56 protein-coding genes and 2 pseudogenes (2 of these 58 cut by a window edge) are annotated in these 55,801 nt (G+C 68.2%); 25 read left to right on the forward strand and 33 right to left on the reverse strand.

What is annotated here, in order from left to right:
* From ACPCUW_RS00565 to ACPCUW_RS00575, 3 genes are all read right to left on the reverse strand, one after another.
* A protein-coding gene (locus tag ACPCUW_RS00565; protein ID WP_423423362.1) for an SDR family NAD(P)-dependent oxidoreductase crosses the window boundary here: on the reverse strand, positions 1 to 214 show its 5' end (the start). 638 nt of this gene lie to the left of the window's left edge; the window shows 214 of its 852 coding nt (coding positions 1-214); the start codon lies at positions 212 to 214; its stop codon lies beyond the left edge, outside the window.
* On the reverse strand, positions 211 to 1,158 hold the full coding sequence (locus tag ACPCUW_RS00570; RefSeq protein ID WP_423423363.1) for a patatin-like phospholipase family protein: 948 nt from the start codon (positions 1,156 to 1,158) through the stop codon (positions 211 to 213). The genes ACPCUW_RS00565 and ACPCUW_RS00570 overlap by 4 nt, the downstream gene beginning before the upstream one ends.
* A gap of 81 nt (positions 1,159 to 1,239) precedes the next feature.
* Positions 1,240 to 1,611 carry a VOC family protein gene (locus ACPCUW_RS00575; RefSeq protein ID WP_063015969.1) on the reverse strand — a complete coding sequence of 124 codons (372 nt, stop codon included), beginning with the start codon at positions 1,609 to 1,611 and terminating at the stop codon, positions 1,240 to 1,242.
* Between the two features lie 269 nt (positions 1,612 to 1,880).
* Here ACPCUW_RS00575 and ACPCUW_RS00580 point away from each other — a divergent pair.
* The 4 genes and pseudogenes from ACPCUW_RS00580 to ACPCUW_RS00595 form a co-directional block, all read left to right on the forward strand.
* Positions 1,881 to 2,426 (forward strand): annotated as a pseudogene (locus ACPCUW_RS00580) (DEAD/DEAH box helicase); the annotation flags it as partial.
* A gap of 399 nt (positions 2,427 to 2,825) precedes the next feature.
* A pseudogene (locus ACPCUW_RS00585) lies at positions 2,826 to 6,818 on the forward strand (Lhr family ATP-dependent helicase); the annotation flags it as partial.
* Positions 6,819 to 6,859: 41 nt separating this feature from the next.
* Positions 6,860 to 7,666, forward strand: a complete 807-nt coding sequence (locus ACPCUW_RS00590) for a DNA-formamidopyrimidine glycosylase family protein (RefSeq protein ID WP_063015932.1) — start codon at positions 6,860 to 6,862, stop codon at positions 7,664 to 7,666.
* Between the two features lie 119 nt (positions 7,667 to 7,785).
* Complete coding sequence (locus ACPCUW_RS00595) at positions 7,786 to 7,959, forward strand: hypothetical protein (protein ID WP_423423364.1); 174 nt, start codon at positions 7,786 to 7,788, stop codon at positions 7,957 to 7,959.
* Between the two features lie 3 nt (positions 7,960 to 7,962).
* Here the strand turns inward: ACPCUW_RS00595 and ACPCUW_RS00600 are convergent, their stop codons facing one another.
* The gene (locus tag ACPCUW_RS00600; protein ID WP_030513597.1) at positions 7,963 to 9,711 is read right to left on the reverse strand and encodes a glycerol-3-phosphate dehydrogenase/oxidase; all 1,749 of its coding nucleotides are present in this window, start codon (positions 9,709 to 9,711) and stop codon (positions 7,963 to 7,965) included.
* 132 nt (positions 9,712 to 9,843) lie between these two features.
* On the opposite strand from ACPCUW_RS00600, the gene glpK reads away from it, so the two are divergent.
* Positions 9,844 to 11,343, forward strand: coding sequence for a glycerol kinase GlpK (gene glpK / locus ACPCUW_RS00605; RefSeq protein WP_423423365.1), 1,500 nt, complete (start codon positions 9,844 to 9,846; stop codon positions 11,341 to 11,343).
* A gap of 10 nt (positions 11,344 to 11,353) precedes the next feature.
* Here glpK and ACPCUW_RS00610 read toward each other — a convergent pair whose 3' ends face one another.
* The 4 genes from ACPCUW_RS00610 to ACPCUW_RS00625 form a co-directional block, all read right to left on the reverse strand.
* Positions 11,354 to 12,538, reverse strand: coding sequence for a PLP-dependent aminotransferase family protein (locus tag ACPCUW_RS00610; RefSeq protein ID WP_423423366.1), 1,185 nt, complete (start codon positions 12,536 to 12,538; stop codon positions 11,354 to 11,356).
* Positions 12,539 to 12,648: 110 nt separating this feature from the next.
* Entirely contained in the window at positions 12,649 to 13,749 is a 1,101-nt protein-coding gene (locus tag ACPCUW_RS00615; RefSeq protein WP_423423367.1) for a hypothetical protein, read from the reverse strand.
* Positions 13,750 to 13,833: 84 nt separating this feature from the next.
* Positions 13,834 to 14,976 carry a hypothetical protein gene (locus ACPCUW_RS00620; RefSeq protein ID WP_423423368.1) on the reverse strand — a complete coding sequence of 381 codons (1,143 nt, stop codon included), beginning with the start codon at positions 14,974 to 14,976 and terminating at the stop codon, positions 13,834 to 13,836.
* Positions 14,977 to 15,331: 355 nt separating this feature from the next.
* Positions 15,332 to 16,750, reverse strand: a complete 1,419-nt coding sequence (locus ACPCUW_RS00625) for an NAD(P)H-quinone dehydrogenase (RefSeq protein WP_423423536.1) — start codon at positions 16,748 to 16,750, stop codon at positions 15,332 to 15,334.
* Between the two features lie 201 nt (positions 16,751 to 16,951).
* Between ACPCUW_RS00625 and ACPCUW_RS00630 the strand changes: the two genes are divergently transcribed.
* Complete coding sequence (locus ACPCUW_RS00630; protein ID WP_063015633.1) at positions 16,952 to 17,434, forward strand: gamma-glutamylcyclotransferase; 483 nt, start codon at positions 16,952 to 16,954, stop codon at positions 17,432 to 17,434.
* Between the two features lie 62 nt (positions 17,435 to 17,496).
* Here ACPCUW_RS00630 and ACPCUW_RS00635 read toward each other — a convergent pair whose 3' ends face one another.
* The 4 genes from ACPCUW_RS00635 to ACPCUW_RS00650 all read right to left on the reverse strand — a co-directional run bounded on the left by ACPCUW_RS00635 (position 17,497) and on the right by ACPCUW_RS00650 (position 21,981).
* Complete coding sequence (locus ACPCUW_RS00635) at positions 17,497 to 18,660, reverse strand: M20 family metallopeptidase (protein ID WP_063015646.1); 1,164 nt, start codon at positions 18,658 to 18,660, stop codon at positions 17,497 to 17,499.
* 248 nt (positions 18,661 to 18,908) lie between these two features.
* Positions 18,909 to 20,237, reverse strand: a complete 1,329-nt coding sequence (locus ACPCUW_RS00640) for a M20 family metallopeptidase (RefSeq protein ID WP_423423369.1) — start codon at positions 20,235 to 20,237, stop codon at positions 18,909 to 18,911.
* Positions 20,238 to 20,282: 45 nt separating this feature from the next.
* The gene (locus ACPCUW_RS00645; RefSeq protein ID WP_030513588.1) at positions 20,283 to 20,984 is read right to left on the reverse strand and encodes an enoyl-CoA hydratase-related protein; all 702 of its coding nucleotides are present in this window, start codon (positions 20,982 to 20,984) and stop codon (positions 20,283 to 20,285) included.
* A gap of 88 nt (positions 20,985 to 21,072) precedes the next feature.
* Positions 21,073 to 21,981 (reverse strand): ribonuclease Z, encoded by a 909-nt coding sequence (locus ACPCUW_RS00650; protein ID WP_423423370.1) that lies wholly within the window; start codon positions 21,979 to 21,981, stop codon positions 21,073 to 21,075.
* Positions 21,982 to 22,082: 101 nt separating this feature from the next.
* Between ACPCUW_RS00650 and ACPCUW_RS00655 the strand changes: the two genes are divergently transcribed.
* Both ACPCUW_RS00655 and ACPCUW_RS00660 read left to right on the forward strand, forming a co-directional pair.
* Positions 22,083 to 22,862, forward strand: a complete 780-nt coding sequence (locus ACPCUW_RS00655) for a purine-nucleoside phosphorylase (protein ID WP_423423371.1) — start codon at positions 22,083 to 22,085, stop codon at positions 22,860 to 22,862.
* Between the two features lie 9 nt (positions 22,863 to 22,871).
* Positions 22,872 to 24,500 (forward strand): phospho-sugar mutase, encoded by a 1,629-nt coding sequence (locus tag ACPCUW_RS00660; RefSeq protein WP_423423372.1) that lies wholly within the window; start codon positions 22,872 to 22,874, stop codon positions 24,498 to 24,500.
* A gap of 71 nt (positions 24,501 to 24,571) precedes the next feature.
* Here ACPCUW_RS00660 and upp read toward each other — a convergent pair whose 3' ends face one another.
* A complete protein-coding gene (upp, locus tag ACPCUW_RS00665; protein WP_423423373.1) occupies positions 24,572 to 25,201 on the reverse strand; it encodes a uracil phosphoribosyltransferase in 630 nt (209 codons plus the stop codon).
* Between the two features lie 146 nt (positions 25,202 to 25,347).
* Between upp and ACPCUW_RS00670 the strand changes: the two genes are divergently transcribed.
* The 5 genes from ACPCUW_RS00670 to ACPCUW_RS00690 all read left to right on the forward strand — a co-directional run bounded on the left by ACPCUW_RS00670 (position 25,348) and on the right by ACPCUW_RS00690 (position 28,877).
* Positions 25,348 to 25,668, forward strand: a complete 321-nt coding sequence (locus ACPCUW_RS00670; protein WP_063026495.1) for a type VII secretion target — start codon at positions 25,348 to 25,350, stop codon at positions 25,666 to 25,668.
* A complete protein-coding gene (locus ACPCUW_RS00675; protein WP_423423374.1) occupies positions 25,665 to 26,807 on the forward strand; it encodes an NlpC/P60 family protein in 1,143 nt (380 codons plus the stop codon). Before ACPCUW_RS00670 ends, ACPCUW_RS00675 begins: the two co-directional genes overlap by 4 nt.
* The gene (locus ACPCUW_RS00680; protein ID WP_030513581.1) at positions 26,804 to 27,154 is read left to right on the forward strand and encodes a hypothetical protein; all 351 of its coding nucleotides are present in this window, start codon (positions 26,804 to 26,806) and stop codon (positions 27,152 to 27,154) included. The genes ACPCUW_RS00675 and ACPCUW_RS00680 overlap by 4 nt, the downstream gene beginning before the upstream one ends.
* 106 nt (positions 27,155 to 27,260) lie before the next feature.
* The gene (locus ACPCUW_RS00685) at positions 27,261 to 27,593 is read left to right on the forward strand and encodes a YbaB/EbfC family nucleoid-associated protein (protein ID WP_030513580.1); all 333 of its coding nucleotides are present in this window, start codon (positions 27,261 to 27,263) and stop codon (positions 27,591 to 27,593) included.
* A gap of 33 nt (positions 27,594 to 27,626) precedes the next feature.
* Entirely contained in the window at positions 27,627 to 28,877 is a 1,251-nt protein-coding gene (locus ACPCUW_RS00690) for a primosomal protein (protein WP_423423375.1), read from the forward strand.
* A 41-nt stretch (positions 28,878 to 28,918) separates the two neighbouring features.
* On the opposite strand, the gene ACPCUW_RS00695 is transcribed toward ACPCUW_RS00690, so the two are convergent.
* From ACPCUW_RS00695 to ACPCUW_RS00715, 5 genes are all read right to left on the reverse strand, one after another.
* A complete protein-coding gene (locus ACPCUW_RS00695) occupies positions 28,919 to 30,013 on the reverse strand; it encodes an adenosine deaminase (protein WP_063015627.1) in 1,095 nt (364 codons plus the stop codon).
* A gap of 109 nt (positions 30,014 to 30,122) precedes the next feature.
* Positions 30,123 to 30,626 (reverse strand): DMT family transporter, encoded by a 504-nt coding sequence (locus ACPCUW_RS00700; protein WP_063015626.1) that lies wholly within the window; start codon positions 30,624 to 30,626, stop codon positions 30,123 to 30,125.
* Complete coding sequence (locus tag ACPCUW_RS00705) at positions 30,623 to 31,147, reverse strand: DMT family transporter (protein WP_423423376.1); 525 nt, start codon at positions 31,145 to 31,147, stop codon at positions 30,623 to 30,625. Before ACPCUW_RS00705 ends, ACPCUW_RS00700 begins: the two co-directional genes overlap by 4 nt.
* A gap of 147 nt (positions 31,148 to 31,294) precedes the next feature.
* A complete protein-coding gene (locus ACPCUW_RS00710; protein WP_423423377.1) occupies positions 31,295 to 32,581 on the reverse strand; it encodes a thymidine phosphorylase in 1,287 nt (428 codons plus the stop codon).
* A 44-nt stretch (positions 32,582 to 32,625) separates the two neighbouring features.
* A complete protein-coding gene (locus ACPCUW_RS00715; RefSeq protein WP_030513574.1) occupies positions 32,626 to 33,027 on the reverse strand; it encodes a cytidine deaminase in 402 nt (133 codons plus the stop codon).
* A gap of 329 nt (positions 33,028 to 33,356) precedes the next feature.
* Here ACPCUW_RS00715 and sdhC point away from each other — a divergent pair, with 329 nt between their 5' ends.
* The 7 genes from sdhC (at position 33,357) to ACPCUW_RS00750 (ending at position 38,881) form a co-directional block, all read left to right on the forward strand.
* Positions 33,357 to 33,758: a succinate dehydrogenase, cytochrome b556 subunit gene (sdhC, locus tag ACPCUW_RS00720; protein ID WP_051024341.1), complete on the forward strand. Its 402-nt coding sequence runs from the start codon at positions 33,357 to 33,359 to the stop codon at positions 33,756 to 33,758.
* Between the two features lies 1 nt (position 33,759).
* The gene (locus ACPCUW_RS00725) at positions 33,760 to 34,191 is read left to right on the forward strand and encodes a succinate dehydrogenase hydrophobic membrane anchor subunit (RefSeq protein WP_030513572.1); all 432 of its coding nucleotides are present in this window, start codon (positions 33,760 to 33,762) and stop codon (positions 34,189 to 34,191) included.
* Positions 34,192 to 34,204: 13 nt separating this feature from the next.
* Positions 34,205 to 35,989 (forward strand): succinate dehydrogenase flavoprotein subunit, encoded by a 1,785-nt coding sequence (gene sdhA / locus ACPCUW_RS00730; protein ID WP_423423378.1) that lies wholly within the window; start codon positions 34,205 to 34,207, stop codon positions 35,987 to 35,989.
* On the forward strand, positions 35,989 to 36,765 hold the full coding sequence (locus ACPCUW_RS00735) for a succinate dehydrogenase iron-sulfur subunit (RefSeq protein WP_036498394.1): 777 nt from the start codon (positions 35,989 to 35,991) through the stop codon (positions 36,763 to 36,765). The genes sdhA and ACPCUW_RS00735 overlap by 1 nt, the downstream gene beginning before the upstream one ends.
* A 171-nt stretch (positions 36,766 to 36,936) precedes the next feature.
* The gene (locus ACPCUW_RS00740; RefSeq protein ID WP_039776673.1) at positions 36,937 to 37,146 is read left to right on the forward strand and encodes a type II toxin-antitoxin system VapB family antitoxin; all 210 of its coding nucleotides are present in this window, start codon (positions 36,937 to 36,939) and stop codon (positions 37,144 to 37,146) included.
* Positions 37,143 to 37,577: a PIN domain nuclease gene (locus tag ACPCUW_RS00745; RefSeq protein ID WP_094025322.1), complete on the forward strand. Its 435-nt coding sequence runs from the start codon at positions 37,143 to 37,145 to the stop codon at positions 37,575 to 37,577. Before ACPCUW_RS00740 ends, ACPCUW_RS00745 begins: the two co-directional genes overlap by 4 nt.
* Positions 37,578 to 37,996: 419 nt before the next feature.
* A complete protein-coding gene (locus ACPCUW_RS00750; RefSeq protein ID WP_423423379.1) occupies positions 37,997 to 38,881 on the forward strand; it encodes a phenylalanine 4-monooxygenase in 885 nt (294 codons plus the stop codon).
* 13 nt (positions 38,882 to 38,894) lie between these two features.
* Here the strand turns inward: ACPCUW_RS00750 and ACPCUW_RS00755 are convergent, their stop codons facing one another.
* The gene (locus tag ACPCUW_RS00755) at positions 38,895 to 39,548 is read right to left on the reverse strand and encodes a TetR family transcriptional regulator (RefSeq protein WP_245007156.1); all 654 of its coding nucleotides are present in this window, start codon (positions 39,546 to 39,548) and stop codon (positions 38,895 to 38,897) included.
* On the reverse strand, positions 39,538 to 40,998 hold the full coding sequence (locus ACPCUW_RS00760; RefSeq protein ID WP_423423537.1) for an MFS transporter: 1,461 nt from the start codon (positions 40,996 to 40,998) through the stop codon (positions 39,538 to 39,540). The genes ACPCUW_RS00755 and ACPCUW_RS00760 overlap by 11 nt, the downstream gene beginning before the upstream one ends.
* Positions 40,999 to 41,334: 336 nt before the next feature.
* Between ACPCUW_RS00760 and ACPCUW_RS00765 the strand changes: the two genes are divergently transcribed.
* Both ACPCUW_RS00765 and ACPCUW_RS00770 read left to right on the forward strand, forming a co-directional pair.
* The gene (locus ACPCUW_RS00765; RefSeq protein WP_423423380.1) at positions 41,335 to 42,648 is read left to right on the forward strand and encodes a serine hydrolase; all 1,314 of its coding nucleotides are present in this window, start codon (positions 41,335 to 41,337) and stop codon (positions 42,646 to 42,648) included.
* Between the two features lie 35 nt (positions 42,649 to 42,683).
* The gene (locus ACPCUW_RS00770; protein WP_423423381.1) at positions 42,684 to 43,859 is read left to right on the forward strand and encodes an NAD(P)-dependent oxidoreductase; all 1,176 of its coding nucleotides are present in this window, start codon (positions 42,684 to 42,686) and stop codon (positions 43,857 to 43,859) included.
* On the opposite strand, the gene ACPCUW_RS00775 is transcribed toward ACPCUW_RS00770, so the two are convergent.
* Positions 43,822 to 44,022 (reverse strand): DUF397 domain-containing protein, encoded by a 201-nt coding sequence (locus ACPCUW_RS00775; protein WP_423423538.1) that lies wholly within the window; start codon positions 44,020 to 44,022, stop codon positions 43,822 to 43,824. The two genes, ACPCUW_RS00770 and ACPCUW_RS00775, sit on opposite strands and share 38 nt — an antisense overlap.
* Positions 44,022 to 44,900 (reverse strand): helix-turn-helix domain-containing protein, encoded by an 879-nt coding sequence (locus ACPCUW_RS00780; RefSeq protein ID WP_063015621.1) that lies wholly within the window; start codon positions 44,898 to 44,900, stop codon positions 44,022 to 44,024. Before ACPCUW_RS00780 ends, ACPCUW_RS00775 begins: the two co-directional genes overlap by 1 nt.
* 250 nt (positions 44,901 to 45,150) lie before the next feature.
* Here ACPCUW_RS00780 and ACPCUW_RS00785 point away from each other — a divergent pair, with 250 nt between their 5' ends.
* Complete coding sequence (locus tag ACPCUW_RS00785) at positions 45,151 to 46,527, forward strand: serine/threonine-protein kinase (RefSeq protein WP_423423382.1); 1,377 nt, start codon at positions 45,151 to 45,153, stop codon at positions 46,525 to 46,527.
* 24 nt (positions 46,528 to 46,551) lie between these two features.
* Here the strand turns inward: ACPCUW_RS00785 and ACPCUW_RS00790 are convergent, their stop codons facing one another.
* From ACPCUW_RS00790 to ACPCUW_RS00805, 4 genes are all read right to left on the reverse strand, one after another.
* The gene (locus tag ACPCUW_RS00790) at positions 46,552 to 47,175 is read right to left on the reverse strand and encodes an antibiotic biosynthesis monooxygenase (protein WP_063015619.1); all 624 of its coding nucleotides are present in this window, start codon (positions 47,173 to 47,175) and stop codon (positions 46,552 to 46,554) included.
* A gap of 97 nt (positions 47,176 to 47,272) precedes the next feature.
* A complete protein-coding gene (locus tag ACPCUW_RS00795) occupies positions 47,273 to 48,379 on the reverse strand; it encodes a hypothetical protein (protein WP_423423383.1) in 1,107 nt (368 codons plus the stop codon).
* Positions 48,380 to 48,493: 114 nt separating this feature from the next.
* Positions 48,494 to 48,853, reverse strand: coding sequence for a WXG100 family type VII secretion target (locus tag ACPCUW_RS00800; RefSeq protein WP_423423384.1), 360 nt, complete (start codon positions 48,851 to 48,853; stop codon positions 48,494 to 48,496).
* Between the two features lie 7 nt (positions 48,854 to 48,860).
* Complete coding sequence (locus ACPCUW_RS00805) at positions 48,861 to 49,370, reverse strand: YbaB/EbfC family nucleoid-associated protein (RefSeq protein WP_423423385.1); 510 nt, start codon at positions 49,368 to 49,370, stop codon at positions 48,861 to 48,863.
* Positions 49,371 to 49,473: 103 nt separating this feature from the next.
* Between ACPCUW_RS00805 and ACPCUW_RS00810 the strand changes: the two genes are divergently transcribed.
* On the forward strand, positions 49,474 to 49,884 hold the full coding sequence (locus tag ACPCUW_RS00810; protein ID WP_051755335.1) for a YbaB/EbfC family nucleoid-associated protein: 411 nt from the start codon (positions 49,474 to 49,476) through the stop codon (positions 49,882 to 49,884).
* Between the two features lie 40 nt (positions 49,885 to 49,924).
* Here the strand turns inward: ACPCUW_RS00810 and yhjD are convergent, their stop codons facing one another.
* From yhjD to ACPCUW_RS00825, 3 genes are all read right to left on the reverse strand, one after another.
* Positions 49,925 to 50,938, reverse strand: a complete 1,014-nt coding sequence (gene yhjD, locus ACPCUW_RS00815) for an inner membrane protein YhjD (protein ID WP_423423386.1) — start codon at positions 50,936 to 50,938, stop codon at positions 49,925 to 49,927.
* A gap of 49 nt (positions 50,939 to 50,987) precedes the next feature.
* Positions 50,988 to 52,010 (reverse strand): tryptophan--tRNA ligase, encoded by a 1,023-nt coding sequence (gene trpS, locus ACPCUW_RS00820; protein ID WP_030513557.1) that lies wholly within the window; start codon positions 52,008 to 52,010, stop codon positions 50,988 to 50,990.
* Between the two features lie 104 nt (positions 52,011 to 52,114).
* Entirely contained in the window at positions 52,115 to 53,047 is a 933-nt protein-coding gene (locus ACPCUW_RS00825) for an oxygenase MpaB family protein (protein ID WP_423423387.1), read from the reverse strand.
* Between the two features lie 98 nt (positions 53,048 to 53,145).
* Between ACPCUW_RS00825 and ACPCUW_RS00830 the strand changes: the two genes are divergently transcribed.
* A complete protein-coding gene (locus ACPCUW_RS00830; protein WP_423423388.1) occupies positions 53,146 to 53,835 on the forward strand; it encodes a TetR/AcrR family transcriptional regulator in 690 nt (229 codons plus the stop codon).
* Between the two features lie 9 nt (positions 53,836 to 53,844).
* On the opposite strand, the gene ACPCUW_RS00835 is transcribed toward ACPCUW_RS00830, so the two are convergent.
* The 4 genes from ACPCUW_RS00835 to ACPCUW_RS00850 form a co-directional block, all read right to left on the reverse strand.
* On the reverse strand, positions 53,845 to 54,369 hold the full coding sequence (locus tag ACPCUW_RS00835) for a barstar family protein (protein ID WP_423423389.1): 525 nt from the start codon (positions 54,367 to 54,369) through the stop codon (positions 53,845 to 53,847).
* On the reverse strand, positions 54,369 to 54,875 hold the full coding sequence (locus ACPCUW_RS00840; protein ID WP_423423390.1) for a ribonuclease domain-containing protein: 507 nt from the start codon (positions 54,873 to 54,875) through the stop codon (positions 54,369 to 54,371). Before ACPCUW_RS00840 ends, ACPCUW_RS00835 begins: the two co-directional genes overlap by 1 nt.
* Positions 54,876 to 55,050: 175 nt before the next feature.
* Positions 55,051 to 55,503 (reverse strand): hypothetical protein, encoded by a 453-nt coding sequence (locus ACPCUW_RS00845; protein ID WP_423423391.1) that lies wholly within the window; start codon positions 55,501 to 55,503, stop codon positions 55,051 to 55,053.
* Positions 55,500 to 55,801, reverse strand: the 3' portion of a protein-coding gene (locus tag ACPCUW_RS00850; RefSeq protein WP_423423392.1) for a hypothetical protein. 118 nt of this gene lie beyond the right edge of the window; 302 of the gene's 420 nt are visible here — the last part of the coding sequence; its start codon lies off the right edge, out of view; the stop codon is at positions 55,500 to 55,502. Before ACPCUW_RS00850 ends, ACPCUW_RS00845 begins: the two co-directional genes overlap by 4 nt.

Raw genomic sequence — 55,801 nt, forward strand, 5'->3', positions numbered from 1 at the left:
CCCGGTCGCGCACGTCGAGTTCGACCGCGCGGGCGCCGAGATCGGCCGCCGCGGCGGTTGCGGCCGCGGCGTCCACATCGGCGAGGACCACGTCGGATCCCTTGTGCGCGAACAACTCCGCGGTGGCCCGGCCGATGCCGCGACCGGCGCCGGTGACGAGAACGCGGGCCGCGGCCAGGTCGATCGGCGGATAGCCGGTACCGAACAGGTTCATGCGAATTCACTCCGTTCCATGGCGCGGCGGGTGCTGCGCAGACTGTGCTCGAAGGTCTCGCCGCGCCGGCGGCCGTCCATGAAGTTCGGGCCCATGACCGCCAGGTCGGCCGCGGTCACCGCCAGCCGCAACACACGGGTTCCGGCCGCGCGCACGGCGGCGATCTCCGATTCCAGTTGCGCGCTCATCGGCCCGCGGAGCTGACGCTCCAGCCAGTGTCCCGGTCCGCCGGCGGGCACCGACCGGGCCGAAGCCATCGGTGTCAGCACCACCAGTTCGTCCAGGCCCAGCGGCAGCAGCAGATCCACCGAGGCGGTGGAGGCGGCGCCGCCGTCGACGAACCGCCGACCGGCGATCGGCACCGGCGGGAACCAGCCCGGAACCGCCCACGACGCCCGCAGCGCCTGGCCGATCGTCGCGGCCGGCGCCTCCGGTGCGCCGAAGGCGACCCGCTCGCCGGAGTCGTAGTCCATCGCGACCAGCCACGCGGCCGGATGGGCGAACCAGTCCCGGCCGCGGTTCAGATCGGTGGCCAGGCGCTGCAGCCAGCTCGCATCGCCGCCGCCGAGCGGCAGCAGCCGGCTGCCCGCGGTCAGCAGGGCTTGCCGGGAACGATTGCCGTGCAAGGCCATTCGCGGGGCGCCGAGGCGGGGACGAGGCAGCGGCGGGAAGCGGCCCGGTTCGTCGGCCATATGCCGGGCCAGGATCGGATCGGCGACGGTGCCGCGCTGCATTGCCACCAGATCGTCGACGGAGACTCCCGAGGCCAGCATCGTCACCATTTCCGCGCCGGCGGACGTGCCGATCAGCGCATCGGCCTCGCGCGGATCCCACTGCAGGACATCTCGCACCGCCGCGAGCGCCGCCACGATCCAGGCCGCGCCGACCGTGCCGCCGCATCCGATCGCCAGGCCACGCCGCTGTAACCCGTTACTGTTACGCATAGTCTCAAACACTAGTGGGCGAGGGCCACGATGCGCGGCCCGGTCGGCCGATCGCAACCGTTCGGCAATGAACGGCCCCGGCTACCGCCAGGGCATGTACTGCAGACTCCAGGTATTGCCGTCGGGGTCGGCGAAATGGGCGTACAGCACACCACCACCGACATCGGCGATCGCGCCCACCGCGACGCCCCGCGCGACGAGTTCCGCGCGCGCTGCCTCGATATCGGCCACGACAAGATGCAATCCGCGCAGGGAGCCGACCGCGCCGTCCGCGGTGGGGACGCCTTCGGACAGCAGGATCGAACAGGCGGAACCGGGTGGAGTCAGCTGCGCGATCCGCACGCCCGGTGCCGGAGCCACGTCCACATCGAGATGGAAGCCGAGCCGATCGCGATAGAACTCGATTCCCCGGTCGATATCGCGCACCGGGACCGGCACCAATTCGAGCAGCATCGTGCCGGGCGGGACCGGCGGGTTGGCGGGGTCGTTCGTCACCTGTGCGGGGTCGGCCGGAATCTGGGTCACAGTGTCGGGGCGCTCGCTCATGTCGGTCCCATCGTCGGTAGCCACCGCGGTCGCGGCCAGCCTATCGGGACGAGCCGTGGACCGGCGCCGATCCGTCCGCGTCGACGACCCCGTCCGGCGAGCTCGAGACCGGGAAATGCGCCCGAGGGACTTCGCCGCCGGGTCTCGATGTCGGTGCCCGGGTGCACACTGAACCCATGCAGCAGTTCTCCCGGCCGACCCAGGAGTGGTTCGACGGTGCGTTCCCCGCGCCCACGACCGCCCAGCTGGGAGCCTGGGAGGCGATCTCCGCGGGAGAACACACCCTGGTGATCGCGCCGACCGGGTCCGGTAAGACTCTGTCGGCCTTCCTGTGGGCGATTGACCGGCTCGCCACCCGCGAACCCACGGACGGCCCGCAGCGCACCGCCGTGCTCTATATCTCCCCGCTCAAGGCCCTCGCGGTCGACGTCGAGCGCAATCTGCGCGCACCCCTGGTGGGCATCACCCGCACGGCCGCGCGGCTCGGTATGCCCGCCCCCGAGATCAGCGTCGGCGTGCGGTCGGGCGATACCACCCCGGCCGACCGGCGGACCCTGCAGCGCAAGCCGCCCGACATCCTGATCACCACCCCGGAATCGCTGTACCTGATGCTCACCTCGGCGGCCCGCGAGACGTTGTCGCAGGTCGGCACCGTGATCGTGGACGAGGTCCACGCGATCGCCGGTTCCAAGCGCGGGGCGCATCTGGCCCTGTCGCTGGCCCGGCTCGACCAGCTCACCGAGCGGCCCGCCCAGCGCATCGGGTTGTCGGCGACCGTTCGTCCGCCGGATGAGGTGGGGCGCTTTCTGGTCGGCTCGGCGCCGATCACGATCGTGTCGCCGCCGGCGCCGAAGACGTTCGACCTGTCGGTGCGGGTGCCGGTGGCGGATATGACCGAGCCGGACGAATCCGATCAGCCGGGCTCGATCTGGCCGCATGTGGATGCCGCGATCGTGGATCTGGTGCTGGCGCACCGCTCGTCGATCGTGTTCGCGAATTCGCGGCGGCTGGCCGAACGCCTGACGGCGCGGCTGAACGAGGAATACGCCGAGCGGATCGCCGAACCCGACGAGGCGGAGGAGGTCGCGGGACGCCGCGAGCACGCGCCGCCCGCCCAGCTCGGGTCGCCGACCGAGGTCAATCACGGGGCGGCGCCGCTGCTGGCCCGGGCCCATCACGGCTCGGTGAGCAAGGAACAGCGCGCCATCATCGAAGACGATCTCAAGAGCGGCCGGTTGCGGTGTGTGGTGGCGACCAGCAGCCTCGAGCTCGGTATCGATATGGGTGCGGTGGATCTGGTGGTGCAGGTCGAGGCTCCGCCGTCGGTCGCGGGCGGGCTGCAGCGGGTCGGACGCGCCGGACATCAGGTGGGTGAGATCTCGCGCGGGGTGATCTTCCCCAAACACCGCACCGATGTGATCCACTGCGCCGTGGCGTCGATGCGGATGACGGCGGGACAGATCGAGGAGTTGAAGATCCCCGCCCATCCCCTCGACATCCTCGCCCAGCAGACCGTGGCCGCCTGCGCATTGGAACCGATCGATGTCGACGAGTGGTTCGAAACGGTCAGGGGGACAGGAAGTTTCGCCGCGCTGCCGCGCTCGGCGTACGAATCGGTGCTGGACCTGCTGTCGGGTCGATATCCCTCCGACGAATTCGCCGAGCTGCGTCCGCGCCTGGTGTGGGACCGCGATGCGGGCACTCTGACCGGGCGTCCCGGCGCTCAGCGCCTCGCGGTCACCTCCGGCGGCGCGATTCCCGACCGTGGCCTGTTCCCGGTGTTCATGGTCGGCGAAAAGGCTTCGCGGGTAGGCGAACTCGACGAGGAGATGGTTTACGAATCGCGCGTGGGCGATGTGTTCGCCCTCGGCGCGACCAGCTGGCGCATCGAGGACATCACCCACGACCGGGTCCTCGTCTCCCCCGCGTTCGGCCTGCCGGGCCGACTCCCCTTCTGGCACGGCGATTCCCTCGGGCGTCCGGCCGAATTGGGCGCGGCCCTGGGCGAATTCATCCGCACAGCCGGTCGGGCGGTCGAACACGCACCGGCCGGGCGGATCGCGGAACTCGTGCGAGACGCAGGTGGATCCGATGCGGCGCTCGACGGCGAAGCACTCGACTCCGGGCCGGCGACGCGCGGCCGCGGACGGCAGCCGTCCGCGCGCCGGGCCACGGGGAACGGCGCCGATTCGATCGGCGACGAGCAGCCGAAGTCCCCGGCGGCGCGTGCGGAAAGTCCTGCGCGACAACGCCGATCGTCCGCGGACCCCAGCGGAAACGGCGCCACGCGACGCACGCCCTCCCGCGCGGGAGCCTCGGCCTCCAAGGCGGGTAAGACCGCCGCGAAGGGCGGCGAACTGGTCGAACTCGAACAACTCGTCCACGCCGCCGGCCTGGACGATTTCGCGACGGCGAATCTGGTCTCACTGCTGGCCGAGCAGCGGCAGGCGACCGGCCATCTGCCGACCGATCGCACGCTGCTGGTCGAACGCTTTCGCGACGAACTCGGGGATTGGCGGCTGATCCTGCACTCGCCCTACGGTCTACCGGTGCACGCGCCGTGGGCGCTCGCGGTGGGCGCGCGGTTGCGGGAGCGGTTCGGGGTCGATGCCGCACCGACCGCCTCCGACGACGGCATCGTGGTCCGGCTGCCCGACACCACCGACGATCCACCGGGCGCGGAACTGTTCGTCTTCGAACCGGACGAGATCGACGACGTGGTGACCGAGCAGGTGGGCGGATCGGCGCTGTTCGCCTCTCGCTTCCGCGAATGCGCGGCGCGAGCGCTGCTGTTGCCGCGCCGGGATCCCGGCCGCCGCGCGCCGCTGTGGCAGCAGCGCCAGCGCGCCGCCCAATTGCTCGATGTGGCAAGGAAATTCCCCGACTTCCCGATCCTGCTGGAAACGGTGCGCGAATGCCTGCGCGACGTCTACGACCTGCCCGCCCTGCGGGATCTGCTGACGAATGTGGCGCGGCGCAAACTGCGCCTGGTCGAGGTGGAGACCGCCGCCCCGTCACCGTTCGCCAACGCGTTGCTGTTCGACTACATCGGCCAGTTCATGTACGAGGGCGACAGCCCGCTGGCCGAGCGTCGCGCGGCCGCGCTGTCGCTGGATTCGAGCCTGCTCGCCGAACTGCTGGGGCGGGTGGAACTGCGCGAACTCCTCGACGCCGCGGTCCTCGAACTGACCGAACGCGAACTGCAGCGGCTGACCCCCGAGCGCCACGCCCGCGACGCGGAAGGGCTCGCCGACCTGCTGCGACTGCTCGGCCCGCTCACCCCGGCCGAGGCGGCGGCGCGCTGCACCGCCGACCCGAACCCGTGGTTCGCCGAATTGCTGCGGGCCCGGCGCGTTCTCGAGGTGTCGTTCGCGGGATCGCGGTGGTGGACGGCGATCGAGGACGCCGCCCGGTTGCGCGATGCCCTGGGCGTCCCCCTGCCGATCGGCACCCCGGCGGCCTTCATCGAACCGGTCGCCGATCCCCTGGGTGATCTGATCGGGCGCTACGCCCGCACCCACGCCCCGTTCACCCTCGACGCCGTCGCCCGGCGCTTCGGGATCGGCCCGGCCGTCGCCGCTACCGCCCTGCACCACCTCGGGGCCGAGAAGCGGGTGGTGGAAGGTGAATTCACGCCGGGCTCGGCCGGTGCGGAATGGTGTGACGCGCAGGTGTTGCGCCGGCTGCGCCGCCGTTCGCTGGCCGCGGCGCGCAAGGAGGTCGAGCCGGTATCCACGGGCGCGTTCGGCCGGTTCCTGCCGGCGTGGCAGCATATCGGCACTTCGACGCTGCGCGGCGTGGACGGTGTCGCGGCGGTGGTGGAACAGCTTGCGGGCGTGCCGATTCCGGCCTCGGCGTGGGAGTCGCTCATTCTGCCGTCGCGGGTGCGTGACTACACACCGGCGATGCTCGACGAACTCACCGCCTCCGGTGAGGTGCTCTGGTCCGGCCACGGCGCCATCACCGCGAAGGACGGCTGGATCGCCCTGCATCCGGCGGATCAGGCACCGGTCACGCTGGCGCCGCCGCAGGAGATCGACTTCACCGATGTCCAGGTGCGTCTGCTGACGGCGTTGGGCGCGGAGCTGACGGTGGCGACCGGCGACGCGATCGCGCTCGATGCCGATGGCGACGACGCGGCCGCCACCGAACCGGCTGCGTTCGGCGGCAACCGGATCGTCGCGGTGGCGGGCGGCGCCTACTTCTTCCGGCAACTGTCCGACGCCACCGGGGTGCTCGACGATGCGGCCGTGGCGGCGGCACTGTGGGAGCTGGTGTGGGCGGGGTATCTGTCCGGCGACACCTTCGCCCCGGTCCGGGCGCGACTGTCCGGCACCACCCGCAGCACCACCGCCCACCGCACCCCGCGACGAACCCCGCGCGGCCGCATGTACCTGCCGCGACCGGCCATGCCGACCCGGACCGGCCCACCCGCGGTGGCCGGTCGATGGTCGCTGCTGCCACAGCGCCTGCCGGACAACACCATTCGTGCCCACGCCACCGCCGATCTCCTGCTGGAACGCTACGGGGTGCTGACCCGGGGTTCGGTACAAAACGAGGAGATTCCGGGCGGCTTCGCGCTCATGTACCGGGTGCTCACCGAATTCGAGGATCGCGGGCGCTGCCGGCGCGGTTATTTCATCGATACTCTCGGCGGGGCGCAGTTCTCCACCACCGACGTGGTGGATCGGCTGCGTTCCTACGATTCCGACCGGGTGGGCGGCGACATCGGCCGGGGCGGCACGGTCGCGCTCGCCGCCTGCGATCCGGCCAATCCGTACGGCGCCGCACTGCCGTGGCCGAAGAACGCGGGTGAGGGAGCCGGACATCGTCCGGGCCGTAAGGCGGGAGCCCTGGTCGTCCTGGTCGCGGGCGAGCTGGCACTGTACCTGGAACGCGGTGGTAAGACTCTGCTCACCTTCACCGAGGACCCCGAGATCCGGACCGAGGCCGCGGCCGCGTTGGCGGCTCTGGTCCACGACCGCCGGATCGACTCACTGGTCGTCGAACGCGTCGACGGGGAATCGGTGCACGGCAACACCTTCGCCACATTCCTCACCGACGCCGGCTTCCACACCACTCCCCGGGGCTTCCGGCTCCGGAGCACAGCATGAGACCGGCGCGCATCCTCCGGCGACACAGGAGGTGAACGGCGATGCCGGAAGGAGATACCGTCTACCTCGCGGCGGCCCGGCTGCGAACGGCGCTGGCGGGAAAGACGCTGACTCGCAGTGACTTTCGTGTCCCGCGCTATGCCACGCTCGATCTGCGCGGCAGCCGGGTCGACAGCGTCGGCAGCTACGGCAAACACCTGTTCGTGCGCACCGAAAAGGTCAGCATCCACACCCATCTCAAGATGGAGGGCACCTGGCGGGTCTACCGCCCCGGCCAGCGGTGGACCAAACCCGGATTCACCGCGCGCCTGATTCTCGCCACCGACGACACCGAAGCCGTCGGCTTCTCCCTCGGCCTGGTCGAGGTGCTCCCGCTCGCCGACGAGCACACCGCCATCGATCATCTCGGCCCGGATCTCCTGGGCCCGAATTGGGATGCGGCCGAGGCGGTCCGCCGGCTGCGCGCGGACCCGGAGCGGCCGATCGGGCTCGCGCTGCTGGACCAGACCGTCATGGCCGGAGTCGGCAACATCTTCCGCAGTGAGATCTGTTTCGCCGAGCGGATCCACCCGGCCACTCCGGTCGCAGCCGTACCCGATCTCCCCGGACTCGTCGACGCCGCGCACCGCATCCTCGAGCGAGCGGCCCACCATCCACCCCGGCCCGCGGTGGTCTACGGCCGGCAGCGCCAACCCTGCCGGCGCTGCGGATCGATGATCCTCGTCCGCATGTTCGGCCCGGATGCCGCCTCCGCCACCGCCACCGAACGCGGCATCTACTTCTGCCCTCGCTGTCAGCCCGCACCCGAGACGCCGGAACCGAGGGCCGCACGCCGGGCTCGCCGCTGACCGGGACGAAGCACAATGTTTGCCGATCGATAGCTATATTTCTTTCGGCCGCTAACGTTTCGGAGCGTGAGCGCGACATAAGGGCGACACAGATCGTCACCGGTCGGGAAGCAGGGCAGATGGCATATGCGAGCACCGCGATGCGTCGTAGCACACGGCTCGTCACCCAGCTGATGATCACCGCCATCGCCATCGCGGCCACCGTGCTGTTCACCTATGCCCTGCAGCACTCGGCGAGTACGGGCCCCGTGCATTCCGGTCACACCTCGGCGCCCACGTCGACCGCGCCCTGACCGCTATCCCTGCGGAAGCGGCACCGGTTCCAGAATCTCCGGACGAGGTTCCGGTGCGGCGGCGCGCAGGGCGTCGGCCGAGACGTCGTCGGGCTGGGTCTGCGACCGGATCTCGGCGTCGACCCGGGCGTTGTACGTCCCGACCTCGCGCCGGATCTGCTCCTCGTCCCAGCCCAGCACCGGCGCCACCAGCCGCGCCACCTCGTCGGCGCATTCGGTGCCGCGGTGGGAGAACTCGATGGAGATCCGGGTGCGCCGGGCCAGGATGTCGTCCAGATGCAGCGCCCCCTCGGCGGCCGCCGCGTACACCGCCTCCACCCGCAGGTAGCTGGGCGCGTCCGTAATCGGCTGCAGCAGTTCGGGTTTGCCCTCGGCCAGATCGAGTACGTCGGTGATCAGGGCGCCGTAGCGGTTGAGCAGATGTTCGATCCGGTAGGGGTGCACACCGTAGGTCTGCGCCAGCTGCGGCGTCTGGTTGAGCAGGGCGAAGTAGCCGTCGGCGCCGAGCAGCGGCACCTTGTCGGTGATCGAGGACGACACCCGCTGCGGAATGTCGTGAACGGCGATATCCACCGCGTCGTAGGCCATCACCCGGTAGGTGGTGTACTTGCCGCCCGCGATGGCGACCAGACCGGGCGCGATCTGCGCCACCGCGTGCTCGCGCGACAGCTTGGACGTCTCGTCGCTCTCCCCGGCCAGCAGCGGCCGCAGCCCCGCGTACACACCCTGGATATCGGCGTGAGTGAGCGGGGTGACGAGCACCTCGTTGATCCGTTCGAGCAGATAGTCGATATCGGCCTTGGTGGCGGCCGGATGGGCCAGGTCCAGATTCCAGTCGGTATCGGTGGTGCCGATGATCCAGTGATTGCTGCCCCACGGAATCACGAACAGCACCGAGGTCTTGGTGCGCAGAATCAGCGCGGCGTCGCTGGCGATCCGATCGCGGGGGACCACGATGTGCACGCCCTTGGACGCGCGCACATGGAATCGGCCGCGAACATGCGACAGCGCCTGCAATTCGTCGGTCCACACGCCCGTCGCGTTGATCACGACATGTCCGCGGACCTCGGTGGTGCGCCCGTCCTCGCTGTCGCGCACCTTCACTCCGACCACCCGGTCGGCCTCCCGCAGGAAGTCCACGACCTGGGTCGATGTGCGGATCACCGCGCCGTAGTGGGCGGCGGTCCGGGCCACCGTCATGGTGTGGCGCGCGTCGTCGACCACGGTGTCGTAGTAGGTGACCCCGCCGATCAGCGCGTCCCGGCGCACCCCCGGCGCCAGCCGCAGCGCGCCGGACCGGGTCACATGATGTTGTCCCGGAACGGATTTCGCGCCACCCATGGTGTCGTAGAGCACGAGTCCCGAGGCGACGTAGGGCCGCTCCCAGCCGCGGTTGGTCAGCGGGTAGAGGAACCGCAGCGGTTTCACCAGATGCGGGGCCAGTGTCTTCAGGCTGAGCTCACGTTCCCGCAGCGCCTCCCGGACCAGCCCGAATTCCAGTTGCTCGAGGTAGCGCAGGCCGCCGTGGAACATCTTCGACGAACGGCTCGACGTGCCCGAGGCCAGATCGCGCGCCTCCACCAGGGCCACTTCCAGGCCCCGCGTGGCGGCATCGAGGGCGATGCCCGCGCCGACGACCCCGCCACCGACCACGATGACGTCGAAATGCTTGGCGCCCAAGCTTTCCCAGCTGGCCTCCCGCTGCTCGGGCCCCAGTTCGCCGGTGTGCTGACCGTGTGATTTCTCGTTCATCGCTCGACTTCCTCCGCACTGTTCGGTGGGATCGTCCTGCGTTACCCGTCGGTAATCGCTACTACCCTAGTCCACCGCCGGGCCCGCGGCGATGTGATGCGCGGCGCGTGCGAGGTTTAGTAGCCTGCACGGATGCGACGCTTCGTGGCCGCCATCGATCAGGGGACAACCTCGAGCCGGTGCATCGTGTTCGACCGCTCCGGCCGCATCGCCGGCCTCGGGCAGCGTGAGCACGAGCAGTTGTTCCCACGGCCGGGCTGGGTCGAGCACGATGCCGAAACCATCTGGCGCAATACCGAATTCGTGATCGGCGCCGCCCTGGAGGACGCCGGGATCGGCGCCGGGGACATCGCCGCGGTGGGCGTCACCAACCAGCGCGAAACCACCCTGGTCTGGGAGCGCGCTACCGGGAAGCCGGTGGCCAACGCCATCGTCTGGCAGGACACCCGCACCGCGGCGCTGTGCGACGAGCTGGCCGGCGACGTCGGTCCCGCGCGCTACGCCGACCGCACCGGACTGCCGCTGAGCACGTATTTCGCCGGCCCCAAGCTGCGCTGGATCCTCGACAACGTCGAGGGGGTGCGCGCCCGCGCGGAGGCCGGGGATTTGTGCTTCGGCACCATGGACAGCTGGATCCTGTGGAAGCTGACCGGCCGCCACCTCACCGACGTCACCAACGCCTCCCGCACGATGCTGATGAATCTCGAGACGTTGCAATGGGATTCGCAGATCTGCGCGGAGTTCGGCATCCCCGTCTCGATGCTGCCGCAGATCCACAGCTCCTCGGAGGTGTATGCCGAGATCTCCGCCGGACCGCTCGCCGGGGTTCCGGTGGCCGGCATTTTGGGCGATCAGCAGGCCGCGACCTTCGGGCAGGCGTGCCTGTCGCCGGGCGAGGCGAAGAACACCTACGGAACCGGCAATTTCATGCTGCTCAACACCGGTACCACTCCGGTATTCAGCAAGCACGGCCTGCTGACCACGGTCTGCTACCGGCTCGGCGACCAGCCCGCGGTGTACGCGCTGGAGGGTTCCATCGCGGTGACCGGATCCCTGGTGCAGTGGTTGCGCGACAACCTCGGCATCGTCGAATCCGCGGCCGAGATCGAACCGCTGGCCCGCAGTGTCGACGACAACGGCGGCACCTACATCGTGCCCGCCTTCTCGGGTCTGTTCGCACCGCGGTGGCGGCCGGACGCGCGCGGCGTGATCAGCGGACTCACCCGCTTCGTCACGAAGGCGCATCTGGCCCGAGCGGTCTTGGAGGCCACCGCATTTCAGACCCGCGAGGTGATCGACGCGATGCGCGCCGACGCCGAGGCGGAGAATCTCGGCGTCGAACTGACGACTCTCAAGGTCGACGGCGGCATGGTGGCCAACGAACTGCTCATGCAATTCCAGGCCGACATCCTGGATGTGCCGGTGGTGCGGCCGGTGATCACCGAGACAACCGCGCTCGGCGCCGCCTACGCGGCCGGATTGGCCGTCGGCTATTGGTCCGGAACCGACGACATCCGCGCCAACTGGTCCGAGGACAAGGTATGGCAGCCGACCATGTCCGACACCGACCGCGAACGCCTCTACGCCGAGTGGAACAAGGCCGTCGAACGCACCTACGGGTGGGCGCGGTAACCGCTGCGCGCTACGCCGCCGCGTCGACCGCGCGACCCAGCCGGTCGACCGCGTCGGCGAGCACGGCTGCATCCGACGTGGTGAAACACAGGCGCATCGAGCCGCGGTAAGGCTGCGAGACCGCGAAGGCGGAGCCCGGGACGTAGGCCACGCCGTGGTCGATCGCGCGCGGGAGCAGTTCGACGGTGTCGGTGCCGTCGGTGAAGTCGAGCCACACGAACATGCCGCCGGCGGCGTCGGTGCTCACCACCCGGTCGCCGAAACGGGTGCGAACCGCGTTCACCAGGGCGGTGGCACGCTCGCCGTAGATGCCGCGCACCTTGTCCAGGTGGGCGCCCAGCCACGGCTCGTCGGCCAGCAGGTCCGCGGCGATCTGCTGGGTGAGCGCCGAACCGCACAGATCGGCGCCCTGCTTCAGCAGTTCCACGCCACGGCACACCGCGTTCGGGGCGATCATCCAGCCCACCCGCAGTGTCGGCGCCAGGATCTTCGAGGCGCTCGACAGCCGGATCACGTTGGGCGAGTAGGAGGCAACGGCCTGCGGCGCGGGGCGATCGAACCAGAGCTCGCCGTACGGATCGTCCTCGACCACCCAGAAGCCGTAGCGTTCGGCCAGCGCCGCCAGTTCGCGACGACGCTGCGGGCTCAGCGTCACACCGCGCGGATTGTGGAAATTGCTCACCGTATGCACCAGCGCCGGACGCTCGCCGCGCTCGAGCAGTTCGGCCAGCGCGTCGACACGCATACCGTCGGAATCCAGCGGAATCGCCACGATCCGCGCCCCCGCCGCGCGGAACACCTGCAACGCACCGACGTAGGCCGGATCCTCGACCACCACGAGAGCGCCCGGATCCAGCAGGACCTCACCCAGCAGCGAGAGGGCTTGCTGCGAACCGTGCGTGACGAAGATCTCCTCCACCGGCACCGGCCGGCCGAGTCGCACCGACTCCCGCGAGGCGAGCACCTCACGCAGCGGCCCCCAACCCGCGGACTCGGTGTACTGCAACCGGGACGGGTCGGCCAGCGCCGACTCCGCGGCGCGGGCGATGGCGTCGCGGGGCATCAGCTGTTCGTCGGGCAGGCCCCCGGCCAGGCTGACGATGTCCGGCCGGGAGGTCAGCTTGAGCAGATCCCGAATCGCCGAACTCTGCAGACCGTCCAGCCGACGGGACAGGGGTGGAGTATGCGGCGACATGGAGACCTCCGGTAGCTGCGAATCATGGCAACTATCGCATATCACTACCCAGAATATGAAATTTGTATCCCAAATTATGAGATGAGTGGGCAACGGCGTGCGCCGCGCGGTCAGCGTTGATCGATCGAGAAGATCAGGTTCTTCCCCTCGCGGTTCACGGTCTTGACCAGCTGTTTGTACAGTGTGGTCGTACCGTCCGGGCGATGCTCGGTGAGGTCGACGTTGAACTGCTCCGGCGTGACCGTTTCCACACGCAAGCAATATGTGGTGCCTTGCGGGATCAGACTGTCGATCGCCTGCTGCATGGTCGAGGCAGTCGAGACGTTCGACGCGTCGGGCGCGACGAAGTCGTGCGCTTTGACACCACTGCGGTCGGCATAGAACGCGTGCTGGAACCCCAGGATCGCCGCGGATCCGCTGTTCGTGTCGCCGGGACCGTTGCCGATCACGACGTTGCCGTCGGTACGCGCCGGACAGCTCAACGCGGCAACCGACGGCGGTGACGATTTGCCGCCGCCAACGGATCCGTCGCCGTCGCTACTTCGCGTCGCGAACACGATGATCAGCACCAACGCGATCACGATCACGACGGCGCCCGCCGCACCGGCCAGGATCACCGGCATGTTGCGGTCGGGCCGGGCCTCCGCCTGCGGCTGTCCGGGTGGCCGCGAGGGCGCGAGCTTCTTGGCCAGCTCGTCGTCGTCCCACAGCGAGCCCGTGGTTTCCCGCGGCGGGGTGGGCGGGAAGCCGGAATCGTCTGCGCGCCACCAGGTTCCGCGGTCCGCGTCGGCACCGCCGGCGTCGGGGTAGCGCACCGTCTCCGGGGCGCGTGCCGCGTCCGTGCCGTGCGGCGGCTCGGGAACGCGGCGGGTTTCGGGCGCGGGCGTCCGCACGGTTTCCGGCGCGGGCGTCCGCACGGTTTCGGGCGCGCGTGGTGCCTCCGGTGCCGAGTGGCGAACGGTTTCGGGCGCCGCGGTCGAATCCGGCGCGCGGTACTGCGCGGGCGGCGGCGGTACGGACGGCGTCGCGGGAGTGTCGGCGGGCTGCCAGCCCAGTGTGGGACGTTCCGGTTCTCCGACCGGCGCCCAGCCGACCGCACCCGTTTCACCCGTCGGCGGCCCGAAATCGTTCAGCGGTGGTCCGAATCCGGAAACCGGCGGGCCGAATTCCGACTCGCCTTCGTCCCGGCCCTGATCGTCGCCGGAGGCCATCACCCGTTCCTTCCCCGAGACACACGCGTGGGGCGGTCGCGAACGACCGCCCCACGCGCCGATTCAGCCTGTATCAGTACTGGATCAGTACTGGACCGTGCCACCCCACTGTGTGGTCGCACCAGCGACATTCACCGTTTGCGGAGCGATATCACCCTGCGGGAGTCTACCAATCTGAGCGGCCGCATCCAGTGCCGCGGCGCCGCCCGGCTGCTGCTTGATCCAGCCCTCGACGGCCGCCTTGGCCGCATTGGCCTGGGTGGTGTCGACGTAGCTCTCGGACTTCATGTCGTCGAAGCCGGTGGCGTGGGTGTACGAGGTGATCTTGACCTTGTTCGCCTCGACGAACTCCACCGACACACCGGCGTCGCCCACCCCGTTGGGAGTGCTGTAGCCGACCGTGCCGACATACCCGTCGAGGTTGCTGAAGTGGTGGGTGTTGGCCACGTAGCCCGGCAGCAGCCCGCCACCGTCGACGTTGGCGCCGACCTCGGTGTGCGGGCCGTTCATCTGCACGACCGGCGCGGCCGGTGCGGACTGCAGGCTCGGAGAGGTCCACTGCGCCTGCTGCGAAGGGGCCGAGTTGCCCTGCTGGCTACGCAGCGTGTCCATGCTGCCGTCGTGCGACTGCGGCTTGTTCGGGGTGCCCACGGTCTGGTCCGGCGACTGCTGACCCGGCTTCAGCTGGTCGGCCTGACCGTTCGGGGTGGGCTGGTCCGGAACGACGGCCGGCTGCACCTGGCTGCCCTGACCCGGCACCGGCAGCGGCGCGACACGCGGGGTGGTCACACCCGGCTGCGTCGGCGAGGCCAGGTTCTGGTCCGGCTTCGGCGCGTTCTGGTTCGGGGTCGTGACGCCCGGCTGCGGGGTGGTGACGCCCGGCTGGTTCGGCGTGGTGACACCCGGCTGATTGGGGGTGGTGACGCCCGGCTGCGGATTGCCGTTGCGCTGGGGCCCATTCTGCTGGGTCCCGTTCTGCTGGTTGTTGTTCTGCTGCGGCCCGTTCTGCTGAGTGCCGTTCTGCTGCGGGGCGTTCTCCTGCGTGCCCGGCGCGTTCTGGCTCTGGCCGTTGTTGTTGTCCTGCGCGGGGGCCTCGTTGGTGGCGCCCGGCTGCGCCGGAGTGGTCGGCACGCTCGGCTGATCGGCCGGCGCGGCACTCGCCGTACCCGACGCGAGGATGGTTGCCACGGCGGCCGCGGTGGCCAGTGGCAACGACGTCGTGGCCATCGCTCGCTGCGCCCGACTCGGCTTACGATGTTTCACTGTCTCGCAATCCCTTTCCCGAGCTCGGCCACTGCCACCGACCGACGAACGCCGTCCGATGGGGCCGTCTCCATTGGTCCCTCATCGATGTCCGGCCCGCACCCTGCTGCGGTCCGCGAGCCGCTCGCGGATTCCCGGGCCCGGGAAAGATTGCATTCCCCCCGCACGTGAACCTGCCAACCGCCCACCACCGACATCTCTGCCGGAAGTGAACCACACGAACAAGTTTCAGGCAACTGGTGCTACCCGGCTGTGGGAAGCCGCACTCCGTCCGGCAAAACGTCAAGCGGGGCAGCACATTTGAAACAGCAGCCGCACACTAATCGAGGTCGTCGTGACGCATCAGTTGCCGCGCCGCCTCGGTGACCGATCCGGACAGCGACGGGTACACCGAGAACGTCTGTGCCAGGTCGTTCACCGTCAGGTTGTTCTGTACCGCGATCGCGATCGGCAGGATCAGTTCGGAGGCGATGGGCGCGACCACCACGCCACCGATCACCACGCCGGTGGCGGGCCGGCAGAAGATCTTCACGAAACCGCGGCGCAGGCCCGACATCTTGGCCCGCGGATTGGTGTTGAGCGGCAGCATCACCGTGCGCGCGGGCACCTCACCGTTGTCGATCGCGGTCTGGCTGACACCGACCGTGGCGATCTCGGGCCGGGTGAACACCGCGGAGGCGACCGTCTTCAACCGGATCGGCTGCACGCCCTCGCCGAGTGCGTGATACATCGCGATCCGGCCCTGCATCGCCGCGACCGAGGCCAGCGGCAGCAGGCCGGTGCAGTCGCCGGCGGCATAGATCCCGGGCACGGCCGTCCGCGAGACGCGGTCGACGCGCAGATAGCCGCCGCGGTCTAGTTCGATGCCGATGCGCTCGAGGCCCAGATCCTGGGTATTGGGCGTGGAACCGACCGTCATCAGCGCATGAGAGCCGGTGACCGTGCGCCCGTCGGACAGTTTGACCACGATCCCGTCCGCGGTCCGCTCGACGGCGTCGGCCCGGGCCTGCTTGACGAGCTCCACCCCGCGTTCGGCCAGGGCGTCCTCGAGGACCAGCGCGGCGTCGGCGTCCTCTCCCGGCATCATCCGGTCGCGGCTGGACACGAGCTTCACCTTCACGCCCATCTCGGTGTACGCGGAGACGAATTCGGCGCCCGTGACACCGGAGCCGACCACGACCAGCGTTTCCGGCAGCTCCTTGAGGTCGTAGAGCTGACGCCAGGTGAGAATGCGCTCACCGTCGGGTTCGGCGCCGCGCAGCACCCGCGGGCTGGCGCCGGTGGCGATCAGGACGATCTCGGCCTCCATCACCCGTTCGGTGCCGTCGGCGAGCGTCGCGCGCACCAGATGTGTGGCCAGACCGGCGATCTGGTCGATCAGCTGACCGCGGCCGTTGAGGACGGTGACTCCGGCGGCCTGCAACTTGGACCGGATGTCGGACGACTGCGCCTGCGCCAGCGCCTTCACCCGGGAGTTGACCTCCGACAATCGCACCTGTGCCTGCGCCATGTGCACCGTGATGCCCAGATCACGCGCGCGGCGCAGATCGGTGCGCACCCCGGTCGAAGCGATGAAGGTCTTGGACGGGACGCAGTCCCACAGCACGCATGCGCCACCGATACCGTCGGAGTCGATCACGGTGACCGTGGCTCCGTGCTGAGCTGCCACCAACGCCGCCTCGTAGCCTGCGGGGCCACCCCCGATGATTGCAATGCGGGCCATGTGTACCTCCGCTATCGAGCCGTCCGGCCGGGATCTCCGGCACTGCCGTCAACGTTATCGGTCCTGCTCCTCATCGTTTTGACCGCGTCATGGGTGACGTTGCGCGTGTCACCTTCCGGTAATTCTCCGGACATTCCCCCGCCTCGCCGAAGACAGGCAGGGCCCGAACCCGGCCGGATCGAAACAAGCGGTCCCTACATTCGATACTCTTGCCAGGTGCCGATATACGCCGCCTACGGATCCAATATGGACCCGGAGCAGATGCTCAAGCGCTGTCCGCACTCCCCCGTCTACGGAACGGGCTGGCTGGAAGGGTGGCGCCTGACCTTCGCCGGCGACGACATCGGCTGGGAAGGGCCGCTCGCGACGGTGGTCGAGGATCCGGGCTCCCGGGTCTTCGTCGTGCTGTACGACGTCTCCGCCGAGGACGAGCAGAGCCTCGACCGGTGGGAGGGTTCGGATTTCGGTATCCACAAGAAGATCCGGCTCCGGGTCTCGCCCAATTCGGGCACGGGTACGCAGCCGGGTTTGGCGTGGCTGTACGTGCTGGATGCCTACGAGGGCGGGCTGCCCTCGGCCCGCTACATCGGTGTGATCGCCGACGCGGCCGAAAAGGCCGGAGCCCCGGCCGATTACGTCCACGCACTGCGCACCCGCAACAGCCGCAACGTCGGTCCGGGGACTTTCGGCTCGATGTAGCCGGACAACCGCGGGGGCAGAGCCGAACAGCCCGCCGAGTTCGCACCCGGCGGGCCGCCCCGTCAGCGTGCCTGCAGGACCAGATTGGTCATCACGCGCACGCCGGCCGCCAGCGCGCGCTCGTCGATGTCGAAGGTCGGCTGGTGGATGTCCAGTTGCGGGCCCTCGCCCGACCACACGCCCAGTCGTGCCATCGCACCCGGAACCTCCTCGAGGTACCAGGAGAAGTCCTCGCCACCGCCCGACTGCGGAGTATCCGAGAGCGCGTCCGGGCCCAGACCGAGAATCGCGTCCTCGAACATCCGGGTGGAGAATTCGTCGTTGACCACCGGCGGCACGCCGCGCTTGTAGTTCAGCTGATATCGCACGCCGGTCGGGGCGAGCAGTCCGTCGACGATTTCGCGGACCATCGGCTCGAGCAGCGACCAGGTGGTGTGATCCCCGGTCCGCACGGTCCCGGTCAGCATGCCGGTCTGCGGAATCGCATTGGGCGCCTTCCCCGCCGATACCGCGCCCCACACCATCACCGTGCTGGTTCGCGGATCGATGCGACGGCTGAGCAGACCCGGCAGGCCGGTGATGACGGTGCCGATGGCATAGACCAGATCGCTGGTCAGATGCGGCCGGGAGGTGTGCCCGCCCGGCGAGTCGAGCACCAGTTCCACGGTGTCGGCGGCCGAGGTGATGGCTCCGACCCGCACCCCGATCCGGCCGACCTCGAGCCGGGGATCGCAGTGCAGGGCGAACACCCGCGAGACGTCGTCCATCGCACCCGCGGCGACCATATCGATGGCACCGCCGGGCATGACCTCCTCGGCGTGCTGGAAGACCAACCGGACGCCGACCGGCAGTTCGTCCATCTCGGCGAGGGCCAGGGCGGTGCCGAGCAGGATCGCGGTGTGCGCGTCGTGACCGCAGGCGTGGGATACCCCGGGGACGGTCGAGGCGAACGGCCGGCCGGTGTACTCCTGCAGCGGGAGCGCATCCATATCGGCGCGCAGGGCCAGGCGTGGCCCCGCCGGGCCGATATCGCAGATCAAACCGGTGCCGGTGGGCAGTTTGCGCGGTTCCAGACCGGCCTTCACCAGCCAGGACTCGACGAATTCGGTGGTGCCGTGCTCGGCGCGGGACAGTTCCGGATTGGCGTGGATGTGGCGGCGCCAGCCGATCAGATCGTCACCGTGGTCCCGCAGCCACGCCTCGACCGCCGCCTGCCCGGCCGTGATCTCCGCCTGCCGTCCGGTCGCGAGCCCGGTGTGCCGACACGTACCGGCCTCCGGGCCCAGCGCCTTGCCCTGCAGGCCCGGTGTGGCCGCCTTGCCCTGCAGGCCCGGGGCTGCTGCTGTGCGACCCGCCGCCGCGGAAGGGCGCGCACCGGTCGCGGAGTCGTCCTCCGAACCGGTGGCGGTATCGTCGCCGCGACCCGCCGCGGCATCTCCTTCGCGGCCCGCCGGTGATGACCGGCCGATCGTGCTCACCGAATTTCCTCCTGTCGCTGAATACTGCGCTCCAACAACCTGTCCCTGTGTAGTTGATCGCCCGCAACCTGGATTGCGGTACGGGCCAGTGCCCGCGCCCCGTCGGCCACCGCGAGATCGGCCGACGGCGTCACACAGGCCGCGGCGAACTCCCGCTGGTGTGTCACCGCGCCGTTCGCCTCGATGCCGATAACCGGGTGGATGCCGGGAATGACGTTGGTGACATTGCCCATATCGGTACTGCCCAGCGGCCGTGCTGCCTCGAGGTCCGGCGCGAGCGGCATGCGACCCATACCGATGATTTGCTCGCGGTAGGCACACAGTAGTGCGGAATCCGGCGTGAGCTCGGTATATGTGGGCGCCAGCGCCCGGATTTCATGGGTGCATCCGGTCGCCAGCGCTCCCGCCTCGAAGCAGGCCGAGGCGCGCTGCAGCAGATCGTCGAGGGATGCGGAATCGTCTGCCCGCAGGTAATACAACAGTTCCGCATGGCCGGGCACGATATTCGGGGCAACACCGCCCGACTCGACTATACCGTGGAGTTGCTGGCCGGGGCGCAGATGCTGACGCAGCAGACCCAGTGCGACCTGCGCGACGGTGGCGGCGTCCCCGGCGTTGCGGCCGTACTCCGGCGCGGCGCTGGCATGTGCCTCGCGGCCGTGGAAGGACACCGACAGATCGGCCAGCGCCAGCGACCGCGCACCCACGATGTCCAGCGGACCCGGGTGCACCATCAGGGCCATCGCGACCCCGTCGAAGACGCCGCGCTCGAGCATCAGCACCTTGCCGCCGCCGCTCTCCTCGGCCGGCGTGCCGAACACCTTCACGGTGAGGCCGCACCGATCGGCCACCTCGGCCAGGGCCAGGCCCGCGCCCACCGCCGCCGCGGCGATGATGTTGTGGCCGCAGGCGTGACCGATCTCGGGCAGCGCGTCGTATTCGGCGCAGATTCCGACCACCAGATCACCGCTGCCGTAGGTGGCGACGAAGGCGGTGTCCAGGTCCGCGACCGGCGTCTCGATACCGAATCCGCGCTCACGCAGCGGGACCAGCGTCTTGGCGACACTGTGGTGCTCGGCGAACGCCAGCTCGGGTTCGGCGTGAATGGAATGCGAGAGGGCGATCAGATCCGATTCGGCGGCCGTGACCGCGGTATCGGTGGCGGCGAGGAGGGCAGGATCGGCCGGGGCCACCTGCGCGTCGAAATCGTCGGCACGAGCATCGTCGGCACCGGCATCGTCGGCGCGGGCGCAGCCGGGCGCCGCGGCCCGGTGCGCCGACCGGCCCGTTCGACTCCAGCTGCGTTCGTCCCCGCTGCGTGGCATGGCACACAGTCTCGCACTGTGCGCCACGCGATGATCATCGGGTTATCAGGAGCCGAAGGCGAGATTCTCCGGTGTGGTCGGGGTATTCAGGCCCGCGAGCGCCCGTCCGTGCAGCGCACGCTTGATGACCGGCAGATTCGGCTTGCGGTTGCCGGTCAGCGCCGCGGCCCGCGCCACGGCCGCGGCCAGGACGCCGTCCGCCTCGGCCGCCTCGTCGACGATGCCCGCGGCGATCGCGTCGGCGGCACCGTAGCGCCGGCCCGTGGTCATCGCCTCGAGCGCGACCTGATTGGTCAGCCGTTCGGTGACGAGCGCGTTCATCGCGACCGTGAACGGCATCCCGAGGTGAACCTCGGGCAGGCACCAGTACCCGCGATCCGAGCGCATCACCCGGAAGTCGTGCGAGGTGGCCAGCATGGCGCCGGCGCCGAAGGCGTGGCCGTTCAGCGCGGCGACGGTCGGCATACCGAAGGCCAGCAACCGGCTGAAGACGGAATGCACCCGGTCCAGGTACCAGTGCATCTTGTCCATGTTGCCGAACAGCCAGTCGGTGTCCAGGCCGTTGCTGAAGAACTTTCCGGTGGCCACCGTGACCAGCGCCGCCGGCCCCTCGGCGGCCTCTACCTCGTCCAGTTTCGCGTGGAAGGCGTCGATCCAGTCGGGGTGGAAGCGGTTCTCGCTGTCGGTCTGACCCTCGTTGCCGAGGTAGAGCACGAATACGTCCCCGTCACGGTCCAAGTACGGCATAGGCAGAGAATATGCAGCGCCGTATGAACGGCCGCATCACACCCCCGGCCAAGTTACCGACGAGTTGTCATCACCGGCCGGGTACGTGTCAGCGACGTGGCGGGATCGGCACCCGCATCAGATCCTCGGCGATCACCAGCTCCCCGTCGAAATACCGCTCCGCCTCGGCCCGGTGCCCGGACAGATCGCCGTAGCGCTGCGAGAAATGGGTGAGGACGAGGGTCCGCACGCCCGCCTCCGCGGCCACGCGTGCCGCCTGCCCCGCGGTGAGATGGCCGAAATCGTCGGCCAGCTGCGCCTCGGCCTCCAGGAAGGTCGACTCGATGACGAGCATATCGGCGCCGTCGGCCAATTCGGCTATGCCCGAACACATTCGGGTGTCCATCACGAAGGCGAAGCGCTGTCCGGGCCGCGGGGCCGAGACCTCGTCGACAGTGACCGTACGACCGTCGGGCAGTCGCACCGCGCCTTCGCGCTGCAGTGCCCCGACCACCGGACCCGCCAGGCCGAATTCGGCGAGCCGCTCCGGCAGGATCCGATGGCTGTCGGGTTCGACCAGCCGGTAGCCGAAGGTGTCGATGCGATGCGACAGCCGCACGGCCTCGAAGGTGAACGGCGCGTCGGGCAGCGGCACCGGACCGTCCGCGTCGATCGGATGTTCGCGCAGACCGGGAAACGGGGGTACCACCCCGCGCAGGTGCGTGAGCAGATCGGCACCCGATTCCGGAAAGCAGATGTCGACCGGACGGGTCACCTGGTCCAGATTCAGCCGCGCCAGCACCCCGGGCAGGCCCAGGCAGTGATCACCGTGGAAGTGCGTCAGCCCGATCCGGGTGATGCCACTCGCCGAAACCCCCGCGAACAGCATCTGCCGCTGCGTCCCCTCGCCGGGATCGAACAGCAGGCCGTCACCGTCCCAGCGCAACAGATATCCGTTGTGATTGCGTCGGCGGGTCGGCACCTGACTGGCCGTCCCGAGGACCACGAGTTCACGCACGGCACTATCCTGCCCCCGCCCCGGCGACCGCGCCCGGCGGCGGTGGTCGTGTCCGGCCCGCGACGCGCACAACCGGCCCGTCGGCGCACTATCGTGGGCGCATGCTTGCCGAACAGGCCGCCGAGGCGATCGCCACACGTACGGGAGTCACGCACCATCGGGTCGCGGTGATACTCGGATCCGGCTGGCAGTCCGCCGCCACCGAGATCGGAGCGCCGCGGGCGTCGATTCCGATGACCGAGCTGCCCGGCTTCGAACCGCCGACGGCGCAGGGCCATCAGGGCATCGTGCATTCGGTGGGCGTCGGCGAGGTGCCGGTGCTGCTGATGATGGGCCGCCAGCACCTCTACGAGGGGTACGAACCGCATCGGGTGGTGCACGCGGTGCACGCGGCGGCCGCGGCGGGTGCCGAGACGGTGATCCTCACCAACGCCGCGGGCGGTATCCGCCCGGGCCTGCGCGTCGGCGAGCCCGTGCTGATCAGCGATCACCTCAATCTCACCGGGCGCACTCCGCTCACCGGTGCCGCGTTCGTGAACATGGTCGATGCCTGGGATCCCGAATTGCGCACGCTGGCAAGGGAAATCGACCCGTCGCTGAGTGAGGGCGTCTACGCGGGCCTGAACGGACCGCAGTACGAGACGCCCGCCGAGATCCGTATGCTCGGCGGCATGGGCGCCGATCTGGTCGGCATGTCGACCGTGCTGGAGGCGATCGCGGCCCGCTCGCTGGGGCTGCGGCTGCTGGGCATATCGCTGGTGACCAATCTGGCCGCGGGCGTGACCGGCGCACCGCTGTCCCACCAGGAGGTACTCGCCGAAGGGCAGGCCGCCGCACCGAGATTGGGCAAATTGTTGCGCGGTGTGCTGGAACGGCTGTAGGCGGGCGCCATGTTGCGATTCGGAACGGCAGGTCTGCGCGGCCCGCTCCAGGAGGGGCCGGACGGGATGAACATCGGCACCGTGGCACGCGCGAGCGCCGGTGTGGCGGCGTGGCTCCGGGACCGCTGCCTCGGCGGTGGTCTGGTGATCGTCGGTCGCGACGCCCGGCACGGCTCCGCGGAGTTCGCCACGGTCACCGCGGAAGTGTTTGCCGCAGCGGGCTTTTCGGTGCTGCTCCTGCCACGGCCGCTGCCGACGCCGATCGTGGCGTTCGCGGTACGGGAGCTGGGTGCGGTGGCCGGCGTGCAGATCACGGCGTCCCACAACCCCGCCACGGACAACGGGTACAAGCTCTATCTGGACGGCGGTTCGCAGCTGATCCCGCCCGCCGACGCCGAGATCGAGCGCTGTATCGATGCGGTCACCGAACCGATCGCCCGCACCGATCCGGCCGCCGGCGCCCCCTCACCGTCGATCCTGTCGCTGCCCGATGATGCCGGGCGAGCCGAACTCGGCGAGGAACTCGTCCGCCGCTATCTGGCGCGAGCCGCTGCCGTGCCCGAGGCGATCGGCGGCGCGCGAACTGTTCCGGTCCATGCGGGCCACCACACTATGGGCGAGGCACAGGACGGCGAACCGATTGCGGGAGACCGAATGACGGTGCAGCGCCCCGATATCCGGATCGCGCTGACCCCCATGCACGGCGTCGGCGGCGAGACGGCGGTGGCCGCGCTGGCCGCCGCCGGGTTCCACGACGTCCATGTGGTCGAGGAACAGTTCGCACCCGATCCGGACTTCCCTACGGTGGCGTTCCCGAATCCGGAGGAACCCGGCGCCGCCGATCTGCTGCTGGCACTGGCGGAGAAGATCGACGCCGACCTCGCCGTCGCACTCGATCCCGATGCCGATCGCTGCGCGCTCGCGGTCCCCGGCCCCAACGGGTGGCGCATGCTGCGCGGCGACGAAACCGGTGTGCTGCTGGCCGACTACGTCCTGCGCAACGCGGCACCGGACGCGCTGGTCGCGACCACCGTCGTATCGTCGCGACTGCTGGGGAAACTCGCGCCGGCGCGCGGGGCCCGGTACGCCGAGACGCTCACCGGATTCAAATGGCTGGCTCGCGCCGGGGAGGGCCTCGTGTACGCCTACGAGGAGGCCATCGGCCACTGCGTCGACCCGGCTGCCGTGCGCGACAAGGACGGCATCACCGCCGCCGTCGCCGCCGCCGACCTCACCGCCCGCCTGCGCGAGCAGGGGCGTTCCCTGCTCGACGTCCTCGACGACTACGCCGTGGAATTCGGGCTGCACGCCGGCGACCAGGTCTCGCTGCGACTGCCCGATCAGGCGGTTGCCGCTCGAGCCGTTGCCCGCCTGCGCGATACGCCGCCCGATGCCATCGCGGGCGTGCCCGTCACCTGCACCGACCTGTCCACGGCTCGCGGCCGGATGCGCACCGACGCCTTGATCTTCGAAGGCGAGGGGCAACGCATCGTCATCCGCCCCTCGGGTACCGAGCCGAAACTCAAATGCTATCTGGAGGTCGTCGAGCCGGTTCGCGACCGCGACTCGCTGACTTCGTCGAAAGCGGTTGCAGCACAACGACTCTCGGCACTGCGCGAGTTCTGCGAGAAGTTGTGAACAGCTGAGCCTTCCGCGCGAACCCTACCGATCCCGCGGTTCGGCTGGATGCTACTCGGCGGCGGGCGGCATCAGTCGTGGCGCGGGCCGAATTGGCGGTCGCCGGCGTCACCCAGCCCCGGCACGATGAAGGCGTCGGCATTGAGTCCGGAGTCGACCGCGGCGGTCACCAGTCGCACCGGCAGACCCGATTTCTCCAGCGCGGCAATGCCTTCCGGGGCGGCGACGACGCAGACGGCGGTGATGTCGGTGGCGTTGCGGGCGGACAGCAGTTCCAGGGTGTGGCGCATCGATCCACCGGTGGCCAGCATCGGATCGAGGACGAAGACCGGCAGGCCCGACAGGTCCGCCGGCAGCGATTCCATGTACGGCACCGGCCGATGGGTCTGCTCGTCGCGCGCCACGCCGACGAAACCGACACGGGATTCCGGAATCAGCGCACTGGCGGCGTCGACCATGCCGAGGCCGGCGCGCAGGACCGGCACCAGCAGCGGTGGTTGCGCCAGCCGGGCGCCCCGGGTCGGCGCCACCGGGGTGTCGATGTCGAAGGTGTGGGTCGGGGCTTCCCGCAGCGCTTCGTAGACGAGGAATCCGGTCAGATCGGCCAGTGCCGCCCGGAATCCCGCGTTGGATGTGCGGGCATCGCGCATGGTCGTCAGGAGGGTGACCGTCAGCGGGTGTTCCACGATATGCGTACGCATGAGGGAACGATAAGGTCTGTCGGGGTTGGAAATCGGCAACCGAGGGCGGATTTCCGCAACCGGAGTGGGAACCGTTGCGCAGGGGCATGCGTCGAACTACTCGGATGACGTAATCTGCCACCAGACCAGCACGATGGGGGATGTTGATGCACAGGATCTCGGTCGACACCGAGGGCGTCGCCGCCTACGGTGCCACAGCTGCGGGACTGGCCGGTGAAATGGGTGTGGCCGCGGCGGGCGCCGCCGGCGCCGACCCGGTCCTGCTCGGTCCGATCTTCGGTTTGGTGGGGGGCGATTTCGTCGCCGCCTATGCCGCGGCCCATGCCGGGCATGTCGCCGGGATCGGCGAACTGTCCGCGGTGATGGGCAGTGTGGGAGCCGCCGCGACGGGCGCCGCCGCCACCTATTCCGAAACCGACGCCGCCCACGCCGCCGCCCTGCGCGCCGCGGAAGGCCCGATCGGATGACGGGCGTCATCGATCTCGACGCACTCGCCCAGCCACTCATTGATCTGCTCACCAGCTTCGGCTCCGGGGTGCTGCCCGCCGGCGGCCCGGCCGATGCGCTGCGCCAGGTGTCCACCCATCTCGACGGAATTCATCAGGCCGGTAGCGCGAGCATCAATCAGATGACCAACGCCTGGAACGGCGGTGGTGGCGACGCGGCGATGGACAAGGCGCTCAAGGTGCAGACCTCGGCGGCCGCGATGTCGGATCGCGGCAACGATATGGCCGATGTGGTCAGCCAGGCCGCCGCCTCGGTGCAGACGGGCCAGAAGGAACTCGACGGAATCGTCCAGTCGTTCGTGCAGTCGGTCACGGCGCTGGGGCCCGCGGTGACGACTCCCCCGGGACTGATCACCGTGGTGAATTCCGCGATCGACCATTTCGGCCAGGCGCTCGGCGTGGTCGGCCGGGTGCGGTCGGAACTCGACACGCACACCACCTCCATGAACGACCTCACCCCGCCCCCGCCGACGCCGTCCATGTCGAGCGCTCCGGTGGCCGCGGCCGCTGCCGCCGCACCCGCGCTGAGCACCGGTGCGCAGACGGCCGGCTCACTGCTCGGCGGTCTGGTATCGAGCGGCGGTTCGATGATGAGCAGCATGACCAGCCCGGCCTCCGCGGCGACGCAGTCGCGGTCGAGCTCGGGCGGCACGAGAACTCCCGGAGCCCAGCAGTCCGGCGCCGACAAGCCCGGCCGCCACGGCGGCGTCATGATCACCCTGCCCGACGGCAGCCAGGTCGAGGCGCCCAATCAGAAGGCCGCCACCGCGGTCAAGGCCGCGATCAGCGCCTGCGGCACGCCGTACGTCTGGGGCGGCAACACCCCCGGGGCCGGCCTGGACTGCAGCGGCCTGACCAAGTGGGCCTACGGCGAGGCCGGCGTCGACCTGCCCCGACTCGCCTGCGATCAGAGTGCCGGCGCTACACCGGTGAGCCCGGGCGATGTCATGCCGGGCGATCTGGCCATCTGGGACGGTCACGTCGCGATGGTCGTCGGTAACGGACAGATGGTCGAGGCCGGTGATCCGGTGCAGATCGACCCGATTCGAACGGAGAACATGGGAATGGCGTTCCACGGGTTCTACAGGCCGGCGTCATGAGCCAGCCGCAGCACCAGCAGATCCCGAGCGTCACGGTCGCCGCCAGCACCAATCGCGCGGGCACCATCAGTGTGCGGGCGACCGATCAGGGCATTCCGGTGGAGATCAAATTCGAGCGCAGCGAATACCGTTACGGCGCACAGGCTTTGGCCGCGGAGATTCTGCGGCTGACCAAGCGGTCGGCGATCGTCGCCAAGGCCCGCCGGCGCGAACTGCTCGCCGAATCCGGCATGCCCACCGAGATCCTGGACAAATTGGGCCTGCCCACCCGCCAGGAAGCCGTCGACGAACTCGACCGCATGGACGACGAGGACACCGGCCCCACCAGCTGGATGAGGCCCGTATGAACGGTCGCGGGCAAAACAGGCTGCGGAGCGTAACCGCGCTGCGCCCCGTTCGTACGGTTGACAAGCACAGCATGAGCGTTGGCGCATCTGCCGGAAAGGACGCACTGTGAGCGCGGAAATGGATGCCCTCGTCGCCGCGGCGACGAATAAACTCGAGGCCCTCGAGGCGGCGCTCTACAACCTGAAGAACGTGCGCGGCCGGTTCACCGCCGAGGACGGTTCGGTGAGCGTCGAGGTCGACAGCGACGGCGCCCTGGTCGGCCTGGACCTGTCCGAGGCCGTCACCTCGCATTCTCCGGCCGAAGTGGGCCAGTTGATCATCTGGGCCTGCCAGCAGGCGGCGCAGAATGCGGGAGAGCAGCGCTCGGAGGTGGTCGCCACCCTCAATTCCGCCTTCACCGCGCCCGAATCGGGAAACGTTGGGGGGCGGGCCGAATAGTGCCGAAGGCGACGGCTCGATAGGCTTCCGGTCATGGCTTCTGGAGACATCGTCCCGATCGAGCTCGGTCTCACCGACGGCGATCTGGTCACCCTGTGGGCACCGCGCTGGCGAGACGGTGACGACGAGTGGGAGGCATTCCTCGGTCACGAGGACGAGCTCTACGGATTCGACTCCCCCGCGGAGCTCGCCGCGTTCATCCGGACCAACGACGACAACGATCTGGTGGACCATCCGTCCTGGAAGGTCGTCGTGGGTTTGTCCGCCGCCGAGCTGGAGCCCCAGGAGGAGCACGTCTTCGATCTGGTCGGCGTCCCCGAACTCGCGGCCGGTGAACCCGACCCGGAGACCATCGCCGAACTGGAAGAGACCCTCGAGATGGTCCGCACCATCGGCGAGGTGTGCGAACTCGAGGTTGTCACCAAGTTCTTCGGCTCCCATCCCGTCCTCGGCGCTCTGCCGGCGGGTGTAACCGCGTTCGTCGGCCGCGACGGCGAACAGCTGTGGGACCAGGTCGGCAACGCGATCGCCAAGGACTGGGACCGGGTCATCGATGCCATCGATTCTGTGGTGGCCTCTCCGGATGTCGACCAGGAAGCGCTGGCCGTCGCCGAGGCGGAACTGCTGGCCGCCGAGGAGAACGTCGTCGACGCCGAGGACGTCGCCGACACCGACGACGACGATATCGAGCCGGTCGACCTCGACGAGGACGAGGAAGACGACGAGGACGAAGAGGAGACCTTCTGGCACGAGGTCGGCATCGACCCGGTCAAGATCGTCACGTCCGAAGGCGAATTCTTCACCCTGCGTTGCTATCTGGACGACGAGCCGGTGTTCCTCGGCCACGACGGCACCATCACCGTCTTCCCCTCCGAGCGCGCGCTGGCCCGCTACCTGGCCGACGATCACGACCACGATCTGGCGCGGGTCAGCACCTACGGCGAGGTTCGCACGGCGGCGGTCGACGGCTCGCTCGAGGTCGAGGTCACCGAGGAGAACGTCTACGTGCTGCCGGGCCTGGCCGACGACCTGGGCCAGGGACCCAAGGCGGTCGATATCGACCAGCTGGATCTGGCGGTCGAATTGTTCACCGACGCAGCCGATTACGTCGGTGACGACTCCGTCGAGCAGGCACTGGCGAAGTCGACGCCGCTGGGCTGGTACGTCTCCTACCTGCTGGAGCCGGACCCGACCCGGCTGGCGCCGAGTCCGCCGTTCACCGCCGAGGCCGAGAGCTGGCGAGCGCTGGAGCAGGCCTTCGAGAACCGGCTGGAGAAGGGCTAGCCGATTCCCGAGGCGCGGTCATCGACCGAGGGACGCGGTGGTCATCCGATCAGCACGGCGTAACCGGGCTTGATCACCTCGTCGATGATGCGCAGCCGGTCGGGGAACGGGATGAACGCCGACTTCATGGCGTTGATCGTGAACCGTTCCAGATCGCTCCAGCCGTAGCCGAAGGTTTCGACCAGCTTCAACATTTCCCGGCTCATGTCGGTATCGCTCATGAGCCGGTTGTCGGTGTTGACGGTGACCCGGAACCGCAACCGCGCCAGCAGGTCGAACGGATGCTTGTCCAGAGCCGGCACGGCACCGGTCTGCACATTGGACGAGGGACACAGCTCGAGCGGAATCCGTTTGTCGCGAACGTAATTGGCCACCAGCCCGAGGGTGGGCTCGGAGCCGTCGCCGTCGAAGATGTCGTCGGTGATCCGCACCCCGTGCCCGAGCCGATCGCAGCCGCAGAACGCCAGCGCCTCGTGGATCGACGGCAGCCCGAACGCCTCCCCGGCGTGAATGGTGAACTGCGCGCAGTTGGCGCGCATGTATTCGAAGGCGTCCAGATGCCGCGAGGGCGGATAGCCCGCCTCGGCTCCGGCGATGTCGAATCCGCCGACCCCGCGGTCGCGGAAGCGCACCGTCAGCTCGGCGATCTCGCGGGAGCGGGCGGCGTGACGCATGGCGGTGAGCAGGCAGGTCACCCGGATGGGGGTGCCGGCTTCGGCGGCCAGCCGCTCGCCCTCGCGAAAGCCTGCCAGGGTGTGCTCGACGACCTCGTCGAGAGTGAGGTCGCGTTCGAGATGCTGTTCGGGCGCGAAGCGGACCTCGGCGTACACCACCCCGTCGGCGGCCAGGTCCAGTGCGCATTCGCGCGCCACCCGCCGCAGTCCCTCCGGGGTCTGCATCACCGCCACCGTGTGCGCGAAGGTCTCCAGATAGCGCTCGAGCGATCCGCTGTCGGCCGCTTCGCGGAACCACTGCGCCAGGGCCTGCGCGTCGGTGGCGGGTAGCTGGTCGTATCCGCAGTCCTCGGCCAGTTCGAGCACGGTCGCGGGACGCAGGCCACCGTCGAGATGGTCGTGCAGCACGGCCTTGGGGGCCTGGCGGATCGAGGCGAGAGTCAAAGGCATCGGTCCAGTCATGTAACGACGCTATCCGCATTCGCGGGCCCGTGCAGGCAACTTGCCGGGTGTGCATCTGCCCGCCGGCCTGTCGTTGCCCGGCGGTCGCCCGCATGTAGCCGGACTCGGCTCAGTACCTGGCCATCAGATAGGCGCCCACGACGATCAGCGCACAGCCCGCCAGCCGCTGCGCGCTGACCGGCCGGCGTGGGAAACCCATCACACCGAAATGGTCCATGGCCGCCGCGAGCAGCATCTGACCGGCGATGATCAGGGCGTTGAAGGTGCTCACTCCGACGCTGGAGGCCACCGTGATCATCGCGAAGATGGCGGCGCCGCCGGTGAGCCCGCCGAAGGGAGCCCATCGGGGCATCGTCTTCAGATCCGATCGGGACGGCCACGGCTGATGCGGCGAAATCGCCAGTGTCACAGCGAATATCGCGCCGACACCGGCGAGCGCCACCGCGTACGAGATCACGCCGCACAGAAAGACGTTGTGCAGGGCGAGTTTGAGCGAGTTCTGGCATCCGGCCTCGACCGAGCGCAGGGCGCCGCCGACGAGCATCAGGACGAAGACGAGAATCATCGCCCCGCGGCCGAGCGCCGCCTGCCGGACAGTGGTGCGGGCGGTCATCGCGCCGCCTCCCCGGCCGGCACGAACTCGGGTGGCCCGGGCGCCGCCTCCCGGGAATCGCTCGCCATGAGATACACCGCCACGGTGATCAGCGCCGCGGCCAGCAGCCGCGGCGGCGTCGCGTGCCGCTCGGCGAAACCCATTGCGCCCAGGTCGTCCATCACCAGCGCGACCAGCATTTCGGCCACGATGACGACGGCGTTGAAGGTGGCGACACCGACATATTTGGCCACGGTGATCATGCCGATCACCACGACACCGCCGATCAGCCCGCCGAACGGCGCCCACCAGGGCATCCGTTCCACATCGGCCCACGTCGGCCACGGCGAATGCGAAACCACGGTCGAGATCACGAGGAAGACCGAGAATCCGGCCAGCGCGACGGCGTAGGACACCACCGCGCACAGCCACATGTTCTTCAGATGGAATTTCTGTGTGTTCTGGCATCCGACCTCGACGGACCGTAATCCGCCGGCGGCCAGGATGAACAAGAAGATCAGTCCGAGAGCGACAGCACCCACGAGACACGTCCTTCGCTAGGTGACAACGAATGCCGCCGCACGCAGGCGGTGCTCACCAGCCGGATTCTGCGGTCGCGCGAGCACAGAATAGCAACCTGAATGACGTGCCGTTGGTTATTGGCACAATAGACAGGTCACCAACTATGCTCAGAGGCCGATCCGCCCCAGGATCAGCGGATGCGCGGTCGGCGGAACCGCTCCGATGTCGAATCCCGCCCGCAGTGTCGCGATCGCCGTGGGTACGGCCGCTTCGGAGTCGGTGTGCAGGGTGAACAGCGGCTTCCCGGCTGTGACCGGATCGCCCGGCTTGCAGTGCATCTCGATACCGGCACCGAACTGCACGGGATCGCCCTGACGAGCGCGTCCGGCACCGAGCCGCCAGGCGGCGAGCCCCACGGCCATCGCATCCAGCCGGGTGATGACGCCCGATTCCTGCGCCATCAGGGTTTCGGTGTGCCGTGCCCGCGGCAGGGGCGCGTCGGGATCGCCGCCCTGCGCCGTGATCATCGCCCGCCAGTGATCCATCGCGCGGCCGTCGGCCAGCGCGGCGGCGGGGTCGACATCGCGAATACCGGCCTGCGCCACCATCTCTCGCGCCAGCGCCACCGTCAGCTCGACGACATCCGCCGGGCCGCCGCCGGCCAGAACCTCCACCGCTTCGGCGACCTCGAGCGCATTGCCCGCGGTACGCCCGAGCGGGGTGTCCATCGCGGTGAGCAACGCGACCGTCCGCACCCCCGCGTCGGTCCCCAATTCGACCATGGCCGTGGCCAATTCGGTGGCGTCGCGGAAATTCTTCATGAACGCGCCGCTGCCGACCTTCACATCCAGGACGAGTGCGCCGGTTCCCTCGGCGATCTTCTTGCTCATGATCGAACTGGCGATGAGCGGAACCGATTCCACGGTGCCGGTCACATCGCGCAGCGCGTACAGGCGCTTGTCGGCCGGTGCCAGATCCGCCCCGGCCGCGCAGATCACCGCGCCGATCTCCGGGTCGGCGAGGATCGACCGCATCCGCGCGGTATCCAGATCGGCTCGCCAGCCCGGAATCGATTCCAACTTGTCCAGGGTTCCGCCCGTGTGACCCAGGCCGCGGCCCGACAACTGGGGCACCGCCGCGCCACAGGCGGCCACCAGTGGCGCCAGCGGCAGGGTGATCTTGTCGCCGACTCCTCCCGTCGAGTGTTTGTCGACGGTCGGCCGGGGCAGGTCCGCGAAGTCCATCCGCTGCCCGGAGGCGATCATCGCGGCCGTCCACCGGGCGAGTTCGCGGCGGGTCATGCCGCGCAGCACGATCGCCATCGCCAGGGCCGACATCTGTTCGTCGGCGACCTCGCCGCGAGTGAACGCGTCGACCACCCAATCGATCTGTTCGTCGTCGAGTTCCGCACCGTCGCGCTTGGCCGCGATCACCGACACCGCCGTATGGGTCATGGCGAAAAGCCTTCCAGATCCCGTTCGAGGTGCGGAAATTCACATCATTTCCGGCCGGCGGCCAGATCGTCCGGCCCGAAGGCGTCCGGCAGCAACCTCGCCAGGGGTACCGGGCCGTCGCGATGGTCGACGAGCAGTTCCGGCCCGCCGTGCTCGTAGAGCACCTGCCGGCACCTCCCGCAGGGCATCAGGATTTCCCCGTGCGAATCACAGACAGCGACCGCCAGCAAACGGCCGCCGCCGGACGAACAAAAGTTACCGACGAGTACAGTTTCGGCGCAGACGCCGAGCCCGTATGAGACATTTTCCACATTGCAGCCGCTCACAATGGAACCGCCGGCGGTGAGAGCGGCGGCGCCGACCGGAAAGCCGGAGTACGGTGCATACGCATTACGCATTACTCGAAATGCGTTGTGACGCAGGGAATCCCAATCAATTTCCGGCATATCGGACCTCCGCTCGAATGGCTGATATGACAGCGTAGAAATGGCACCGCGACGCTGTCGAACATTCAGGCAAGGCAAACCTAACTCGCCGCTTGGAGGCTCAACGCACGGCACGCCGAATTAGTTCCGCGAATCGCCGGGGATTAGAGTTCTCCACAGATCGGTCCAGGTTTGGCAACGCACCGCCGGCCACCGCCTCCGGATGTCAGCGCCCGAGTTGAGCTGGTGTTTCTCCAGATTCACATGCTCGGCGTATGCCGAAGCTGCGACCGGATCCGACTGCCGGCTCGCCGGCGTGTCCATCAACGACGTTGGAGGCACCGCACTCTATGACGACCACACTGGAAGCTCCGGCTCAGCCGAAGCGGAAGACCCTGTACCGCGGCGACCCGGGTATGTGGTCCTGGGCGATGCACCGGATCACCGGTGTCACGATCTTCTTCTTCCTGTTCGTCCACGTACTCGACACCGCTCTGGTGCGGGTCAGCCCGGACACCTACGACCGGGCCATCGAGACCTACAAGAACCCGGTCGTGGCCCTCATGGAGATGGGCCTGGTCGTCTGCGTGCTGTTCCACGCGCTCAACGGCGTCCGCGTGATCCTCGTCGACTTCTGGTCCAAGGGCCCCAAGTACCAGCGCCTGATGCTGTGGATCGTGCTCACCATCTGGGTTCTGGTCTCCGCCGCCGGCGTCGGCCGCCAGTTCTTCTACCTGCTGACGGAGCACTGATATGACCGCACCTGTTCTCGGCAAGTCCTACGACCGTCCCGCCAGCCTCGACTCGCCCCGCACCCCGCGCCGTTCCTCCGGCAACAACTTCGAGAAGTACGCGTGGCTGTTCATGCGCTTCTCCGGCCTGCTGCTGATCGTGCTGGTGCTGGGCCACATGACGATCATGCTGATGCTCGACGGCGGCGTGAAGCGACTGAACTTCGGCTTCGTGGCCGGCCGCTGGGCCAGCCCGTTCTGGCAGTGCTGGGATCTGGCCATGCTGTGGCTGGCACAGCTGCACGGTGGCAACGGCCTGCGCACGGTCATCGACGACTACTCCCGCAAGGACTCCACCCGCTTCTGGCTGAAGACCCTGCTGGCCGTCGCCATGATCCTGATCATGGGCGTGGGCACCTACGTCATCTTCACCTTCGACCCCAACATCAGTTAGGAACGCCTCCGCGATGAGTGAATCCCGTCCGGTTCAGGAACACCGCTACGACGTGGTCATCGTCGGTGCCGGTGGCGCGGGGATGCGCGCGGCGATCGAGGCCGGCCCCCGGGCTCGCACCGCCGTGCTGACCAAGCTGTACCCGACCCGCAGCCACACCGGCGCGGCCCAGGGCGGTATGTGCGCCGCGCTGGCCAACGTCGAAGAAGACAACTGGGAATGGCACACCTTCGACACCGTCAAGGGTGGTGACTACCTGGTCGACCAGGACGCCGCGGAGATCATGGCCAAGGAGGCCATCGACGCGGTGCTGGACCTGGAGAAGATGGGCCTGCCGTTCAACCGGACGCCCGAGGGCAAGATCGACCAGCGTCGCTTCGGCGGTCACACCCGCGACCACGGCAAGGCGCCCGTCCGCCGCGCCTGCTACGCCGCCGACCGCACCGGCCACATGATCCTGCAGACGCTCTACCAGAACTGCGTCAAGCACGACGTGGAGTTCTACAACGAGTTCTACGTCCTCGACCTGGTGATGAGCGAGACCGACCGCGGTTCGGTCGCCACCGGCGTGGTCGCCTACGAGCTGGCCACCGGCGAGATCCACGTCTTCCACGCCAAGGCGATCATCTTCGCCACCGGCGGTTCCGGCCGGATGTACAAGACCACCTCCAACGCGCACACGCTGACCGGTGACGGTATGGCGATCGTGTTCCGCAAGGGGCTGCCGCTGGAGGACATGGAGTTCCACCAGTTCCATCCGACGGGCCTGGCCGGTCTGGGCATCCTGATCTCCGAGGCCGTCCGCGGTGAGGGCGGCATCCTGCGCAACGCCTCCGGTGAGCGCTTCATGGAGCGCTACGCCCCCACCATCAAGGACCTCGCGCCGCGCGACATCGTGGCCCGGTCGATGGTCAAGGAGGTCCTCGAGGGTCGCGGTGGCGGCCCGAACAAGGACTACGTCTTCATCGACGTGACCCACCTCGGCGAGGACGTGCTCGAGGAGAAGCTGCCCGACATCACCGAGTTCTCCCGCACCTACCTGGGTGTGGACCCGGTGAAGGAGCCGGTGCCGGTCATGCCGACCTGTCACTACGTGATGGGTGGTATCCCGACCCGCATCCGCGGCGAGGTGCTGCGCAACAACACCGACGTGGTCCCCGGCCTGTACGCCGCCGGTGAGTGCGCTTGCGTGTCGGTGCACGGCTCGAACCGCCTGGGCACCAACTCGCTGCTGGACATCAACGTGTTCGGCCGCCGCTCGGGTATCGCCGCCGCGGAGTACGCCGCCCGCACCGAATTCGTCGAGCTGCCGGAGAACCCGGCGCAGATGGTGCAGGACTGGCTGACGCTGCTGCTGAGCGACCACGGCAACGAGCGGGTCGCCGACATCCGCACCGAGCTGCAGGTCACCATGGACGCCAACGCCGCGGTGTTCCGCACCGAGGAGACCCTCAAGCAGGCGCTGACCGACATCCACGCGCTCAAGGAGCGCTACCAGCACATCACCGTGCAGGACAAGGGCAAGCGCTACAACAGCGACCTGCTCGAGGCCGTCGAGCTCGGCTTCCTGCTGGAGCTGGCCGAGGTCACCGTCGTGGGCGCGCTCAACCGCAAGGAATCGCGCGGCGGCCACGCCCGCGAGGACTACCCCGACCGCGACGACGTCAACTTCATGCGCCACACCATGGCGTACAAGCAGGTCGAGCACGGTAAGCCGGCGGAGCTGATCGCCGACATCCAGCTCGACTTCAAGCCGGTCGTGCAGACCCGTTACGAGCCGATGGAGCGTAAGTACTGATGACTGCTGTAGCCGAAGCCCCGGCCGGGCAGAAGCCGGCCCCCGTGCCCGACGGGTCGACCATGGTGACGGTGAAGGTCGCCCGGTTCAACCCGGAGGACGACAAGGGCGCGCACTGGGATTCGTTCCAGGTGCCGGTCCTGCCGACCGACCGCTTCCTGAACGTGCTCATCTACATCAAGTCCTACCTGGACGGCACGCTCACCTTCCGGCGCTCCTGCGCGCACGGTGTCTGTGGTTCCGACGCCATGCGCATCAACGGCGTGAACCGGCTGGCGTGCAAGGTCCTGATGCGCGACATGCTGCCCAAGAACGGCAAGGAGCTCACCGTCACCGTCGAGCCGATCCGCGGCCTGCCCGTGGAGAAGGACCTCGTGGTGAACATGGAGCCGTTCTTCGACGCGTTCCGCGCGGTGAAGCCGTACCTGATCACCTCGGGTAACGCGCCGACCCGTGAGCGCATCCAGTCCCAGACCGACCGGCACCGCTTCGATGACACCACCAAGTGCATCCTCTGCGCCTGCTGCACCACCTCCTGTCCCGTGTACTGGAGCGACGGCAGCTACTTCGGCCCGGCCGCGATCGTGAACGCTCACCGCTTCATCTTCGACAGCCGCGACGAGGGCGCCCGCGAGCGTCTCGACATCCTCAACGACGTCGAAGGCGTCTGGCGCTGCCGCACCACCTTCAACTGCACCGACGCCTGCCCCCGCGGCATCGAGGTCACCAAGGCCATCCAGGAGGTCAAGCGAGCCCTCCTGTTCGCCCGGCCCTGAGGTAGCAGAGCACGAAACATGAAGGCCGCCCGCATCTTCGATGCGGGCGGCTTTTTCGTATCCAGTGCCCGGCCCCAGCGCACGCACCCATCCACATGGCCGGTGGCGCCGAATAACGGTTGCATCAACCAGTATTGCTCGTTATAAGGGGGCGGACATACCGTGGTAAATATGAAGACGATGATCGACTTGGACGACGAGGCCTTGACCCTGGCGGCGAAGGAGCTGGGCACAACCACCAAGAAGGACACCGTCAACGCGGCGCTTCGGTTCGTCGCCGAACGTCGTCGGCGCGTCGAGGAGATCCTGAACGATCCCTACGGCTTCGGAGTCGGTCCGGATATCGGCGACCCCGAGGTCATGCGCGGGGCTCGGCGGTGATCGAGCCGATCCCACTGCGTCTGCACCTGATCGATACATCCGCATATGCCCGCCTGAGCGATCCCGGCGTCCGGACCGTCATCGCCGGTTTGCTCGCCGATCGTGCGGCCGCAACGTGCGTCACGCTCGATCTCGAAGCAGGCTATTCGGGTCGAAATCTGGCAGACGTCCAGAACATCGCGCACAGCCGCCGGGCACGATTCACCACGCTTCCGGTCACCGAGCCGATCGCCGACCGGGCTCGTGAAGTGCAGCTATTGCTCGCTAGACAGGGAAAGCATCGTGCAGCCGGCATCGTCGACCTACTCACCGCGGCAGTCGCCGAGTACCACGGAGCCACGATCCTGCACTACGACGAAGACTTCGAACACATCGCCTCGGTCACGCGTCAGCCACATGTCTGGGTCGTGCCGAGAGGAAGTATCGACTGACGATCGATTATTCGAGCCACGAACGAAAGCGAGGTGGGCCATCATTTCGAACGCGGCGAGCGAAGGCTGTAGGCGCCGAGATCGTGTTCGAGGACGGCTGGTCGATATACATCCCCGGCGCGCCGATCGCTGCTACCGGCGCGACACTGGACGAAGCAGTCTCCGAAATGCTGCTCGCACTTCGCGAATACGCTGCAGACTGGCGGGACCGATTGCAGTCGGCACCGAACCACGTCGGACATCAGGCATTGGTCCAGCTCGTTGAGCGGAGTTCGGATGGCGGACTCGAGGCCTTGCTGCTGGCACAGGGTGAATGTCACCTCGAGCGCGGAGACCGGAGGACCGGCTGTAACTAGGCAATTTGCTCAGTTTGCTGGGGGTTTGTTGTCGGATCGGGGTGCGGGTGCTTGCCTGGAGGCATGTTCACCGAAGGTCAGCTGTATTCGCCGGTTACCACGGGTAACGACGGCGATGTCACGGTGCATTTGAGTGCCGAGCATCCGGGGGTGCACGATCCGGAGTATCGGGCGCGGCGCAACGCGATCGCCGCGCTGGCGCTGGCGTATCGGGAGGGCGAGACGCTGCCGCGCATCGACTACACCGAGGAGGAGCAGCGGGTCTGGCGCATCGTGTCGGCGGAGTTGACGCGCAGACATCGGACGTACGCGTCGGCGGAGGTGCTCGAGGGCGCCCGGCGACTGGACCTGCCCGCCGATCATATTCCGCAACTGGACGAGGTGACCGCGAAACTGGTGCCGCTCACCGGTTTTCGCTACGTGCCGGCGGCCGGCCTGGTGCCGCTGCGCGAATTCTTCGGCTCGTTCGCAGATCGAATTTTCCACTCCACCCAGTACATTCGCCACCATTCCGCTCCGCTGTACACGCCGGAGCCCGATTCGATTCACGAAATCATCGGGCACGCAAATCAATTGGCGTCGCCGCGGTTCGCCGCGATCTATGCCGAAGTCGGCGCCGCGGTGTCCCGGCTGGAGACCGAGGCGGCGTTGAAATTCCTGGCCGACGTATTCTGGTTCTCCATGGAATTCGGTGTAGTGCGCGAAAAGGGCGAAGTGCGTTGCTACGGCGCGGGTTTGCTGTCCTCGTTCGGCGAGATCGAGGAGTTCCGGCACGCCCGGCTGCGTCCGCTGAACATTCACGACATGGGCACCGCGACCTACGACATCACGCACTATCAGCCGATTCTGTATTGCGCGCGGTCGATTTCCGAGATCGAGGACGTGATCGGCGGTTTCTTCGCCGGCATGACCGACGACAGCGCGGCCGCCGAGCTGACCGCGTCCTGATCGGAGGGTGGCGTCAGTCGCCCGATTCCGGCTCGGGGACCGCCGGCCCCAGCGGCATGCCCGCCTCCATGAATTCCACGATCCGGTCGATCTTGTCCAGATCGAGCCCCTCCCGGCCGAACGCGGTCATCATCGCCCCGATCATCGCCCCGGAGAAGGCACGGACCTCGAAGTCGCTCGGTTCGCGGCCGACTCGGCGGGCGAGCAGCGCGGAGACCAGATCCACGTTGCGTTCGGTCTCCTGCATGATCACGCTGCGCAGCTCGGGCTCGTTGTAGATCAGCTTCATCCGGTCCTGCTCGAACTGCCAGTCCTGCGGGTCCAGATTGTCGAAGGTGTCGCGCATCGCCTGGCGGAACGCGGCCAGCGGCGTCAGCTCCGGCGGCTGGGATTCGAGCGCGTGGATCATGATCGGATCGACGTCGTCGGCCAGCACCACCTGCTCTTTGGACGGGAAATAACGGAAGAAGGTGCTCGGCGAGATATCGGCGGCCTCGGCGATCTGCTCGATCGTGGTCGCCGAATATCCCTGTGCCTGAAACAGTTTCATCGCTTCCGCGCGGATGGTGCGGCGGGTGCGCTGCTTCTTGCGTTCGCGCAGGCCCACCCGGGGCGACGTGGTCGCCCCGGAGTGGGCCCGAGCGGGTGCTTTCGACTCAGCCGACATGCACCGATTCTCCCGCATCGGCCGCGGAGTGCGGGTCCGGCTCCCCGCTTCGGGTCCGGATCGCGGCGAGCAGCGCCGCCACCACGCACACTCCGGCGCACAGCCACAGCATCGCGCCCATCCCGGAGACGAAGGCCGATTGCACGTGGGCGAGCATGTCGGCGTTGCCGGTGGTCCGAGCCACCGCGACACCCGCGTTCACACCGTCCGACACCGGCTCGTGGTTGTAGGAGCCCAGGTCGGAGCGATACTGCGTGGCCAGGACGGTACCCAGCACCGCCACGCCGATGGTGCCACCGGCCTGGCGCAGCGCCTGCAGCAGCGCCGAACCGGAACCGGCGCGCTCGGCTCCCAGCTGCCCCATCGCCATTCCCATCGCGGCCGGCATGACCAGGCCCATCGCGAAGCCCAGGATCGTGGTCCAGGCCGCGGTGTAGCCGTATCCGCTGCTCACCCGGGTCATCGCGCCCATGGCGAGCCCGGCGCCGAGGATGAGGAAGCCACCGCTGAGCACCATCCGCGCCCCGAGTTTCGGCAGCAGCTTGTCGACCACCCGCGTGCCGACCACCAGCCCGCCGATCAGCGGCAGCAACCGCAGCCCGCTACCGAGCGAGTCGACGCCGAGCACCGCCTGGAAGTACTGCGGCACGGTGAAGAACATGCCGAACATCGCGAAGTTCACGAAAACGGAATACGCGGTGCCCCAACGGAATCCGCGGTTGGCGAACAGTGCGATGTCGACCAGTGGATGCGCGATCCGCCGCTGCCACCACACGAAGCCGCCCAGTAGCGCCGCACCGGCGACCACCGCCGCCCAGGCCGCGCCGTCGCCCCACCCCTGTTCGCCGAAACGGATGAATCCGTAGGTGAACCCCAGCATGCCCGCGGCCGAGAGCAGCACCCCGGGCAGATCGATGCGGAAGGCCGAATCGCTGCGGGTCTCCGGAACCAGCAGCGCCACCGCGATCAACCCGACCACCACCAGGGGGACGTTGATCAAGAAGACCGAACCCCACCAGAAATGGTTCAGCAGCCAGCCACCCACGATCGGACCGAGCGGAAGCCCCAATGCGGTGGAGCTGACCCAGATCGTCAATGCGCGCTGTCGTTCGGTCCGATCCGGGAAAAGGCCGGGCAGCACCGACATCGACAGCGGCATCATCGCGGCCGCCGCGATACCCAGCACCGCGCGGGCGGCGATCAACATCCCCGCCGAGGTCGCCAGCGCACACCACAGCGATGCCCCACCGAAGACGACCAGCGCCGCCAGCAGGAACTTCTTGCGGCCGTAGCGGTCGCCGAGCGCACCCGCCGGCAGCATCACGGCGGCCAGCGCGAGGGTGTAGGCGGTGGTGAACCATTGCAGCGCAGCGGTATTCGCATGCAGGTCGAGGGCCATGGTGGGTAGCGCTACGACCAGCACGGTGGTGTCGAGGCCGATGGTGAGCATCGCCAGCCCGAGCGCACCGAGGGCGAGCCAGCGCGCCCGCCCGGCGCCTGGCACATCGACTCCCGGCGCATCGGCGCCAGGCGCATCGGCCGTGTGCGGTTCGCGGTCCGCTGCCGACGGCCCGGCGGTCGCTACCGAGCGTCCGGCCTCTTCCTCCCGCGCCGCGGTCCCGGTCGATGCGGGCGATTCCGATGATCTCCGCAAGTTCATGACATGTCCATTCAGTTGGTTGTGTCTATATTTTGATAGTAGCTCTCATTTCGTGGTCTCTGTCAATACTTCGTGGGCGCGGGTGTTCGCGGCACCATCGCGCAACGCCGCATAAGCTGCATGTCGATGAACACCCGCATGTCCCGCACCGTCCGCGTCCGCCGATCCCGCTCGCTGGCGGCCGCCGTACTGACTGCCGGGCTGCTGGGCGCCACCACGGTTACCGGGCTCGGCGTGGCCGACGCGGCGCCCGCGCCGCCGTCCACGCCGTTCACCACCCCGAATACGGATTCCTGCCCGAACAAGACGGCCCCGCCCGCGCCGATCGATACCTCGGAGGTGCCGGCGCCCGGCAGTACGACGCCGTCGCCGCTACCGGTGCCGTCGAATCCGATCGGCGGCGACAAACTCGGACGCTGCGGCGTGGTGGTTCCGGCGGGCGCACCACCGGTGCCCGCCGACATCTCGGCGACCGCCTGGCTGGTCGCCGACCTCGACACCGGCAAGGTGCTGGCCGCGAAGGATCCCCACGGCCGCTACCGACCGGCCTCCACGATCAAGACGCTGCTGGCCGCGGTCGCACTCCCCGCGCTGGACCCCAACCAGGTCGTGATCGGCACGCAGGACGACGCGAACGCCGACGGCACCCGCGTCGGCATCGGCCCCGGTGGCCGCTACACCAACGACCAGCTGTTCCACGCGCTGCTGATGTGCTCCGGCAACGACGCCGCCCATGCCATCGCCACCCAGCTCGGCGGCGACGAAGCCACCGTCGCGAAGATGAACGCGATGGCAAAACAGTTGCAGGCCATGGACACTCGGGCCGCCACCCCCTCCGGCCTGGACGGCCCCGGAATGAGCACCTCGGCCTACGACCTGGCGACGATCTTCCGCCACGACATGCAGAACCCCACCTTCGCCTCGATCATCCACACCGAGCAGTACGACTTCCCCGGCTACCCCGCCGACCCCAAGATCCCCGACGACAAGGACCACCCCGGCTTCCCCATCGCCAACGACAACCGCCTGCTGTACGACTACGACGGTGACCTGGGCGGCAAGACCGGCTACACCGACGACGCCCGGCAAACCTTCGTGACCGCCGCCGAACGCAACGGCCACCGCCTGGTCGTCACCCTGCTCAAGGCCGACGTCCTCCCCATCCGCCCGCCGGAGCAAGCCGCCCGCCTCCTCGACTACGCCTTCGCCCTCCCCGCCGGCGCGACCATCGGCTCCCTGCCCGACCGCAACACCGGCGAGGACTCGAACACCAACGTCGCCCTGGCGTCCCCGCCCGCCCACGACACCCCGACCGCCGCCGCCCCCTCGACACCCCACAGCAACTCGAACCTGCGCACGATCGGGATCATCGGCGCATTGGGATTGGCGATCGTGCTGGGCTTGTTCGGGTGGTCACGCTGGGGCCGGTCGCGGCGGTAGCTCCGCAGGCCGAGACAGCTTTCGAGAGTGGCGCGGTGACACCCGCCGAGTCGAGGCCTTGTCCCGCGCAACCTCGCGTACTCGTCATCGATCCGGCGCCCGGTGAGTCGGCGATCCCGGAACTCGCGGGCCTGGCGGAACTCGGGCTCACCCCGACGGTCAATCTGCGGCGGGTGACGGATCAGAACCTTCGTTCGGAAATCTCGCGCCGCTGGCACTCGATCGACATCGACGGTTTCCGTGCCGACGACATCGTGGCGGCATTCGAAAACCACGGCGGCTACGACGCGCTGAAATGTCGCGCCGGAATTCCGCTGACCCGCGGCGCATTCGAGCGACTGACCGCGAGCACCCACGGGCAACCGCTTCGTATGGTCGCCAAGGCCGCCTCGGGCCTGGACAGCTTCGACCTGGATGCTGCCGCCGAACGCGGTGTCACGGTTCTGTCCACACCGGGGGCCAACGCCGGCGCGGTAGCGGAGTTGACGATCGGTCTCATGCTCGACGCTCTGCGCGGCGTCGCAAGGCGCGACGCGGCATTGCGCGCCGGTGACTGGAGGGCGGCGATCGACGGCATTCCGGTTCGGAGCCTGGCGGATTCACGCGTCGGCCTCATCGGAAGCGGGGCGATCGCGCGGGAGGTCGCGGCACGACTCGCACCGTTCGGAGCCGAGGTCTGGGTCCACGGCTCGCCGCGTTTCACCGCGCGGGATGCGGAGCACTGGCCCGCGCGATGGACAGGCACGCTGCGCGAGCTGATGACCGGCTGCGACATCGTCTCCGTCCACGTACCGTCCACCGCGGCGACCGCCGGGCTCATCGGCGCGCGGGAACTGCGATGGATGAAACCCGGCTCGATTCTGGTCAATACCGCACGCGCACAGGTTGTTCCCGAAGACGCTCTTCGATGCGGCGCTGCGCGACCCGGAATGTGGGCTCGGCCACGCCGCCATCGACGTATTCGCCACGGAGGGAACGCGATTCACCTCACCACTGGCGTCGAATCCGCACACCACGCTCAGCCCCCACGTGGGCGGAACGACGGTGCAGGCAATGAAAGCCAGTTCCGCGCAGCTGCTTACCGAGATTTCGCGGTTCTACCGGAGCGGAGCGGAGTTCACCGCACGACCGGGCTGACGGCAGCGCCAGACCCCCTCGCGGCCGTCGGCGCAATCAGATGTCGAGGTCGCCCCGGGCGGCGGACGCAGTGAACGCCGACCACTCCGCGCCGGTGAAGATCAAGGCCGGACCAGCGATATTCTTCGAATCTCGCACGCCCACAAGACTGTCGGTCAGGAACGCTACTTCGACGCAGTTCTTGGAGCCGCCGCTACGGCTGCTCTTGAACCACCGCGCACCTGCGAGATCCACCATCACACGTACTCCTTCGCTATCTGCCGGAGCAGGGATCGGCTCGCGACCGGATCCATCACGCTTTGCCGGAGACCTTCGTAGGCTTGATGGTACCGCTGCACCGCTACAGGTTTTTCGAGATACATATCCCCGATGAAGCCTTCGACGTAGACAACCGGTGGCTCTGCGAGCTGCCCACCGCGGTCTTTGCCGAAATCAAGGATCACAAACGAACCGACTGCTTCGCCTAGCGGAAACCCGGCGCGATCCGGCAGTACCTGCACGCTGACATTCGGGCGACAGCTTACGTCCGCGAGGTGTTTCAGCTGCGCAGCCATCACTTTGGGGCCGCCGACTACGCACCTCAAGGCTGATTCCCGCAGAATCACGTCCAGTACGGCCGGCTGATACTTGCGTGTAATTCTGGTCTGCCTGCGCATCCGCAGTTGCACCCGGCGCGCATGCTCCTCGGCGGTGTCTTCTGGATGAGCAGTCGAGCACATCGCCCCGGCATACGCGGGCGTTTGGAGAAGACCGGGAACGAGTTCCGGTTCGTAAGTTTTCAAACTTCGCGCCGATGCCTCCAACCCGACATAGAAGTCGAAGTTCTCCGGAATCACGTCTCCGTATTCGCACCACCAGCTCAGCTCTTTGCCCTGGACCGCAAGAGCTTTCATCGCGAGCACGTCGTCTCCTTCGAAGCCGTAGATCTTGCACAGGGCTTCGATATCCACCTCTCGCAGTTGCGCGACCATGCCGTGCTCGATGCGTTGCAGGGTGCTCGCGCTGCGCTGAATGAGCGCAGCGGCCTGATGCAGGGTCAGCCCGCATTCCTCGCGGCCGTTGCGCAGATACCTTCCGAGCTGCCGTCGCGGCAAGGTGGACCCGTACTCCGACATGCCTGCCTCCCAACAGGTTCCGATTCGACGACGCCAGCACACCATCACGCGAACCACTACGACGCGTCCACCGCGGAATTTCATTCGATCTCCGCATAACCCCAGGAAGCTTTGCACCGCCCAGCGCCTTTCGACCCGCATCCCGGACGGCGGACCGGGCCGCGCACGGCTCGGCACCACGACGGCCACTGCCGGATGCGTCGACGCGTCCGGTATGGTCGGGGCGAATTCAGGGTGGGAGGTACAGCCGGTGGCTCAGACACTGGTGCACGGGCAGGTCTTTGCCGGATACCGGATCGAGCGACTGCTCGGCGCGGGCGGTATGGGCGAGGTGTATCTGGCTCACGATCGCGATCTGCCGCGCTACACGGCCCTGAAGGTGCTCAATCCGGCCTTCGCGGGGGACGAGGACGCCCGCCATCGGTTTCTGCGAGAAGCCGATACCATTGCGCGCCTGTCACATCTGAACATCGTGACCGTCTACGCCCGGGGCCAGGAGGGCGATCGGCTGTGGATGGCCATGCAGTACATCGAGGGCACCGACGTCGCGGCGGTGCTGCGCAACGGCCCCATGCATCCGGAACACGCGGTCGCGATCGTCACCGAAGCGGCGAAGGCCCTGGACTTCGCCCACCGCGCCGGGGTGCTTCATCGCGATGTGAAACCCGCCAACATCCTGCTCGCACAGGGTGATTCGAAGCAGGTCTTCCTCGCCGACTTCGGCATAGCGAAGATCCTGGATCATACGAACGAGTTGACGCGGTCCGGCGAGGTGCACGCCAGCCTCCGATACGCCGCGCCCGAACAGCTCGACCCCGGTATGCCGGTCGACCAGCGGGTGGACGTCTATGCCCTCGGCTGCACGCTGTATCACATGCTGACCGGAGCGCCGCCGTATCCCGGCGCCTCACCCGCTCAGCTCATCCATGCCCACCTCAACATCCCGCTTCCGGCTGCGAGCCAGCAGAACCCCTGGCTACCAGCGGCTTTCGATGCAGTGATCGCGCGGGCCACGGCCAAGAATCCGCAGGAGCGGTTCAGCAGCTGCGGCGAACTCGCGGCGGCCGCTCACTACGCATCGGCCGCGAGCGCGTCACGCGCGCCGCACACGGCACCAGCGTCCGGCTCCGGTCGCCGCTGGGGGTGGATCGTGGCCGCGGTCGTGGCCGTACTGGTGGTCCTCGGCGCGGGCTGGGCCGGCGCATTCGTCCTGTACCACAACAGGTCCACCGACGACGCGCAGCGTTCGGCCGACGCCGCCCGCGACGCCGCCTGCGCCTTCGGCCGCACCGTCTCCACCTACGACTACGACAAATTCGGGGCCTATCAGACGGCAGTTCTCGATGCCACCACCGGTGATCTGAAGACCCAGATGCAGTCGACCATGCCTACCTTGCAGGATGTCGTCACCCAGTCGCAGGCGCGATCCCACGTGTCAGACGCTCAGTGTTTCGTGAAGACCTCCGATGCCGATCGCGCGGAGGTCGCCGCGATCATCACCCAGGCCCTCACCAACAACACGTCCTCGACCGAACGGAGCAGTCAGATCTCGGTTCTGCTGACGATGCAGTTCGTGGACGGACGGTGGCTCGCCGCGAAGCTGGAGCAGCTGGCGGCGCCGAAGTAGCTACGGCACCGCTCCACGCCGCCCTCACACCAGTTCCGGCACCCGCAGGTGGGCCAGCGCCAGCTCGAACTCGCGCACGTCGATGGCCTCGACGCCGACCTGGCGGGCCGCGTCGACCCGCAGCGCCGCGGACTGCTCGCGGTTGCGCTGCATGGCCTCGGCGCTGTCGAAGACGCCGCAGGACACGGCACGGCCGGATGCGCGGTTGATCAGCAGGCTCGCGCTGCAGAATCCGTCGAGTTGTTCCATCCCCGGCAGGATGTAGTTGCGGTAGGCGTCGGTCGACATGTCGAGGCGGCTCGGATCGGTCTTGATCCAGGTGGCGCGCACGCAAGCCCCGGGCATGGAGCGGTGGTCCCGGTGCAGGACGGCGATCTCCCATTCCGCGACCTGGGCGGCGGTACCGCCGAAGACCGTCACCGCCCGGTCACGCTCCGCCATGAAGGCGCTCTCGCTGTCGTGCATCGCGGCCTCGGATTCCCATCCGGTGGTGGAGATGCAGCGACCGAACGTGCGATCGACCAGCAGGGACAAACCGGTACAGCCGGGGGTCTCCGCAAGCATCGGCATGACCTCGTCCCGCATATGCGCAATTCCGGCATCGATCGCGGAGGGTTGCGCCTGAATCGTGGTAGACCGTGCGAACACGACCCACCCCCTCTCTGCTCGGGGCAGCGCCCGGCGGCGCCACCGGTGCATCTCAGCCTGCTCCGATGCACGGGCGCTCGCAATAGTCCGCTCGGCGTCAGTCGAGGCGCAGCCGGCTCCCGTTCTCCTCCCGGTAGAAGGTGTCACCGTCAAGATCGAGACTGAAGCCGGAGTTGCCGCTCGCTACGGCGCTACTCACGGCCGGCTGCGGTGACTCGGCATTGCCGCCGTCCGGGCGCGAGGCCGGGTACAGCATGGAGGGGTCGTCGCCGCTACCCGGCACCGTTGCGCCGGACGGGCCGTGGTCCAGCCCGCCGCCGGGGTTCGCATCGGGATACCGGCTGTACAAATCGGTTGCGCTGTCCGACAGGAGGTTCGGGGTAGAAGACGGCAGCTGCGCGGCAGGAGCCGGCGTACCGCTGCCGGAGTCGTGGCCGAACCAGTGCTTCGCCAGCTGTGCGGCGTCGGTCTTCAGACGCTTCTTGTCGTCCTGCGGACCCTCGACGACCTCTCCCGCAACCTTCTCCCCGAAGTCGCCGACCTTGCCCTCGAACTTCTTGCGCTCATCGGTTTTCGGCGCGCCGGGACTCTCCGGCTCATGGGTGTGGGGGTTGCGGCCGTCGGGCGTCCTGTTGTGCTCGTCCACCCCCACCTTGCGCAGTGCCCCGCCGAGCGCACCGCTCGCCGCGCTCGAAATACCGTTGTGCAGACCGGCTTTCCCGATATCGTCGAGGTTGAGGCCGTCGCGCAGGCCGAGCGCGTTCTCCCCCGCCTCCCAGGCCAGCTCCTTCCCGGCCCCCTTCATGAAGCCCTCGAGCCCCTCGATGACGGTTTCCTTGATGATCCGCTTCAGTAGCTGCTTCAGCGCCTGCTGGATCACCACGCGGGTCGCGACCTCGGCCGCGGCCGCCTCGGCCATGCTCGCGCCCAGCGTCTCGACGGCCGCGGCAGCGGCGATCGCCAAGTTGATCGCCAGCTCGACCAGCATCGCGATGATGTAGAGCTTCACCGCGAGAATCAGCACGGACATCACCCGGCAGGCGATGGCGATCGCTTTGCAGAAGGTGACCAGACCTTCCAGGTCGTCCCCGGCGGTACGCCAGAACTGCTGGATGGATTCGTGGGTCCGGCCGTCGATACGGGCGAGAATCGCGGTGGTGACGGCGTCGCCTTCCGCACGGATCTGCGACAGCGTGTCGCCCATATGTTCCCAGTGGTCGGCCATCCGCAGCAGGGCGGTTTCGTCGGCCTTGGGCCAGTCGCAGGCGACGAGGGAGGCAACCGGCTTCAGATAGTCGGGTATCTCGATGCCCATCGCTTACGCTTTCCCCCCGTTGATGCCGTTCTTCTCGATGGTGTCGCGGACCTTGTTCAACAACCCGGCGAGTCCCTCGTCAGCGGCCTCGAGCGTATCGGCCGCAGCGCCGGACGACTCTTCCAGATGGGCGAACATCAGCGCGGCCTTCGCGATATCCTGCAGCGCCTGTTCGGCTTTCGGCAGATAGTTCTGCGCGAACGCGGAACCGAAGATGTCGTCTCCCCATTTGCCGGTGACCTCACCGAGATCGACCGTGAGATTCTTCAGATCCTCCTCGAGCTGCTTGCCGAGTCGACCCAGACGCGGCGCGTGCCGCCGGAATTCGTCGAGTTCGATGCGAAACTCGTTGGCGCCGGTCATATCCGGGTCACCAGCCCTTCCAGTGCGGCCCGTTGTCCTCGTCGTCCTCCGCGACGCGCGGTGGCTCCGGGGCCGGTTCCGGCTCGGCCACCGGTTGCGGTGGCGGCGGAAGGATGCCGTCCACGACGCGCTGCAAATCCATGTCCTCGCCGAGCGGATTCGCGATGTGGAAACGTTTCTCGTTGGCGAGGATCGGGGCCATCGCCGCACCGACCTCCGACTTCGCCGCGCGGGCGGCGGCCTGTGCCGCCTCGGTGATGGCGGTGCCGAGCTTCTCCGGGGTGGTGCGTTTGAATGCGGCGGGGTCGACCCACACCTGGATGGGGATGCCCGCCGAATTGCTGATGACGCGGATCAGATTGTCCGAGGACCACCCTTCGGCGGTCGCGACGGCCAAAGTGTCTCGGGCCGTGGCGATATCGCGCAGTTGATACTCGTAACTCTCGAGCATCGAATCGACCTGCACCTGCAGGGCGTCGGTTCGCGCGCGCAGCTGATCGTAGCCGGATGAATCCACTGGGTCCCCTCAATCGGACTTGTCGCGTCCTGTATTCCGACGCATCGAATCGGTAGCCGGTTCCCGCACTCGGCAAACCTGTCCGTTGTGTCAGGATGGACCCGTGGATCCGAACGACCCGGACGGCGCCGCCGATCAGCTGACGGCCTGGGCCGACGACCTCGAACACAAGGCCGAGCAGTACCGGGAACTGCACGATCGGATGTCGAGTCTGAGCGTCACCGAAACCTCACGTGGCGGCATCGCGGTGACGGTGGACGGCGAGGGAATTCCGACCGATATCCGCTTCGCCGATTCCGTCCGCGGCACCGAACCCGCCGCGCTGTCGGCCGAGCTGATGCGCACGCTGCAGCGCGCCCAGGTGCGGATGCGAGAGCAGATCGCGGCCACCGTGCACGAGACGGTCGGGGACGACGAAGCGGGAGCGAACATCATCGACCGCTATGCCGAGCGGTTCCCCGATCCCGAGGAGTCCGAGCCGGACTTCGGCCCCGATGAAGCCGGTGCGCGGTGAGACCCTCGGGCGGACAACAGCTTTCGAGTCCGGCGACGCGTCACCGCTTGCGGCGCGCGATACCGACCATCGAGCCCAGCGCCGCTCCCACGCCGAACAGGGCCAGGCCCGTACTCGCCGTCATGCCCGCGTGCATCCTCGGTTCGATCACCGCCGGGCCCGGGGCCGGGATCTCGGCCTCCACCTCGTTCTCCCGGGCGGTGGCCGCCCAGGCGGTGGCGAACAGGATGATGCGGGCGGTGATGTAGGCGAAGACCATGAGGCCGATGATCGAGCCGAAGGCGACGCCCGCGGGACTGGTGAGCACCTTCTGCAGGTAGAACGAGGCCACCTGCTTCCAGATCTCGAACGCGATCGCGGCGATGAAGGCCGCGCGCACGGCGCTGGTGAAGGTCACCGGCTGTCGGGGCAGCCGGGCGATGATCCAGACGAACACCGCCCAGGACGCGAGCACCGCCAGGACCAGCGTCAGCAATCGCAACAGCCAGGAGACACCGGGCACCTTGTCGAGCCCGACACTTTCCAGCAGCTGCAGCGCCAGGCCGCTGGACGACAACGCCGACAAGCCCAGCGACACCACCATCGCGACACCGAGTCCGGCCAGTGCCAGCAGGTCCGACAGTTTGGTCCGGAACCAATTGCCTTCCTGCGCGGGCTGTTCCCACTGCTCGGTCAGGGCGGCGCGCAGGTTGGCCATCCAGCCCAGGCCGCTGTAGGCGGCGATGAACAGACCGATGATGCCCACACTGGCCCGGGACTTGATGGCCTGGTCGATCAGATCGTTGACCTGGCTGCCGAACGAACCCGGGATGTTCTCGACGATCTTGTCGCGCAACTCTTCGAGCAGGTGCGGATCGCGGGCGAGGACGAACCCGGCGACCGCGAAGGCGACCATCAGCAGCGGAAACAGCGAGAGCACGGTGAAGTACGTGATACCGGCCGCGAAGTAGTCGCCGCGCTGGCGCTGGTAGCTGCCGCCGGCGCGGACGGCGTGGTCCAGCCACGGCCGTGCTCGCACCTCACGTTGGATCCGCGCTTTGAGCTTGTCGAGCACCTGTCCTCCCGAACCTGTTCAACCGCAACACGGCCTCGCGCGGCGCAGATCAGCGGTGCAGGAAACCCACTCGGTCGTACACCTGCGCGAGGGTCTTACCGGCGATCTCGCGCGCCTGCTCGGCTCCGGTGGCGAGAATGCGATCGAGTTCGCCCTGATCGTCCAGATACTCTTGCACTTTCGCCTGCAGCGGTGTCACGAATTCCACCAGGGCGTCGGCCACATCGGCCTTGAGCTCGCCATATCCCTTGCCCTCGAAGCCTTTTTCGAGTGTCACGATGGGCGTGTCGGTGAGCGAGGACAGGATCACCAGCAGGTTGCTGACGCCCGGTTTGGTCTCCGGGTCGTAGCGGATCTCCCGCTCGGTGTCGGTGACGGCCGAGCGGATCTTCTTCGCCGAGACCTTCGGATCGTCGAGCAGATTGATCAGGCCCGCGTCGCTGGCGGCGGACTTGCTCATCTTCGAGGTCGGATCCTGCAGGTCGTAGATCTTCGCCGTGCCGGTGACGATATGCGGCTCGGGCACCACGAAGGTCTTCTTGAAGCGAGTGTTGAAGCGCTGCGCCAGATTTCGCGTCAATTCCAGGTGCTGGCGCTGATCCTCACCGACCGGTACCAGCTGCGGGCGGTACAGCAGGATGTCGGCGGCCATCAGGATCGGGTAGGTGAACAGGCCGACGGTGGCGTTGTCGGATCCCTGTTTGGCCGACTTGTCCTTGAACTGGGTCATCCGGCTGGCCTCGCCGAAGCCGGTGATGCAGCTCAGCACCCAGGTGAGCTCGGCGTGCTCGGGCACCTGGCTCTGCACGAACAGGGTGGACCGCTTGGGGTCGATACCCATCGCGAGCAACTGCGCGACACTGCGCACGGTGCGGCTGCGCAGCTGCTTGGGGTCCTGCGACACCGTGATGGCGTGCATATCCGGAATGAAGTAGAGCGCCTCGTAGTCGTCCTGCAGCGGAGCCCAATACTGCAGCGCACCAAGGTAGTTGCCGAGGTGGAAGGAGTCGCTGGTCGGCTGGACGCCGGAGAGGACCCGCTGCTTGCGTTCGCTGGGGGCAGGACTGGACATGAACCGATCTTCCCATGCACGCCCAAGCGGTTTTTTCCGAGGGAGCGAGGACGTGCGCCGCCCCGCACGGCCGGCGCTCTCGGCGGCGTGCGGGGCGGCGTCGCTCAGACCGCGTGCCGTTCGGCGTAGTTGCGCGGATCCACCCCCGGCATACTGGACCTACCGCTGGCGACCAGGTCTTTCTCCCGCCGCGTGATCAGGCGATAGACCGGGGCGCTCGGGCCGGACAGGGTGTCGCGCAGCACCGGCGGCGCCAACGGCGGGCGCACGTGGGCGGTGCGCACGGCCTGCGCGAGTCCCCGGTACGCGAGCTCTTCACGCCGGCCCCATCGAATGTCGTACATCCGCCGGATCCGCGGCGGCAGCGAGCCCTGGACCAGCAGATGCGCCCCGCTGCTGGCCTGCTGGAACGGGCGCGGCAGCGGATGCGGCACCTGCTTACCCGCCAGATACGAGCCCACGAGCCGCGCCTCGTCGGTCAGATACAGCTCGTCCGAGGCGAGGTAGGCATCGAAAGATCGCCGGAAGGCCGGATAGTCGGCGGGCGCGGCCGAACGCGGCATACCGAACAACTCGCCCCAGCGCACGTAGTCCTGGTACAGATCCTCCCGCTCGCCCGGAGTCAGTTTGCGCACCAGCAGGTCGTGCATGACCTCGGCGGAGTCGGCGGTGAACGCCATGGTCATGAACATCAAGTGCGGGTCCAGCGCGGAGTAGTGCGAACCCGCCGGATGATGCGGGCCCGCGTCCTCGGGCAGCACACCGTCGACGGGGAGATGCCGCTTGCGGGTGAACGCCAGCGCGCGGTCGGCCTCGTCCTCGTCGCCGAGGAATACCGCCTCGAACAGGCGACCGGTGAGTGCGAGACGCGTGTAGGGGGTGGCTCGGTGGGCGGTGTTCTCGGCGGTGCCGACGAACAACAACGGATGGACCGCGCCGATCACCAGCGCCCGCAGGCCGTACGTCAGTCCCACCGCGCGTTTGCGCATCACCCGGCGGATCATCGAATCGTCGGAGAAATATCCCGGACCAGGCATCGTCGCCCTCCTCGCATGGAATCTGGCAATAGCATCCACCAGAAACCCACTTCTGGCAATAGTTCATGCCAGAAACGCGGCCGTGCCACAATCGGATCGTGACGGCACAGCGGACCTATGGCGGTATCTCGGCCGCCGAACGGCGCGCGGGCCGGCGTGCCGCGCTGCTCGACGCGGCTCTCGAGATCATCGGCACCCAGGGCGTGGACAAGCTCACGGTCGCCGGGCTGTGCGCCCAGGCCGGGCTGAACGAGCGCTACTACTACGAACAGTTCACCGGCCGTGAGGCCGTGCTCACCGCGCTGTTCGACAGCATCGCCGAGGAACTCGCGAATGCCATCGTGCGGGCGCTGCAGGAGGTGGCCGGCGCGTCCGGCGACGGCGACAACGCCGCCGATACGTCCGCGCGCCGCACGCAGCGCGAAACGCGCACGATGGCGCACGCGGCCGTCGCCGCCGGTATCCACGTGCTGACCGACGACCCGCGCAAGGCCCAGGTCGCGCTGGCGGTGAGTGCCTCCACGCCGGAGCTGCGCTCACGCACGCTGCAGAGCATCGCGTCGTTCGCGAACCTGGTCGCCGCCCGCGGCATCGACTTCTACGGCCTGGGCACGCCCACGCCGGACCCGGCGATCGGTTTCCGCGCGACCTACCTGGTGGGCGGGCTGGTGCAGACGCTCACCAGCTGGTTGCAGGGCGATATCGATATGACCCGGGAACAGCTCATCGACGAGACCACCGACGTGTTCGTCCTCCTCGGCGAGGATCTCGCACAGCGGCTCCGCTGAGCCGCTTCCTTACGCCGGGTCGGCCATGGTGAGTTCGACGGGCGACAGCACCGGCGGACGCTGTTGCAGCACCACCCGGAAGACCGTGCCCTTCGCAGCCCAGTATTCGGCCGCCTGGGTCATCGCGTCGGCGAACCATTCCAGATCCTCGCGCTGGTCGGCCAGCAGCCCGCTCGAATCACGGATCACGACAACGTATCCCGGCGCCTCACCGACGAATTCGTCCAGGTCGCGCAGGCATTCGTCGAAGGCGTCGCGGTTGTCGCCGAAATAGTAGGGAAATTGCAGGGCGGCGCCGAATTCGTCGAATACTCCCGCGGTGGTGCGCATTTTCGCGCCGCGGACCTCGCGGGCGATATACCCGTCGGGGACCTGAAATCGCACACCGCTGAACGGTCCGGCGCCGACGTCGAGCGCGCCGAGTACCGGCCCGCCGGCGGTCCGGCGGGAACGCGCGTCCACGCGCGCCGCAGTCGCGTCGGAGCCGGCGTCCGGCGGGGCCAGGAACTGCGACAACGACATGGTTTCGGCCATCAGCGCATCCTCGTGAAGGTCTGGTAGTGGTCGCCGGTGTAGTACGCCGACCCGTCGCTGCCGGTCACGATGCGCTCGGCGTCGCGGGTCTGGCCGCGTTGCTTCGGGTTGACGTCCCATTCCTGATACGTGATCGCCTTACCGCTCGAGGCGGTCTTCGGCAGGGTTCCGGCGCGGTTCATCCACTGATCGCCGCCCTTGGTGCCCGGCGCGTTCGCCGAACCGGGCCAGCGTCCGGCGTCGATCTCGACGAGGGTGGCGTAGGCGCGATCGGGCACGCCCGGCGCCCGGGTCGCCGACGCGGCGGGTGTGGCGCCGTTGCCGGGCGCGGGCTTGGCAGCCTGGGTGGTGGACTGCGCGGCCTTGGTGGAATGCACGGTCGCCGCCACCGAACTCGCGGTGTCGTGCGTGGCGGAACCGCCGCGCAGGCCCAGCACGCCGGCCACGATCGCCGCGATCACCAGCCCACCCAGAACCATCAGGATGCGAACTCTCTTGTCGGACATGTTCATCGGTGCCTGTTCATCGGTGCTGTCGGACGTGGGGAGTCCCGTCCACGCTGACGGGGAGAGCGACGAGTCGACTCGCCGCCCCGTCGGCCGGATGGTAGCGCGGCCCTCGTTCACGACAGACAAAACTACGGGACCACCTGGTGTCGTGTCCGGAAAGGTTGATGCGATTTCACTCGGACGGATAGAAGCCGGTCTCACCCGTACCGATTGCCGGGGGCGGGATGTAGCGCTTGCGTTCACCTCCGCCGGTGATACCGCACAGCTCTTCGTCCTCTCCCAACGGCATCGCGTAGTACCGCAACCCGAAGTGAGCTTCGGTCTGATCGGCATCGACGGTCACCACCCGATGAGTCGTCTCGATCTCGATCCCAGGAAATTCGGCAGGGAACCGAACCCCGACGAAGGTCGGAAAACCGTCGTCTTTGCCGACCCAGAAGCGGACACCTTCGTCCGGCTCTCTTCGGCCCCCGATGCCTCCGGAGAATATCCGGCCGGTCTCGCTGCGAGCTTCCACATAGGTCCAGTCCGGCTGGTCGGGGTTGCACCACACGCGCCACGTGTAGCTACCGTCGGTCCGCTCAGCGGTGACCGGCGTCCAGCCTTCGTCTGCGAGCGACGTCACGAATGAATCCTCACACACGGATACCCCGGAATAGTGAGGTGTCCCAGCGGGTCCCACCAACCTGCACACAGCTGGGTACCGTCCAGGAACCCGCCCGTCGGACCGTAGGAATCTCGGGCTACACCCGGTCGCAACGGACCCTCGAACACATGCTCGCTGTACTTCTTCTCAGCCTTCGCAGCGTTGCCACCCGGAGGCACGATCAGGTAGTACGCCTGAAGGTTCCCGCTGTAGCCGTGCGCCACGGCCAGCGTCGTAACCACTTTGTAGACAGTCAGCCCTTCCCCCGACACGTACA

This window comes from Nocardia sp. AB354, from assembly GCF_049538315.1.
Classification (GTDB): Bacteria; Actinomycetota; Actinomycetes; order Mycobacteriales; family Mycobacteriaceae; genus Nocardia; species Nocardia nova.

Coding starts and splice junctions, on each gene's coding strand:
- ACPCUW_RS00640 (WP_423423369.1), bottom strand. CDS start 20,237: ATGCCACGCAGCGGGGACGAACGCAGCTGGAGTCGAACGGGCCGGTCG.
- upp (WP_423423373.1), bottom strand. CDS start 25,201: ATGCGTACGCATATCGTGGAACACCCGCTGACGGTCACCCTCCTGACG.
- ACPCUW_RS00760 (WP_423423537.1), bottom strand. CDS start 40,998: ATGCTCACCATCGGCCTCGACACCACCGTGCTGGTCGTAGCGCTACCC.
- ACPCUW_RS00595 (WP_423423364.1), top strand. CDS start 7,786: ATGGCATATGCGAGCACCGCGATGCGTCGTAGCACACGGCTCGTCACC.
- ACPCUW_RS00670 (WP_063026495.1), top strand. CDS start 25,348: ATGCACAGGATCTCGGTCGACACCGAGGGCGTCGCCGCCTACGGTGCC.
- ACPCUW_RS00590 (WP_063015932.1), top strand. CDS start 6,860: ATGCCGGAAGGAGATACCGTCTACCTCGCGGCGGCCCGGCTGCGAACG.
- ACPCUW_RS00645 (WP_030513588.1), bottom strand. CDS start 20,984: ATGCCGTACTTGGACCGTGACGGGGACGTATTCGTGCTCTACCTCGGC.
- sdhC (WP_051024341.1), top strand. CDS start 33,357: ATGACGACCACACTGGAAGCTCCGGCTCAGCCGAAGCGGAAGACCCTG.
- ACPCUW_RS00775 (WP_423423538.1), bottom strand. CDS start 44,022: ATGGTGGATCTCGCAGGTGCGCGGTGGTTCAAGAGCAGCCGTAGCGGC.
- glpK (WP_423423365.1), top strand. CDS start 9,844: ATGCGACGCTTCGTGGCCGCCATCGATCAGGGGACAACCTCGAGCCGG.
- ACPCUW_RS00690 (WP_423423375.1), top strand. CDS start 27,627: ATGGCTTCTGGAGACATCGTCCCGATCGAGCTCGGTCTCACCGACGGC.
- ACPCUW_RS00710 (WP_423423377.1), bottom strand. CDS start 32,581: ATGACCCATACGGCGGTGTCGGTGATCGCGGCCAAGCGCGACGGTGCG.
- ACPCUW_RS00765 (WP_423423380.1), top strand. CDS start 41,335: ATGAACACCCGCATGTCCCGCACCGTCCGCGTCCGCCGATCCCGCTCG.
- ACPCUW_RS00780 (WP_063015621.1), bottom strand. CDS start 44,900: ATGTCGGAGTACGGGTCCACCTTGCCGCGACGGCAGCTCGGAAGGTAT.
- ACPCUW_RS00800 (WP_423423384.1), bottom strand. CDS start 48,853: ATGACCGGCGCCAACGAGTTTCGCATCGAACTCGACGAATTCCGGCGG.
- ACPCUW_RS00615 (WP_423423367.1), bottom strand. CDS start 13,749: ATGGCCTCCGGCGACGATCAGGGCCGGGACGAAGGCGAGTCGGAATTC.
- ACPCUW_RS00575 (WP_063015969.1), bottom strand. CDS start 1,611: ATGCTGCTCGAATTGGTGCCGGTCCCGGTGCGCGATATCGACCGGGGA.
- ACPCUW_RS00695 (WP_063015627.1), bottom strand. CDS start 30,013: ATGACTGGACCGATGCCTTTGACTCTCGCCTCGATCCGCCAGGCCCCC.
- ACPCUW_RS00700 (WP_063015626.1), bottom strand. CDS start 30,626: ATGACCGCCCGCACCACTGTCCGGCAGGCGGCGCTCGGCCGCGGGGCG.
- ACPCUW_RS00660 (WP_423423372.1), top strand. CDS start 22,872: ATGTTGCGATTCGGAACGGCAGGTCTGCGCGGCCCGCTCCAGGAGGGG.
- sdhA (WP_423423378.1), top strand. CDS start 34,205: ATGAGTGAATCCCGTCCGGTTCAGGAACACCGCTACGACGTGGTCATC.
- ACPCUW_RS00680 (WP_030513581.1), top strand. CDS start 26,804: ATGAGCCAGCCGCAGCACCAGCAGATCCCGAGCGTCACGGTCGCCGCC.
- ACPCUW_RS00835 (WP_423423389.1), bottom strand. CDS start 54,369: ATGGCCGAAACCATGTCGTTGTCGCAGTTCCTGGCCCCGCCGGACGCC.
- ACPCUW_RS00600 (WP_030513597.1), bottom strand. CDS start 9,711: ATGAACGAGAAATCACACGGTCAGCACACCGGCGAACTGGGGCCCGAG.
- ACPCUW_RS00740 (WP_039776673.1), top strand. CDS start 36,937: ATGAAGACGATGATCGACTTGGACGACGAGGCCTTGACCCTGGCGGCG.
- ACPCUW_RS00655 (WP_423423371.1), top strand. CDS start 22,083: ATGCTTGCCGAACAGGCCGCCGAGGCGATCGCCACACGTACGGGAGTC.
- ACPCUW_RS00735 (WP_036498394.1), top strand. CDS start 35,989: ATGACTGCTGTAGCCGAAGCCCCGGCCGGGCAGAAGCCGGCCCCCGTG.
- ACPCUW_RS00825 (WP_423423387.1), bottom strand. CDS start 53,047: ATGCCTGGTCCGGGATATTTCTCCGACGATTCGATGATCCGCCGGGTG.
- ACPCUW_RS00610 (WP_423423366.1), bottom strand. CDS start 12,538: ATGTCGCCGCATACTCCACCCCTGTCCCGTCGGCTGGACGGTCTGCAG.
- ACPCUW_RS00570 (WP_423423363.1), bottom strand. CDS start 1,158: ATGCGTAACAGTAACGGGTTACAGCGGCGTGGCCTGGCGATCGGATGC.
- ACPCUW_RS00725 (WP_030513572.1), top strand. CDS start 33,760: ATGACCGCACCTGTTCTCGGCAAGTCCTACGACCGTCCCGCCAGCCTC.
- ACPCUW_RS00620 (WP_423423368.1), bottom strand. CDS start 14,976: ATGGCCACGACGTCGTTGCCACTGGCCACCGCGGCCGCCGTGGCAACC.
- ACPCUW_RS00840 (WP_423423390.1), bottom strand. CDS start 54,875: ATGTCCGACAAGAGAGTTCGCATCCTGATGGTTCTGGGTGGGCTGGTG.
- ACPCUW_RS00750 (WP_423423379.1), top strand. CDS start 37,997: ATGTTCACCGAAGGTCAGCTGTATTCGCCGGTTACCACGGGTAACGAC.
- ACPCUW_RS00795 (WP_423423383.1), bottom strand. CDS start 48,379: ATGGGCGACACGCTGTCGCAGATCCGTGCGGAAGGCGACGCCGTCACC.
- trpS (WP_030513557.1), bottom strand. CDS start 52,010: ATGTCCAGTCCTGCCCCCAGCGAACGCAAGCAGCGGGTCCTCTCCGGC.
- ACPCUW_RS00715 (WP_030513574.1), bottom strand. CDS start 33,027: ATGCCGGAAATTGATTGGGATTCCCTGCGTCACAACGCATTTCGAGTA.
- ACPCUW_RS00675 (WP_423423374.1), top strand. CDS start 25,665: ATGACGGGCGTCATCGATCTCGACGCACTCGCCCAGCCACTCATTGAT.
- ACPCUW_RS00755 (WP_245007156.1), bottom strand. CDS start 39,548: ATGTCGGCTGAGTCGAAAGCACCCGCTCGGGCCCACTCCGGGGCGACC.